Annotated in this window: 54 protein-coding genes (2 of these 54 running past the window's edge); 28 read left to right on the top strand and 26 right to left on the bottom strand. The window is 66.9% G+C overall.

All coding sequences use genetic code 11. The features are described 5' to 3' along the window. A protein-coding gene (purH, locus tag ABR323_RS11250; protein ID WP_439449347.1) for a bifunctional phosphoribosylaminoimidazolecarboxamide formyltransferase/IMP cyclohydrolase crosses the window boundary here: on the bottom strand, window positions 1-928 show its 5' portion. It extends 656 nt beyond the left edge of the window; 928 of the gene's 1584 nt are visible here — the first part of the coding sequence; it begins with the start codon at window positions 926-928; its stop codon lies beyond the left edge, outside the window. Window positions 929-1151: 223 nt separating this feature from the next. Here purH and ABR323_RS11255 point away from each other — a divergent pair, with 223 nt between their 5' ends. From ABR323_RS11255 to ABR323_RS11280, 6 genes are read left to right on the top strand one after another with little or no spacing between them, the layout of a single operon-like run. Continuing rightward, entirely contained in the window at window positions 1152-1769 is a 618-nt protein-coding gene (locus ABR323_RS11255) for a CDP-alcohol phosphatidyltransferase family protein (protein ID WP_439449348.1), read from the top strand. A 34-nt stretch (window positions 1770-1803) separates the two neighbouring features. Next, the gene (locus ABR323_RS11260; RefSeq protein WP_439449349.1) at window positions 1804-3555 is read left to right on the top strand and encodes a bifunctional alpha/beta hydrolase/class I SAM-dependent methyltransferase; all 1752 of its coding nucleotides are present in this window, start codon (window positions 1804-1806) and stop codon (window positions 3553-3555) included. Then, window positions 3555-4883, top strand: a complete 1329-nt coding sequence (locus ABR323_RS11265; protein WP_439449350.1) for a serine/threonine protein phosphatase — start codon at window positions 3555-3557, stop codon at window positions 4881-4883. The genes ABR323_RS11260 and ABR323_RS11265 overlap by 1 nt, the downstream gene beginning before the upstream one ends. Next, a complete protein-coding gene (locus ABR323_RS11270; RefSeq protein ID WP_439449351.1) occupies window positions 4880-5317 on the top strand; it encodes a hypothetical protein in 438 nt (145 codons plus the stop codon). Before ABR323_RS11265 ends, ABR323_RS11270 begins: the two co-directional genes overlap by 4 nt. Before the next feature lie 13 nt (window positions 5318-5330). Further along, window positions 5331-5960, top strand: a complete 630-nt coding sequence (locus ABR323_RS11275; protein WP_135275316.1) for a lysophospholipid acyltransferase family protein — start codon at window positions 5331-5333, stop codon at window positions 5958-5960. Beyond that, a complete protein-coding gene (locus ABR323_RS11280; protein ID WP_135275315.1) occupies window positions 5957-6952 on the top strand; it encodes a phosphatidate cytidylyltransferase in 996 nt (331 codons plus the stop codon). The genes ABR323_RS11275 and ABR323_RS11280 overlap by 4 nt, the downstream gene beginning before the upstream one ends. Before the next feature lie 186 nt (window positions 6953-7138). Here ABR323_RS11280 and fis read toward each other — a convergent pair whose 3' ends face one another. The 3 genes from fis to prmA form a co-directional block, all read right to left on the bottom strand. Next, entirely contained in the window at window positions 7139-7414 is a 276-nt protein-coding gene (fis, locus tag ABR323_RS11285; protein WP_006397198.1) for a DNA-binding transcriptional regulator Fis, read from the bottom strand. Between the two features lie 115 nt (window positions 7415-7529). Continuing rightward, window positions 7530-8300, bottom strand: coding sequence for a DUF3426 domain-containing protein (locus ABR323_RS11290; protein ID WP_439449352.1), 771 nt, complete (start codon window positions 8298-8300; stop codon window positions 7530-7532). Window positions 8301-8342: 42 nt separating this feature from the next. After that, window positions 8343-9263, bottom strand: coding sequence for a 50S ribosomal protein L11 methyltransferase (gene prmA / locus ABR323_RS11295; protein WP_135275314.1), 921 nt, complete (start codon window positions 9261-9263; stop codon window positions 8343-8345). 164 nt (window positions 9264-9427) lie between these two features. Here prmA and ABR323_RS11300 point away from each other — a divergent pair, with 164 nt between their 5' ends. Beyond that, window positions 9428-10390: a hypothetical protein gene (locus ABR323_RS11300; protein ID WP_439449353.1), complete on the top strand. Its 963-nt coding sequence runs from the start codon at window positions 9428-9430 to the stop codon at window positions 10388-10390. After that, window positions 10387-10761 carry a hypothetical protein gene (locus ABR323_RS11305; RefSeq protein ID WP_439449354.1) on the top strand — a complete coding sequence of 125 codons (375 nt, stop codon included), beginning with the start codon at window positions 10387-10389 and terminating at the stop codon, window positions 10759-10761. The genes ABR323_RS11300 and ABR323_RS11305 overlap by 4 nt, the downstream gene beginning before the upstream one ends. Window positions 10762-10858: 97 nt before the next feature. Here the strand turns inward: ABR323_RS11305 and accC are convergent, their stop codons facing one another. The 5 genes from accC to ABR323_RS11330 all read right to left on the bottom strand — a co-directional run bounded on the left by accC (window position 10859) and on the right by ABR323_RS11330 (window position 14854). Continuing rightward, window positions 10859-12226 carry an acetyl-CoA carboxylase biotin carboxylase subunit gene (gene accC / locus ABR323_RS11310; RefSeq protein WP_135275309.1) on the bottom strand — a complete coding sequence of 456 codons (1368 nt, stop codon included), beginning with the start codon at window positions 12224-12226 and terminating at the stop codon, window positions 10859-10861. A gap of 10 nt (window positions 12227-12236) precedes the next feature. Continuing rightward, window positions 12237-12716: an acetyl-CoA carboxylase biotin carboxyl carrier protein gene (gene accB, locus ABR323_RS11315; RefSeq protein WP_439449355.1), complete on the bottom strand. Its 480-nt coding sequence runs from the start codon at window positions 12714-12716 to the stop codon at window positions 12237-12239. A 53-nt stretch (window positions 12717-12769) separates the two neighbouring features. Next, a complete protein-coding gene (locus ABR323_RS11320; protein ID WP_439449428.1) occupies window positions 12770-13192 on the bottom strand; it encodes a lysozyme inhibitor LprI family protein in 423 nt (140 codons plus the stop codon). After that, window positions 13192-13641 (bottom strand): type II 3-dehydroquinate dehydratase, encoded by a 450-nt coding sequence (aroQ, locus tag ABR323_RS11325; protein ID WP_439449356.1) that lies wholly within the window; start codon window positions 13639-13641, stop codon window positions 13192-13194. The genes ABR323_RS11320 and aroQ overlap by 1 nt, the downstream gene beginning before the upstream one ends. 466 nt (window positions 13642-14107) lie before the next feature. Continuing rightward, entirely contained in the window at window positions 14108-14854 is a 747-nt protein-coding gene (locus ABR323_RS11330) for a DOPA 4,5-dioxygenase family protein (protein ID WP_439449357.1), read from the bottom strand. A gap of 168 nt (window positions 14855-15022) precedes the next feature. On the opposite strand from ABR323_RS11330, the gene ABR323_RS11335 reads away from it, so the two are divergent. Then, a complete protein-coding gene (locus ABR323_RS11335; protein ID WP_439449358.1) occupies window positions 15023-15850 on the top strand; it encodes an isocitrate lyase/PEP mutase family protein in 828 nt (275 codons plus the stop codon). 256 nt (window positions 15851-16106) lie between these two features. Here ABR323_RS11335 and ABR323_RS11340 read toward each other — a convergent pair whose 3' ends face one another. Further along, a complete protein-coding gene (locus ABR323_RS11340) occupies window positions 16107-16640 on the bottom strand; it encodes a hypothetical protein (protein WP_439449359.1) in 534 nt (177 codons plus the stop codon). A gap of 125 nt (window positions 16641-16765) precedes the next feature. Between ABR323_RS11340 and ABR323_RS11345 the strand changes: the two genes are divergently transcribed. Both ABR323_RS11345 and ABR323_RS11350 read left to right on the top strand, forming a co-directional pair. Beyond that, on the top strand, window positions 16766-17362 hold the full coding sequence (locus tag ABR323_RS11345) for an NAD(P)H-dependent oxidoreductase (RefSeq protein WP_439449360.1): 597 nt from the start codon (window positions 16766-16768) through the stop codon (window positions 17360-17362). A gap of 15 nt (window positions 17363-17377) precedes the next feature. Next, window positions 17378-17971: a TetR/AcrR family transcriptional regulator gene (locus ABR323_RS11350; protein ID WP_135275302.1), complete on the top strand. Its 594-nt coding sequence runs from the start codon at window positions 17378-17380 to the stop codon at window positions 17969-17971. Between the two features lie 13 nt (window positions 17972-17984). On the opposite strand, the gene ABR323_RS11355 is transcribed toward ABR323_RS11350, so the two are convergent. Continuing rightward, on the bottom strand, window positions 17985-18767 hold the full coding sequence (locus ABR323_RS11355) for a D-alanyl-D-alanine carboxypeptidase family protein (protein WP_439449361.1): 783 nt from the start codon (window positions 18765-18767) through the stop codon (window positions 17985-17987). 120 nt (window positions 18768-18887) lie between these two features. Between ABR323_RS11355 and ABR323_RS11360 the strand changes: the two genes are divergently transcribed. After that, the gene (locus tag ABR323_RS11360) at window positions 18888-20435 is read left to right on the top strand and encodes an alkaline phosphatase (RefSeq protein ID WP_439449362.1); all 1548 of its coding nucleotides are present in this window, start codon (window positions 18888-18890) and stop codon (window positions 20433-20435) included. On the opposite strand, the gene ABR323_RS11365 is transcribed toward ABR323_RS11360, so the two are convergent. Then, the gene (locus ABR323_RS11365) at window positions 20432-20611 is read right to left on the bottom strand and encodes a hypothetical protein (protein ID WP_439449363.1); all 180 of its coding nucleotides are present in this window, start codon (window positions 20609-20611) and stop codon (window positions 20432-20434) included. The two genes, ABR323_RS11360 and ABR323_RS11365, sit on opposite strands and share 4 nt — an antisense overlap. A 98-nt stretch (window positions 20612-20709) precedes the next feature. Here ABR323_RS11365 and ABR323_RS11370 point away from each other — a divergent pair, with 98 nt between their 5' ends. Then, a complete protein-coding gene (locus ABR323_RS11370; RefSeq protein ID WP_439449364.1) occupies window positions 20710-21609 on the top strand; it encodes a LysR substrate-binding domain-containing protein in 900 nt (299 codons plus the stop codon). Window positions 21610-21851: 242 nt separating this feature from the next. On the opposite strand, the gene ABR323_RS11375 is transcribed toward ABR323_RS11370, so the two are convergent. Then, the gene (locus ABR323_RS11375) at window positions 21852-22568 is read right to left on the bottom strand and encodes an ABC transporter substrate-binding protein (RefSeq protein WP_439449365.1); all 717 of its coding nucleotides are present in this window, start codon (window positions 22566-22568) and stop codon (window positions 21852-21854) included. Window positions 22569-22649: 81 nt separating this feature from the next. Between ABR323_RS11375 and ABR323_RS11380 the strand changes: the two genes are divergently transcribed. Continuing rightward, window positions 22650-23021, top strand: coding sequence for a VOC family protein (locus ABR323_RS11380; RefSeq protein WP_439449366.1), 372 nt, complete (start codon window positions 22650-22652; stop codon window positions 23019-23021). Between the two features lie 95 nt (window positions 23022-23116). Here the strand turns inward: ABR323_RS11380 and ABR323_RS11385 are convergent, their stop codons facing one another. Next, entirely contained in the window at window positions 23117-23959 is an 843-nt protein-coding gene (locus ABR323_RS11385; RefSeq protein WP_439449367.1) for an arylamine N-acetyltransferase family protein, read from the bottom strand. Window positions 23960-24162: 203 nt separating this feature from the next. On the opposite strand from ABR323_RS11385, the gene ABR323_RS11390 reads away from it, so the two are divergent. Beyond that, window positions 24163-26700 carry a methyl-accepting chemotaxis protein gene (locus tag ABR323_RS11390; protein WP_439449368.1) on the top strand — a complete coding sequence of 846 codons (2538 nt, stop codon included), beginning with the start codon at window positions 24163-24165 and terminating at the stop codon, window positions 26698-26700. Between the two features lie 77 nt (window positions 26701-26777). Here the strand turns inward: ABR323_RS11390 and ABR323_RS11395 are convergent, their stop codons facing one another. The 6 genes from ABR323_RS11395 to ABR323_RS11420 all read right to left on the bottom strand — a co-directional run bounded on the left by ABR323_RS11395 (window position 26778) and on the right by ABR323_RS11420 (window position 35258). Next, window positions 26778-29300: a PepSY domain-containing protein gene (locus ABR323_RS11395; RefSeq protein WP_439449369.1), complete on the bottom strand. Its 2523-nt coding sequence runs from the start codon at window positions 29298-29300 to the stop codon at window positions 26778-26780. 578 nt (window positions 29301-29878) lie between these two features. Beyond that, window positions 29879-30442, bottom strand: a complete 564-nt coding sequence (locus ABR323_RS11400; RefSeq protein WP_439449370.1) for a TlpA family protein disulfide reductase — start codon at window positions 30440-30442, stop codon at window positions 29879-29881. Then, a complete protein-coding gene (locus ABR323_RS11405; RefSeq protein WP_439449371.1) occupies window positions 30439-32823 on the bottom strand; it encodes a protein-disulfide reductase DsbD domain-containing protein in 2385 nt (794 codons plus the stop codon). The genes ABR323_RS11400 and ABR323_RS11405 overlap by 4 nt, the downstream gene beginning before the upstream one ends. Next, complete coding sequence (gene cutA, locus ABR323_RS11410; RefSeq protein ID WP_135275286.1) at window positions 32820-33158, bottom strand: divalent-cation tolerance protein CutA; 339 nt, start codon at window positions 33156-33158, stop codon at window positions 32820-32822. Before cutA ends, ABR323_RS11405 begins: the two co-directional genes overlap by 4 nt. A 68-nt stretch (window positions 33159-33226) precedes the next feature. Beyond that, window positions 33227-35017 (bottom strand): endonuclease, encoded by a 1791-nt coding sequence (locus tag ABR323_RS11415; RefSeq protein WP_439449372.1) that lies wholly within the window; start codon window positions 35015-35017, stop codon window positions 33227-33229. Window positions 35018-35117: 100 nt separating this feature from the next. After that, window positions 35118-35258, bottom strand: a complete 141-nt coding sequence (locus tag ABR323_RS11420) for a hypothetical protein (RefSeq protein WP_439449373.1) — start codon at window positions 35256-35258, stop codon at window positions 35118-35120. A 116-nt stretch (window positions 35259-35374) separates the two neighbouring features. Between ABR323_RS11420 and ABR323_RS11425 the strand changes: the two genes are divergently transcribed. From ABR323_RS11425 to ABR323_RS11435, 3 genes are all read left to right on the top strand, one after another. After that, on the top strand, window positions 35375-35662 hold the full coding sequence (locus ABR323_RS11425; RefSeq protein ID WP_006396661.1) for a co-chaperone GroES: 288 nt from the start codon (window positions 35375-35377) through the stop codon (window positions 35660-35662). 81 nt (window positions 35663-35743) lie between these two features. Then, window positions 35744-37393: a chaperonin GroEL gene (groL, locus tag ABR323_RS11430; RefSeq protein ID WP_253077954.1), complete on the top strand. Its 1650-nt coding sequence runs from the start codon at window positions 35744-35746 to the stop codon at window positions 37391-37393. Window positions 37394-37526: 133 nt separating this feature from the next. Continuing rightward, the gene (locus ABR323_RS11435) at window positions 37527-38138 is read left to right on the top strand and encodes a DUF6445 family protein (protein ID WP_439449374.1); all 612 of its coding nucleotides are present in this window, start codon (window positions 37527-37529) and stop codon (window positions 38136-38138) included. A gap of 30 nt (window positions 38139-38168) precedes the next feature. Here the strand turns inward: ABR323_RS11435 and ABR323_RS11440 are convergent, their stop codons facing one another. After that, window positions 38169-39056 carry a LysR substrate-binding domain-containing protein gene (locus tag ABR323_RS11440; protein WP_439449375.1) on the bottom strand — a complete coding sequence of 296 codons (888 nt, stop codon included), beginning with the start codon at window positions 39054-39056 and terminating at the stop codon, window positions 38169-38171. A gap of 250 nt (window positions 39057-39306) precedes the next feature. On the opposite strand from ABR323_RS11440, the gene ABR323_RS11445 reads away from it, so the two are divergent. Continuing rightward, window positions 39307-39942, top strand: a complete 636-nt coding sequence (locus tag ABR323_RS11445) for a glutathione S-transferase family protein (RefSeq protein ID WP_439449376.1) — start codon at window positions 39307-39309, stop codon at window positions 39940-39942. Window positions 39943-39955: 13 nt separating this feature from the next. Continuing rightward, complete coding sequence (locus tag ABR323_RS11450; RefSeq protein WP_439449377.1) at window positions 39956-40984, top strand: LLM class oxidoreductase; 1029 nt, start codon at window positions 39956-39958, stop codon at window positions 40982-40984. 27 nt (window positions 40985-41011) lie between these two features. Here ABR323_RS11450 and ABR323_RS11455 read toward each other — a convergent pair whose 3' ends face one another. Further along, window positions 41012-41938, bottom strand: a complete 927-nt coding sequence (locus tag ABR323_RS11455; RefSeq protein WP_439449378.1) for an aspartyl protease family protein — start codon at window positions 41936-41938, stop codon at window positions 41012-41014. Between the two features lie 107 nt (window positions 41939-42045). Here ABR323_RS11455 and ABR323_RS11460 point away from each other — a divergent pair, with 107 nt between their 5' ends. From ABR323_RS11460 to ABR323_RS11490, 7 genes are all read left to right on the top strand, one after another. After that, window positions 42046-42753: a response regulator transcription factor gene (locus tag ABR323_RS11460; RefSeq protein WP_439449379.1), complete on the top strand. Its 708-nt coding sequence runs from the start codon at window positions 42046-42048 to the stop codon at window positions 42751-42753. 92 nt (window positions 42754-42845) lie between these two features. Next, entirely contained in the window at window positions 42846-44084 is a 1239-nt protein-coding gene (locus ABR323_RS11465) for a sensor histidine kinase (protein ID WP_439449429.1), read from the top strand. A 71-nt stretch (window positions 44085-44155) separates the two neighbouring features. Then, the gene (locus ABR323_RS11470) at window positions 44156-44656 is read left to right on the top strand and encodes a MarR family winged helix-turn-helix transcriptional regulator (RefSeq protein ID WP_439449380.1); all 501 of its coding nucleotides are present in this window, start codon (window positions 44156-44158) and stop codon (window positions 44654-44656) included. Further along, a complete protein-coding gene (locus tag ABR323_RS11475) occupies window positions 44653-45393 on the top strand; it encodes a DNA alkylation repair protein (RefSeq protein WP_439449381.1) in 741 nt (246 codons plus the stop codon). The genes ABR323_RS11470 and ABR323_RS11475 overlap by 4 nt, the downstream gene beginning before the upstream one ends. A gap of 46 nt (window positions 45394-45439) precedes the next feature. Continuing rightward, entirely contained in the window at window positions 45440-45778 is a 339-nt protein-coding gene (locus tag ABR323_RS11480; protein ID WP_439449382.1) for a DUF6616 family protein, read from the top strand. A gap of 112 nt (window positions 45779-45890) precedes the next feature. Next, entirely contained in the window at window positions 45891-46148 is a 258-nt protein-coding gene (locus ABR323_RS11485; protein WP_439449383.1) for a hypothetical protein, read from the top strand. A gap of 295 nt (window positions 46149-46443) precedes the next feature. After that, window positions 46444-47517, top strand: a complete 1074-nt coding sequence (locus ABR323_RS11490) for a 3-deoxy-7-phosphoheptulonate synthase (RefSeq protein WP_071227875.1) — start codon at window positions 46444-46446, stop codon at window positions 47515-47517. Window positions 47518-47568: 51 nt separating this feature from the next. Here the strand turns inward: ABR323_RS11490 and ABR323_RS11495 are convergent, their stop codons facing one another. Beyond that, window positions 47569-47709: a hypothetical protein gene (locus tag ABR323_RS11495; RefSeq protein ID WP_439449384.1), complete on the bottom strand. Its 141-nt coding sequence runs from the start codon at window positions 47707-47709 to the stop codon at window positions 47569-47571. A 105-nt stretch (window positions 47710-47814) separates the two neighbouring features. On the opposite strand from ABR323_RS11495, the gene ABR323_RS11500 reads away from it, so the two are divergent. Further along, window positions 47815-48663, top strand: coding sequence for a hypothetical protein (locus ABR323_RS11500; protein ID WP_439449385.1), 849 nt, complete (start codon window positions 47815-47817; stop codon window positions 48661-48663). Between the two features lie 136 nt (window positions 48664-48799). Here ABR323_RS11500 and ABR323_RS11505 read toward each other — a convergent pair whose 3' ends face one another. The 3 genes in view from ABR323_RS11505 to ABR323_RS11515 are tightly spaced (each overlapping or abutting the next) and all read right to left on the bottom strand, a layout consistent with a single transcriptional unit that may run on beyond the window. Continuing rightward, on the bottom strand, window positions 48800-51859 hold the full coding sequence (locus ABR323_RS11505) for an efflux RND transporter permease subunit (RefSeq protein ID WP_439449386.1): 3060 nt from the start codon (window positions 51857-51859) through the stop codon (window positions 48800-48802). After that, complete coding sequence (locus ABR323_RS11510) at window positions 51856-54963, bottom strand: multidrug efflux RND transporter permease subunit (protein WP_439449387.1); 3108 nt, start codon at window positions 54961-54963, stop codon at window positions 51856-51858. The genes ABR323_RS11505 and ABR323_RS11510 overlap by 4 nt, the downstream gene beginning before the upstream one ends. Further along, window positions 54960-55897: the 3' portion of an MdtA/MuxA family multidrug efflux RND transporter periplasmic adaptor subunit gene (locus ABR323_RS11515; protein ID WP_439449388.1), read on the bottom strand. 229 nt of this gene lie beyond the right edge of the window; the window shows 938 of its 1167 coding nt (coding positions 230-1167); its start codon lies off the right edge, out of view — the gene reads right to left on this strand; the stop codon is at window positions 54960-54962. The genes ABR323_RS11510 and ABR323_RS11515 overlap by 4 nt, the downstream gene beginning before the upstream one ends.

Consider the following 55897-nt stretch of genomic DNA (forward strand, 5'->3'; position numbering starts at 1 on the left):
CGGTGGCGTAGGCCAGCTCGTAGGCATCGCCGTTGCCGGCACCGACGGCCACGCCGCACGGGTTGGCGTGCTTGACGATGACGCAGGCCGGCGCATCGAACTGGCGCACGCATTCCCATGCCGCATCGGCATCGGCCAGGTTGTTGTAGCTCAGTTCCTTGCCCTGCAGCTGCTGGAACGTGGCCAGGGTGCCCGGCACCGGGTACAGGTCGCGGTAGAAGGCGCCGCTCTGGTGCGGGTTCTCGCCGTAGCGCAGGTCCATCACCTTCACGAAGGTGGAGTTCATCTGCGCCGGGTACTCGGCACGCGCCGGCACGGCGGCGTCGGTGGCGGTGACCGCCGACAGGTAGTTGCTGATCGCGGCGTCGTACTGGGCGACGCGGTTGAACGCGGCCACCGAGAACGCAAAGCGGGTGGCGGCCGTCAGCTGGCCGTTGTTGGCCTCCAGCGAGGCCAGCAGTTCGGCGTACTGCGACGGGTCGGTGGCCACTGCCACGCGGGCGAAGTTCTTGGCCGCCGAACGCAGCATGGCCGGGCCGCCGATGTCGATGTTCTCGACCGCATCAGCCAAGGTGCAGTCGGCCTTTGCGGTGACCGACTCGAACGGATACAGGTTCAGCACCAGCAGGTCGATGGCACCGATGCCGTGCTCGGCCATCACCGCATCATCCAGGCCCGAACGGCCCAGCAGGCCGCCGTGCACCATCGGGTGCAGGGTCTTGACCCGGCCGTCCATCATTTCCGGGAAACCGGTGACGTCGGCCACGTCCTTCACGGCCAGGCCCGCATCGCGGATCGCCTTGGCGGTGCCACCGGTGGATAGCAGCTCCACGCCACGTGCCGCCAGCGCGGTGGCCAGCTCGGCCAGGCCGGTCTTGTCGGAAACGGAGAGGAGGGCCCGACGGACGGGCAACAGATCAGCAGTCATGGGACAGAATCGGCAGCGGAGCGGGGCCGATATTGTAGGCGGTGGGGGCCGGTGGCGGGCGTCGGAAGGGGTAATTTGCCGCGTCCATCGGCGTATGACCGGGTCGGGCACATCGATCCGGCCCGATCCGGGGGCTGGGCTGCGGACCGGGGCCCGGTTGTCGGAATCTGCCGACGATGGGGTAGGCTGTGCCCGCACTGCCAAGGATCAGCGGGTACGGATCATGTCGATCTATGCATTGAAAGGACGTTTCCAGGACCTGTTGCGTCCAGCCGTACGCGGTCTGTACCGCAGGGGGATCACCGCCAATACGGTGACCGTGGCCGCTGCCGTGGTCTCGCTGCTGGTGGCCGCCGCCGTCTGGTGCTGCGCGCCGGCACAACCGCTGCTGTACCTGCTGCTGCCGCTGTGGATGCTGCTGCGCATGGCGCTCAACGCCGTGGACGGCATGCTGGCCCGCGAGTTCGGCCAGCAGTCGCGGCTGGGCGCCTATCTGAATGAGCTGTGCGATGTGATCGCCGATGCGGCGCTGTACCTGAGCCTGCTCAGCGTACCGGGCGTGCGCCCGGAAGCACTGTGGCTGCTGGCCTGGACCGCGGCCCTGAGCGAGTACGCCGGGGTGCTGGGGCTGATGGTTGGTGCCAACCGCCGTTATGACGGCCCGATGGGCAAGAGCGACCGCGCCTTCGTGATCGGTGCGCTGGGCCTGCTGCTGGCGTTTGAATGGGTTGGCGCGATGACGGTCACGGGCGTGGCCGCGGCCATGGCGGTGCTGTGCGTGCTGACGATGATCAACCGCGTCCGTCGCGGACTGCGGGAAGCGGCGGTTTCGCCGAATTAACCAAGCAGATACAAAAAGACAATCAGGAGATTGCATGCGTCAGGCGCAGGAACGGGAATTCCACAGCTTCGACCAGGTACCGCTGTTCTACCGGTACTGGGCGAGCACCACCGCAACGCCCGCCAGCAAGGCCATCGTGCTGCTGCACCGCGGCCACGAGCACTCCGGGCGGGTCACCCACCTGGTCGATGAGCTGGACCTGCCCGACACTGCCTTCTTTGCCTGGGATGCACGCGGCAATGGCCGTTCGCCGGGTGCGCGCGGCGATGCACCGGGCTTCCCGGCGCTGGTGCGCGACCTGGACAGCTTCATCGCCCACATCGGTGCCGAGCACGGCATCGCGGTGGAGGACATCGTGGTGATCGCGCAGAGCGTGGGTGCGGTGGTCGCCGCGACCTGGGTACACGACTACGCACCGCGCCTGCGCGCACTGGTGATGGCTTCGCCGGCGTTCAAGGTGAAGCTGTACGTGCCGTTCGCACGGCCGGGCCTGGCGCTGATGCAGAAGCTGCGCGGCAACTTCTTCGTCAACAGCTACGTCAAGCCGCAGTGGCTGACGCATGATCCGGCGCGAGTGGAGAGCTACCGCACCGATCCGCTGATCACCCGCCCGATCTCGGTGCGCGTGCTGCTGGGCCTGTACGAGGCCGCCGACCGCATCGTCGCCGATGCGCAGGCGATCAGTGTGCCGGTGCAGCTGCTGGTGTCCGGCTCGGACTTCGTGGTGCACCGTGGCCCGCAGGACCGCTTCTACGAGCGCCTGTCCAGCCCGATCAAGGAGCGCGTGCATCTGCCGGGCTTCTTCCACGACACGCTGGGCGAGCGTGATCGTGCACCAGCACTGGCGCGCATCCGCAGTTTCATCCAGGCGCGTTTCGCCGAGCCGCTGCGTGAGCTGTCACAGCGCGATGCGCACCGGCATGGGCCGACCTTCGAGGAATCGGAGATCCTGGCCTGGCCACCGGAACGCAACAGCCTGGCCGACCTGCGCTGGCGCGTGGTACGTGGCGGCCTGCGTTTCGGCGGGACGTTGTCCGAAGGCATCGCGCTGGGCCTGCAGACCGGTTTTGATTCCGGCAGTACGCTCGACTACATCTATCGCGACGAAGCGCGTGGCAAGGGCCCATTGGGTCGCATGGTCGACCGCAATTATCTGAACGCGATCGGCTGGCGCGGCATCCGCGTCCGCGGCCAGCACCTGCAGGAACTGCTGCGTGACGCCGCCCAGCGCCTGCGCGGGCAGGGCACGCCGGTGCGCGTGCTGGACGTGGCTGCCGGCCATGGCCGCTATGTGCTGGAAGCCTTGGGCCAGGGCGAACAGCGCGCCGAGCGCATCGTGCTGCGTGACTTCAGCGACTTGAACGTGACCCAGGGTCAGGCCTTGATCGAGCGCCTCGGTGCGGCCGACATCGCGCGCTTCGAACAGGGCGACGCGTTCGATCCGGCGCAGCTGGCAGCGGTGGACCCGGCGCCGACACTGGCAGTGGTATCTGGCCTGTACGAACTGTTCCCGGACAACGATGCGGTGCTGCGTTCGCTGCAGGGCATCGCTGCGACGGTGCCGGTGGGCGGCTACCTGGCCTATACCGGCCAGCCCTGGCACCCGCAGCTGGAGTTCATCGCCCGTGCGCTGACCAGCCATCGCGGTGGCGCGGCATGGGTGATGCGCCGCCGTACCCAGCAGGAGATGGATGAGCTGGTGCGCCTGGCCGGATTCGAAAAGGTGGCGCAGCGCATCGACGATTTCGGCATCTTCACCGTGTCGCTGGCGCGCCGGACCGCGTGATGGCGACGCTCGCTGCAACCCCGCTGGTCGCGGAAGGGCGCCCCTGGCGGCGCGCGCTGCTGTGGCTTGCCCTGCTGGGCCCGTTCTTCTTCGCCAGCTATGGCTTCGCCAACTGGATGGCCGGTCGCCACGCCGCGTTGCCGGTGATGGCGTTCGCGTGGGAGACACGCATTCCGTTTGTGCCGTGGACGATCGTGCCGTACTGGTCGATCGATCTGTTCTACGCGATCTCATTCTTCCTATGCCGTCAGCGCCTCGAACTGGACCGGCACGCGCTTCGGCTGTTCAGTGCGCAGCTGATCGCAGTGGCCTGCTTCCTGCTGTGGCCGCTGCGCTTCAGCTTCGAACGTCCTGAGATCGGCGGTGTGTTCGGCTGGCTGTTCGATGTGCTGCTGGGCTTCGACAAGCCATTCAACCAGGCGCCGTCGCTGCACATCGTGCTGTTGATCGTGCTGTGGGTGAAGTTCGCGCAGTACCTGCACGGCGTGTGGCGCTGGGTGCTGCACGTGTGGGCGCTGCTGATCGGTGTCTCGGTGCTGACCACGTTCCAGCATCATTTCATCGATATCCCGACCGGCCTGCTGGCCGGCTGGCTGTGCGTCTGGCTGTGGCCGGAGCAGGGCACGCCACCGTTGCGCGCCTGGCGCAGCGCACGTGATGCCAAGCGCTGGCGATTGGCTGCGCTGTACCTGCTGGGAGCGGTGGCGTTGCTGGTGCCGGTGATCCTGCTGCGTGGCGCGGCGTTGTGGCTGCTGTGGCCGGTGGTGTCGCTGCTGCTGGTGGCGCTGGCGTATGCCGGGCTCGGTACGGCGGTGTTCCAGAAGCGCGCCGACGGTCGCCTGACCATGGCCGCGCGCTGGCTGCTGGCGCCATACCTGGGCGCAGCCTGGATCAACTCGCGGCTGTGGACGCGGCGTGCGCCGCAGCCGGTGCCGGTGATGGATGACGTGTGGCTGGGGCGCATTCCCTGCGCGGGGTTGCCGGCACCCTTGGTGGGCGTGGTCGATACCTGTGCCGAACTGTCCTGCCGCGCGCCGGGCGCCGCCTATGCCAGCGTGCCGATGCTGGACCTGGTGGTCCCTGCACCGGAACAGCTGCGCGAGGCGGCCGAGGCCATCGAGCGGCTGCATGAGTGCGGACCATTGCTGGTGTGCTGCGCGCTGGGCTATTCGCGCAGCGCCGCCAGCGTCGCCACCTGGCTGCTGCGCAGTGGTCGTGCGGCCGATGCGGACGCGGCGGTGGCGATCGTGCGCGCTGCACGCCCCGGCATCGTGCTGGGCGCGGCGCATCTGCATGCCATCACTGTGGCAGCAGGAGCGCGCGCATGAGTACAGATCCCGATCTGGCGACCATGCAGCTGCTGCTGCGCCAGGGGCGTTGGTCGGCGTTGCTGTCGCTGGGCCTGTTGCTGGTGGCGCTGCTGCTGCTCGGCATCGAGCCGGGGCTGGCGATGATTGCTGCCGGCCTGTTGCTGCTCAGTGTTGCCGCGGGCATCGCACAGGCCTACCACGCGTGGCGGGTGGGGCTGGATGCCAGCCTGCTGCAGCTGCTGCGCGATGAAGGCCTGGACGGCGAAGCCGCCGCGCGCCGCACCGACCAGCTGCTGCACGCCAGTGGCCTGCGTCGCGCGTCGCCCGATGCGCCACTGCGCCGCTGGGATGCGCGCTGGGCCGGCATGCGTCGCCTGCTGCTGCGCCAGTACCTGCTGACCGCGGTGCAGTTCGCACTGCTGGTGCTGGCCGTGTTGTGGCCGCAGACGTGAACGGGAGTGACCGATGTTCGCCGAACTGATTGCCCGCGCCTGCAGTGGCGCGATCCATGTGGTGACCGGCGCCCGCGCGCTGTGGATCGGCTGTGCGCCGTCCAGCGAGCGGCGCGTGTATTACGGCAACCACGCCAGCCATGGTGACTTCGTGCTGATCTGGTCGTCGATGCCACCCGCATTGCGGCGCCAGGTGCGCCCGGTGGCCGCGGCCGAATACTGGCAGCGCGATGGCCTGCGTCGCTACCTGATCGATGCGGTGTTCAACGGCGTGCTGGTCGAGCGCGAGGCCGGCCATCGCCAGCAGGATCCGCTGCAGGCCCTGCGTGATGCGGTGGACGAAGACTGCTCGCTGATCCTGTTTCCGGAAGGTACCCGCAACGTGGGCGATGAGCCGCTGCTGCCGTTCAAGAGCGGCATCTATCACCTGGCGCGGCAACGGCCGGAACTGGAGTTCGTGCCGGTGTGGATCGACAACCTGAAGCGGGTGATGCCGAAGGGCCGCTTCCTGCCGCTGCCGCTGCTGTGCACGGCCACCTTCGGCACGCCGCTGCGGTTGCAGGCCGATGAGGACAAGGCCGCCTTCCTGGCGCGCAGCCGGCAAGCGTTGCTGGACCTGGCGCCGAACGGGGGCAAGGCATGAGCTTCCTGATCGATGTGTCTGGTGACCTGGCTACGCAGAGTGTCGGCCAGCAGACCAGTCTGCTGTTCGGCGGGGTCGGCGCGGTGCTGGTGCTGGCCACGGTGGTGGCCGAGACGCTGCGCTGGCGCCAGCGCGGGACGCCGAGTGCAGTGATCGCCAATCTGGTATCGCGCATCCGCGCCTGGTGGGTGATGGCGATCGTGGTCGGGCTGGCGCTGTTCTTCGGGCGTGCCGGGGTGATCGTGCTGTTCGCGATCATCTCGCTGTTCGCGCTGCGCGAGTTCATCACTCTGGCGCCGACCCGATCAGGCGACTACTACGCGCTGCTGGCGGCGTTCTACATCGTGCTGCCCTGGCAGTACTACCTGGTGTGGATCGACTGGTATGGCATGTACACGCTGCTGATTCCGGTCTATGCGTTCCTGTTCCTGCCGATCCTGTCGACCATCGGCGGCGACACCACGCACTACCTGGAACGCACGGCCAAGGTGCAGTGGGGGTTGATGATCTGCGTGTTCTGCATTTCGCACGTGCCGTTGCTGCTGAACCTGCATGTGCCCGGTCACGACCCGTCGCGCAACGTGCTGCTGTTCGCCTTCCTGGTGATCGTGGTGCAGTCCTCGGACGTGCTGCAGTACATCTGGGGCAAGCTGCTGGGCAAGCACCTGATCGCACCGAAGCTGTCGCCATCCAAGACGGTGGAGGGTTTCGTGGGCGGCGTGCTGAGCGCCAGCGCGCTGGGTGCGGCGCTGTGGTGGATCACCCCGTTCACGCCGCTGCAGGCGTTCGGCCTGTCGCTGCTGATCAACCTGATGGGGTTCTGGGGCGGCCTGGTGATGTCGGCGATCAAGCGTGACCGTGGCATCAAGGACTGGGGCCACATGATCGAGGGCCATGGCGGCATGCTCGACCGGCTGGATTCGGTGTGTTTCGCCGCGCCGGTGTTCTTCCATGTGGTGCGGTATTACTGGAAGGCGGGCGGCGGCGGGTGATTTTGCCGGGCTTCCATCCACGCATGGCGTGGATCTACTGGCGGGCGGGGGCGGTTGATTCTGCCGGGCTTCCATCCACGCGTGGCGTGGATCTACGGGTAGTGCCGGCCGCTGGCCGGCAACTGCAACATCCTGCCATCGTTCATGGGGTTGCCGGCCAGCGGCCGGCACTACCCATACGCGCACTTACGCGCTGATGCCGTATTCCTTCAGCTTCTTGCGCAGGGTGGCGCGGTGGATGCCCAGCATCGCGGCGGCGCGGCTCTGGTTGCCTTCGCAGTGGTTGAGCACTTCCACGAACAGCGGAATTTCCATCTCGCGCAGCACGATCTCGTAGACATCGTCCGCGTCGCAGCCATCAAGGTCACGCAGGTAACGGCGCACGGACTGGGCGACATGTTCACGCAGCGGTGGCCGGGCAGCGCCACGACTGTTGTCAGGACGAGAAAGGACAGCGTTCAAGGGGGTTCCCGATTCGGTTGGCCCGTGCGCGCGGAGCGCGCGGCCGGACGAGGTGGTGGCGGTCAGTCTAGCGCGAGCGTGCCCGGCCTGCCACGGCCAGGGGTGTCCGTTCTGGTCACAGGAAGTCGAAGGTGAATGCGACAGTGGACGCGGCCGGCTCCTGTACACGGAAGGCAATACGCGCGCTCTGCCCCGGTTCCAGCAGGGCCGGGCCGGGGTCTTCGCCCAGATATTGCGCCGGCATGAACACACCGCTGCCGATCACCCGGCCATCGGCATCGGACAGCGACAGGCGCAGTTTCGGCCAGGCCTGCGCCCAGCGTGCATCGTTGCGGATGCTGGCCTGCACCTGCAGGACACCCGCCTGGTTGGGCAGCGGTCGGATCTCGCGGCTGGTCATGGTGAACGCGGTCGGTTCATGCCAGGCAGGGAGAGCGCAGCGCAGTACGCTGCACAGTGTGCCCAGCCATGCGCGGTTGCCGGCGTCGGCGGCCAGTCGTGCGCGGTCGGCAAGCACGCTCTGCAGGACCAGGAGCAGGGCAAGCCCGGCGACGAGCAGCCAGTGCCAGCGGGGTGCTGGCAGCGTGCGTGCGCGCGCGCTGCCGAGGAAGCTGGGGGCCTCACTGGCGACCGCCGTTGCCTGCAGCGCGACCGGCGCCGGCTCGATGGCCACCGCATCATCAACGATGACAACGTCATCGTCGTGTCGCATCTCTGTCGCCGGTGGTCGTGCCAGGTCGATGGGATCGGCCGGCACCTGCTCCACGGGCGTTGCGTGACCGGCTTCGTCCTGCATGCGCGCATCGGTCGCAGGCGCAGACTCACCTTCCGGCGCCGTGCGCAGGAAGGTGGCCAGGGGACGGCGCGGTGGGTTCGGCTCGGACATGCTCAGGGTGCGGGCTCGGATCCAGCGGTCATTCAACCACGATCAGGCGCGGCGCACGCCGGTGATGCGCATCCAGTCGCCATCCTGGGTGGCCTGCAGGTCGTCGAACCACGCCGCATAGCGCTGCAGCAGTTCGTCTTCCTGGCCGTGCAGGATGCCCGACAGGGCGATGCGACCACCGGCAGCAACGCGTGCGGCCAGCAGTTCGGCCAGCGCGTCCAGCGCCGAAGCAAGGATGTTGGCGACCACGATCGGATAGGTGGCGACCGGTTCGTCCTGCGGCAGGTACACGTGCATCCGCGCCTGCTCGCCGTTGCGCTCGGCATTGTCAGCGGTGGCGACCAGTGCCTGCGGGTCGTTGTCCACGCCGATGGCTTCGGCGGCGCCCAGCTTCAGCGCGGCCAGCGCGAGGATGCCCGAACCACAACCGAAGTCGAGCACCCGCTGGCCCTGCAGCAGGCCGGATACGGCCAGCTGGTCCAGCCAGCGCAGGCACAGCGCGGTGGTCGGGTGGGTGCCCGAACCGAAGGCCAGGCCCGGGTCCAGCCGCACCACGGCGGCGTCGGCTGCCTGCGCCGCCTCGGGCAGTTCATGGTTCCACGGCACGATCCAGGTCCGGCTGCCGAAATCCATTGGCTGGAACTGGTCCAGCCAGGCGCGTTCCCAGTCCTCGTCCTCGACCGCGCGGAAGCTGCCGCCGCTCCAGTCCAGCTCCGGATCGAATGCTTCCAGCGCGGCCAGCAGCAGCAGTGCATTGCTGTCGGCGGGGAACAACGCACTCAGCACCAGGGTGTCCCACAGCGGCGTTTCGCCCACGCCGGGTTCAAGGATGGCCTGTTCGTTGCTGGTATCGGCCTCGGCATCAAGCAGGGTCACGGCCAGTGCGCCGACGTCCTCCAGCGCATTTTCATAGCGGGGCTGGGTCGCTTCGGTGCAGCGCAGGGTCAATTCCAGGAACGGCATGGCAATGGAGGCAATCGCGGGAAAGGGGGCCATGCTAGACCATCGGGGCGTCTCCGTATTGTCTGAGATGCCGTCCTGAGATGAACGAACTCGATTCAGACAGGCGTGTCGGGCCTTGCTAAACTTCGTGCTTTCCTGTGTGCCGTGATGCTCCACCGCCGCCGATGGCCTTTGCTCCGACCCTGAAAACCTGGTTGCTTGTGCTGCCGGCGGTGGCCGTGCTGGGCGTGGCCGGGTATCGGGCCAGCGGCCACGTGGCTTCGTCCACGGTACAGACCGATCTGCCGGGCGTCGCGGTGGCCAATGACAGCGCAGCAGCCTTGCAGGTGATGCCCGAAGCACTGGCGCGCCGCCTGTCCGCCTTCGAACACGGCAATGCGCTGCCTTCAGGCCTGCCGCTGGATCTGCGCGCCGATATCGAAGACGCCACCGACCTGTATGCGTACGCGCAGCGCCTGCGCGTGCAGGCCGATGATGGCAACCACGAGGCGCGCTGGATGCTCAGCCGTGTCTATGACTACTGCGCGCAGTATGCGGTCGACCCGGGCGGCTACCGCTTGGACAACAACGTTCTGGCTGGATTGGGGCTGACTGCCGCGCCGGCGATGGTGCAGGCACGCGAACGTGTCGCGCAGCGCTGCGGTGGCTTCGTGCCCGGTGACAAGCTGGGTCCGCCGCTGGTGCTGGCCGAGCGCCGCAAGGCGGCTGAGCAGGGCAACCTGGCGGCCGAGGCAGCGTTGTTCGCCGAAGGCGAGCCGCTGCAGGACAGCTCCGAGTACCGCCGCGACCTGGTCGAGCGGGTGCGTACCTCGCGCGACCCGGAGGCGTTCATGGCCATCGCGCCGGGCATGGGCGTGCGTGCATCGGGCGATCGCGCGCTGAACGGCCTGGTGGCCGGCGAACAGCTCAGTGAGCTCGCATGGCGGCTTGCGGCCTGCGAACTCGGTCTACCGTGTGGAGCAGACAGCGTGCTGGTCAACAGTTTTTGTGCGAACGGAGGGATCTGTTCGCAGGATGGGGCACAGGATTTCCGGGATTTCGTGTATGACGCTGCGGTTTCGCGGCAAGGTGCGGGGAAGATGAGGCAATGGATCAAGCGATTGGTTGGAAAGAGGGACGGGCAATGAATTACCGTCGATTCCTGCATGGGGCCAAGTTCTGGTTCTGGGTGGCGCTGTTCGTGGCCTACTCGGCCGGTGCGGTCGGCTTATTGATGATCGACACCTATGAAGATCGCTACCGGCATCTGTCGAAGGTGGAGCTGACCACGGTGAAGGCGCAGGAAGACGTGCGCCGCGCGGGCGCCAGCCAGGTCGCAGCGGTGTATCGCGCGCAGAGCGGCATGCCGTTCGCCTCGTTGCCGGCCGGCAGCACCTTCCAGGTGGTGTGGCCCGATGGCTCGACCGAGACCATGGTGATCATCGACCCGACGTCGCCCAATGGCGTGCGCCCGTTGGCGAAGTCGCAGATTCCGGCCGAAGCAGCAGACAAGCGCTGATGCCAGCCGGTAGCGCCGGGCCATGCCCGGCGCTACCGTAAAAACGCAAAAAGGGCGGGGATATCCCCGCCCTTTTCATGTCCACAGCTGGCGCCGATCAGGTCAACGCGATCGGCTTGTTCTTGCGCTCGGCAAGGCGCTTTTCCAGATAGTGGATGTTCTGGCCACCGGCCTGGAAGCCCTTGTCGCGCATGATCCGCTGCTGCAGCGCGATGTTGGTCTTGATGCCGTCCACCACCATTTCGCTCAGCGCAACCCGCATGCGGGCGATGGCGGTCTCGCGGTCCGGGCCGTGCACGATCAGCTTGCCGATCATCGAGTCGTAGTTCGACGGCACGCGGTAGCCACTGTAGATGTGGGTGTCCACGCGCACGCCGGGGCCGCCCGGCGGATGGAAGCCGGTGATGGTGCCCGGGCTCGGCACGAAGGTTTCAGCGTCTTCGGCATTGATGCGGCATTCGATGGCATGGCCATTGAGCACCACATCACTCTGCTTGATCGACAGCTTCTGGCCGGCGGCGATCTTCAGCTGCTCGGCCACCAGGTCGATGCCGGTGACCATTTCGGTGACCGGATGCTCCACCTGGATGCGGGTGTTCATTTCGATGAAGTAGAAGCGGCCGTCCTCGTAGAGGAACTCGAACGTGCCGGCACCACGGTAGCCGATGCGCACGCAGGCCTCGGTGCAGACCTTGCCGATCTGCTCGCGCTGCTCTGCGCTGATGCCCGGTGCCGGCGCTTCTTCCACCACCTTCTGGTGGCGGCGCTGCATCGAGCAATCGCGCTCACCCAGGTGGATGGCGTTGCCCTGGCCGTCGGCCAGCACCTGGATCTCCACGTGGCGCGGGTTCTCCAGGAACTTCTCCATGTAGACCTCGCCATTGCCGAACGCGGCCTTGGCCTCGCTCTTGGTGGTTTCGATCGAGGTCTTCAGCGAAGCTTCGGCGTGCACCACGCGCATGCCGCGGCCACCGCCACCACCTGCCGCCTTGATGATGACCGGGTAGCCGATCTCACGGGCGATCTTGGTGTTTGCGACGATGTCATCACCCAGCGGGCCGCCCGAACCGGGTACGCACGGCACGCCGGCGGACTTCATCGCGCGGATGGCTTCGACCTTGTCGCCCATCATGCGGATGGTGTCGGCCTTGGGGCCGATGAAGATGAAGCCGGACTCTTCCACGCGCTCGGCGAAGTCGGCGTTCTCCGACAGGAAGCCGTAGCCCGGGTGGATGGCCTGGGCGTCAGTGACTTCAGCGGCCGCGATCAGCGCCGGGATGTTGAGGTAGCTCTGCGGCGACGGTGCCGGACCGATGCAGACGGACTCATCGGCCATGGCCACATGCTTGAGGTTGCGGTCGACCGTGGAATGCACGGCCACCGTGCGGATGCCCAGGGTGTGGCACGCGCGCAGGATGCGCAGCGCGATTTCCCCTCGGTTGGCAATGACGACTTTGTCGAGCATGGCGTGCCCCTCAGCCGATCACGAACAGCGGCTGGTCGAACTCCACCGGCTGGCCGTTCTCGCCGAGGATGGCGACGATGGTGCCGGACTTGTCGGCCTCGATCGGGTTGAACATCTTCATCGCTTCGATGATGGCCAGGGTCTCGCCTTCCTTGACCTGCTGGCCAACGCTGACGAAGGCCGGCTTGTCCGGGGCGGCCGAGGCGTAGAAGGTGCCGACCATCGGCGAGCGCAGCACGTGGCCTTCCGGCAGCACGGGGCCCGGCTTGGCGGTGCCGCCAGTGGAGGCTTCGGTCGGCGACTGCATCGGCATCGCCTGCGGTGCCGGGGCGGCCGGAGCGGCATACATCGGTGCCGGCATCGGTGCGGCATAGCCGACCACCGGGGCACGCGACAGGCGCACCGACTCTTCACCTTCCTTGATTTCGATTTCGGCCAGGTTCGACTCTTCCAGCAGGTCGATCAGCTTCTTGATTTTGCGGAGATCCATGGTGGCCTCTTTGCTCTTGATGTCAGTGTGGTGGGAAGCGCATCGCGCTCGGGTCAAAGCAGTTCGTAGAACTCGCGCAGCTGCCGCGTACGGTCGCGCGCGAGGGTGGTCAGGCAGCGCATCTGTGCGCCGTTGCGCGCTGTACCATCGGAATTGAGTGCATAGACGGCATTGCAGTCGTGGTCGCGCAGCTGGATCCAGGCGCGCTGGGCCAGTACCAGCTGCTGTTCGGCCTCGCCGCAGTAGCTGCAGCTGCCACCGTTGGCCGGCGTACGCAGTTGCTGGCGCGCCAGGGCATAGGTGGCATTGAGTTCAGTGTCGGCAGCGGCGGCCACGTCCGAGGCGCACAGGTCGCTCTCCATCGTGGTGGTTGGATGCGCACAGTCGATGCCTTCGTCCTTGCGGTCGAAGGCGATGGCCGCGCCGCAGAGGCCAGCCCACAGCACGACGCCGGCAAACACGCGCGGCAGCATCATCACGCGCCGGCCGCCTGTACCCGTGCCAGCGCCGCATCCATCGCATAGCGATAGCTGTCGGCACCGAAGCCACAGACCACGCCCACCGCTTTGTCGCTGAAATAGCTGTGCTGGCGGAACGGTTCGCGGGTATGCGGGTTGGACAGGTGGATCTCGATGAACGGCACTGCCACCGCTGCCAGCGCATCGCGCAGGGCCACCGAGGTGTGGGTGAAGGCGGCAGGATTGATCAGGATGAAGGCGGTTCCGTCATCGCGCGCAGCCTGTACGCGGTCCACCAGCACATGCTCGGCATTGGACTGCAGGCTTTCCACCGCGTGCCCGGCGGCCGACGCCTGGACGGCCAGCGCCTGGTCGATGTCGGCCAGCGTGGTGTGGCCGTAGACCTCCGGCTCGCGGGTGCCGAGCAGGTTGAGGTTGGGGCCGTGCAGGACCAGCAGCTTCGCCATGGGATCCGGAAGACGGGAAAGGGCGGCAGTCTGGCGGAACCGGCGGATGCTGTCCAGTTCGGCGAAGTTTGGCGTGTTTCAATCAATCGTTTGAAATCTGCCGAAGGGCTTGCGGCCGTACGGCGAGCACCAGATCAAGGCGCGCTGAACGCCGTGCTGGCAGGGGATGCTTGCACGTAGGCCGACGATGACGGCAGGCTGGGCCATGGCTGATGTCGAAATGGGCCGTGATGCGGTAGATCCACGCCATGCGTGGATGAAGGACCGCCGATCAGTAGATCCACGCCATGCGTGGATGAAGGACCGCCGGTCGGTAGATCCACGCCATGCGTGGATGAAGGACCGCCGGTCGGTAGATCCACGCCATGCGTGGATGAAGGAAGTTCGGTGCGCAGCAAGCTACGCACCCACCGAGGGGCAGCCCAAGGTGCGCTGCACGCCACCCACCGCCCCACCACGCACCCGCTCACGTCTCCAGCGGCACTGTCGGTACCACGTTCGGGAACACCTCCTCCAGCGGCTCCCGTTCCCCTGGCTTGGGCGCCGGCCAGTTGTAGGCGTTCACCGGCTGTGCGCGGTTCACCCACAGCGCGTAATGGAGGTGGTCGGCGCGGCCATCGCCGGTATTGGGGTGGATCAGGATGGTCAGGCCCAGGCTGTTGAGCTGCAGCCACGGCACCAGCACCGGCAGTAGATCGTTGTTGAAGCCGAAGTAGAACGAGGGCGTGACGTGCGGGCCGCGCGGCTCCAGGTTCCAGTTGCCCAGCTCCACCGGGAAGCGCTCGGCGGCCCAGCGCCGCAGCAGCGCGGCCTTCTCGAAACTGTCCTCGTCGAAGTAGATATGCGCGTGATAGCTCCTGATATCGGTGTAGGCACGTGGCCTGGCCGGCAGCGTGGCCTCGCCGGGGCGCACACTGGTTGGACGTGGAGTCGGCTCACTGACCGTGGCCTCGCCCCAGGGGCTGCGGCCCTGGGGGGCGGGCGGAACAATGGCGCGGAAGCCCGGGCGGCCCGGCTCGGTGGTGTTCGCCGCGGCTTCGGTGCGCGCGGTTGCCGGGGCGGCCGCCGCGCTGGCACTGGCCAGGCCACCGGCGGCCAGCCCGGCCGAGGCGATCAGCCGTCGCCGCGTGGGTGAGAGCAGATCAGCCCACTGGGCGTCGTCGTCTGCATCGAACAGGGCATCGGCGGGGGAAGACTGTGGGTCCGGGTGCATGAAGGGCTCCAAGGCAGCGTGCAGCGAGGGCAGGCAAGCACGCTCAGGCACCTGCCTCGGCAGCGTCCAATAAGCAGGTGACATCACCTCATGCACCTTCGCCTTCGTTGGCATTGAGCAAGGCCGGTGACCGGGCTAGGGTGCAGGTCTGCCGCCCTGGAGCTCATCATGACCTCGCTCGATGCCGACGCCCGGCGCAAGCGCGCGACCTTCCGCCAACTGCATGCACACGGTTGTTTCGTGCTGCCCAACCCATGGGATGTGGGCAGCGCCCGCTACCTGCAGCGGCAGGGCTTCCAGGCACTGGCCACGACCAGCGCCGGGTGCGCCTGGAGCGAAGGGCGGCCGGACGGCGCGGTTTCCCTGCAGGCCACGCTGGAACATCTGCGGCTGATGGCAGGGGCCACACCGCTGCCGTTGAACGCCGACTTCGGTGATGGCTTCGGTGCCACACCGCAGGCGGTTGAAGCGGCCGTAGCCGCGGCGATCGATACAGGCGTCGCCGCGCTGTCGATCGAGGACGCCAGCGGCGTGGTGGACGCGCCGTTGAGGCCGATCGACGAGGCGGTCCAGCGCCTGCGCGCGGCACGCGCGGCCATCGACCGCGCTGGCGGCGACGTGCTGCTGGTCGGCCGTGCCGAGAACTTCTTCGTTGGCGTGCCTGATCTGCAGGACACCCTGCAGCGCCTGCGCGCCTATGCCGAGGCCGGTGCAGACGTGCTGTATGCACCTGGCATCAGCACGCGCGAGCAGATCAGCGCGGTGGTTGCCGCTGCAGGCTCGAAGCCGGTGAACCTGCTGGTCGGTGGACCGACACCGCTGAGCCTGCAGGACATCGCTGCGCTTGGTGTGCGCCGGGTCAGCCTCGGCGGTGCGCTGGCGCGTGCGGCGTGGGGCGGCTTGATGCAGGCCACCCAGCCGATCGTGCAGGACGGCCGCTTCGATGGGCTGCAGCAGGCCGCCTCGGGCACCGCGTTGAACGCGTTGTTCCGCTGACGGAAACCTGGGTACAGGCTGGCAGCAGTAGATCCACGCCATGCGTGGATGGATGCGCCTGCGATTACAGCGCTTCCATTCCGCCCTTGGGCAGCGTCACGCCAGGCTCCAGCGCCGGCAGCAGTAGATCCACGCCATGCGTGGATGGATGCGCCTGCGATTACAGCGCTTCCATCCCGCCCTTGGGCAGCGTCACGCCAGGCTCCAGCGCCGGCAGCAGTAGATCCACGCCATGCGTGGATGGATGCGCCTGCGATTACAGCGCTTCCATCCCGCCCTTGGGCAGCGTCACACCAGGCTCCAGCGCCGGCAGCAGTTGACGCAGCAGCGCGGGGTTGTCCAGCAACGCAGCACCGTCAATGAAACGCCATTGGGTTGTGCCGACGCGGCGCACAGCAACCATGAACGAGGTGCTGCGCATCGGCGATTCGCGCACGCGCAACAGCGACTGACGCGGCACGAAGCTGACCTCTTCATCGTCGGCGGCATAAGTGCGGCCGGGCACGCCAGCGTCGTCGCTGATGACGGTGACGCCGGCCTTGCGCAGTTCCTTTACAGTCTCGCGGGTCATCCGTGCATAGGCCTCATCGCCGCCCGCCAGCCGTTTCAGGCTGGGGTGGGTACGCGCGATGATCAGCTCGGCATCGCCGCGGCCGAACGCGTCCAACATCGCCTGCACGTCTTCGCGCAATGCCTTTGAATCGCCGGGGCTGAGTTCACCTGCGAAGGCGGGTGGCAGCGTCATTGACAGCAGCAGGGCCAACAGAGGCAGAAGCAGGCGTCGATCCATTCTCGGGTGTCTCTGGGGAACCGCCGCACTATACGACCGAGGCGGATACAGCGTCCTGCCGGTAGCGCTGGTGTCAGCTCAATCACTACTTACTATTGGTAGTTAGTGATTCCTGGAGATCCCGCATGCACAGCCTCATTGTCGTCACCCATCCCGAACCCGGCTCGCTGACACACGCCATCGCCCAGCGTATCGGCGCGAGCATCCGCGCTGCCGATGGCGGCAACACCGTAGACTTTGCCGATCTGATGGCCGAAGGGTTCGATCCGCGCTTCAACCAGCAGGACCAGGCGCTGTTCCGCGGTACCAGTGGCGAACCGGCCGACGTGGCCGCCGAGCAGGCCCGTCTGGACGCAACCGATACGCTGGTGCTGGTGTACCCGCTGTACTGGTGGTCGTTCCCTGCGCTGCTGAAAGGTTGGATCGATCGCGTGTTCACCCAGGGCTGGGCCTACCAGGACGGTGCCGACGGCAAGGTCCAGAAGAAGCTGCATCGGTTGCACGTGCATCTGGTCGGCATTGGCGGCGCGGGCGCGGAGATGATCGAGCGACGCGGCTACGGCACGGCGATGAAGACCCAGATCGACATGGGCATCTTCGACTACTGCGGTGCGCGCGTACTGTCATCGGAACTGCTGCTGGACGCTGATTCCGGCGCAGCCGGGGCGCATCTGCAGTCGGCCGATGAGATCGGTCGTAAAATCGGTACTCCGATGAGCTGATGCCGTGTGCCGCCGATGCCTGCCAACGCCGCTCCCACGCGCCGCCGATTGACCCGCGAGCAACGCGCCCGCCAGTTGCTGGATGTGGCCTGGGCGCTGGTTGGCGAAGAAGGCACTGACGCGTTGACGCTGGGACGGCTGGCCGAGGCGGCGGGTGTGACCAAGCCGGTGGCCTACGATCACTTCGTGACCCGCAATGGTCTGCTGGCCGCGCTCTACGACGACTATGACGGTCGGCAGACGGTGGTGTTCCACGAACGCATCAGCCACGCGAAAGCGCAGCTCGCCGATCGTGCTGCGGCCATCGCCTCCGGCTATATCGATTGCATCCTCAGCCAGGGCCGTGAGGTGCAGGGCATCCTGGCGGCCTTGGTGGGCGCGCCGGAGCTGCACGTGGTACGGCAGCGCTACCAGCAGGATTTCATCGACAGCTGCCAGGTCTGGCTGGGCCCGTTCGCCAGCGACGGTACGGTGCCGCTGGCGGGACGCTGGGCGATTCTCGGTGCGGCCGAAACCCTGTCCGAGGGGGTGGCCGCAGGCGCGCTGGACAAGACCGACGCCGAGGCCGAGCTGCAGCGGCTGATCGTGGCGACGGTCAAGCGTCGCTGAGCCGCGCGAGCGGTCAGCCGCCGGCCAGTGCGGCGAATCCTGCCGCCAGCTGATCGCGCACCAGTGCGTCGCGCGCGCTGCGGCTGTCAGAGCCCAGTACCACGGTGATCAGCCGCACCGGCTGGTTGCGACCGGGCACCGGTCGGCACGCTGTCGCGGCCAGGCAGAAGCCTGCGGCCTGCGTGTAGCCGGTCTTCAAGCCATCCACGCCGTCGTCGCCAAGCAGGGCGTTCTGGTTGTTGCGGCTGAAGCTGCCGTGCGCGAACGCGCGCTGCGCGGTGACCGCCAGGATCTGCGGATGATCGTTCAGCAGGCAGGCGGCCAGCACCGCCATGTCGCGCGCGCTGGATGCATGGTGCGGCGTGGTAATGCCGGAGACGCTGGCGAACCAGGTGCTGCGCAGGCCGAGCTGGCGTGCGTGCCGGTTCATGCGCTCCAGGAACGCAGGCTGCGATCCGTCCAGGTGGCGCGCGACCGCCAGCGCCGCGTCATTGCCGGAGACGATCATCAATCCTTCCAGCAGGCGCGCGAGGGTGACTGTTTCGCCGGGCGCCAGGCCCATGCGCGTCTCATCATCGGCCACCACATGCACATCGTCGGCGGCGACGGTAACTTCGTCGTCCCACGAGCGCCCGCGCTCCTCGACACATTCGTAAGCCGCGTAGGCGGTCATCAGTTTGGTCAGCGAAGCCGGTTGCCGTGCGATGTCCGCGTGGTGCTGGTGGATCACTTCGAGCGTCGTCGCATCAAGGGTGATGGAGGACAGCGGTGCACGCGCAGGGGCAGGAGACGGCATGGAGGCGGCGATAACAGTGGGGCCCTGGAGGATAGTGTGCAGTGGCTGCACGAAGCTGCAATATTGCAACGATATAACGTATCGTCATTGTGGGCCGCCGATGGCCCGACGGGACATCCGATGACTGCACGTATTCCTCGCCGCTGGCTTCATTCTTCGCTGCTGCTCGCGCTGGCCGCACTTGGCGGCTGCCAGCCCAACCTGCGCGCCGAGGCTGTTTCCTCCGCCGAAGCGCGCCCGCACAACGTGATCGTGATGATCAACGACGGCGCCGGTTGGGGTACCTGGGACGCCGCTGCCTACTGGCAGTACGGTGGCCGCGAAGGTGCGCCGTATGCGGACTTTCCGCAGCGCCTGGCGGTAACTACCTTCCCGTTGAATGCCGCCAGCCAGCCGACCCGCGACAATGCGCAGACCCTTGGCTACGACCCGGCCAAGGCTTGGGATGACACCGCGGTGCCGGCGCCGGACCTGCCGTTTGCCAGCTACCAGTACCTCGCAGCGGTGGCCACCGACAGCGCGGCGGCGGGCACGGCGCTGTCCTCGGGCATCAAGACCTACAACAACGCCATCAACTACGACAACGATGGCCGGCCGGTGAACTTCAACACGCTGCGCGCCAAGCGCCTCGGAATGGCCACCGGCGTGGTCACCTCGGTGCCGTTCGCGCACGCCACGCCAGCCGCGTTCGCCGCGCAGAACGAATCGCGCAACAGTTACCACGCCATTGCGCACCAGATGCTGGCGCAGGGCCACATGGACCTGGTGATGGGCACCGGTGGGCCCGGCTACAGCGTTGATGGTCGCGCCTGCGACGGTGATGCGGATGCGGGGAAGGCCGAGGGCTGCGCGAATCCGTGGGAATGGGTTTCGCAGCAGGATTGGCAGCAGCTGGAAGCGGGCAAGGCCATTGCCGGCAATCCGGCGGGACCGTGGCGCCTGATCCGCAGCAAGGAAGCGTTCGCCGCATTGGCGCAGGGGCGGATGCCCGCTGATCGGCCGCTGATCGGCGTGCCGCGCGTGGCCACTACGCTGCAGCAGGCGCGCCAGCTGCAGGTGCTGGGCAAGGACGCATCCACGCCTTCCGGTGTGAGGAAGATCGACAGCGTGCCCGACCTGGCGACCATGACCCGCGGCGCGCTGCAGTTCCTGCAGCAGCGTTCGGCCAAGGGGCTGTTCCTGATGGTGGAAGGCGGCGCCACCGATTGGGCTGCGCATACCAGCGCCTGCGGCACCGAATGGCACTACGGCCAGTGCAGCGACCAGCCGCAGTTCGGGCGGCTGATCGAGGAAACCGTGGAGTTCAACGACGCGGTAACGGCGGTGGTCGAATGGATCGAGCGCAATGGTGGCTGGGAGCGCAACCTGCTGATCGTCACCACCGACCACGACAACAGCATGCCGATGGGCCCGGATGCACAGCGTGTGGCCTTCGAGCCGGTGCGCAACAATGGCCGTGGCCGCATGCCGGGGATCAGCTTCCGTCCCACCGGCAACCATTCCAACGCGCTGGTGCCGCTGTGGGCCAAGGGGGCGGGCGCGGAACTGCTCGGCAAGCGCGTGCGTGGCGTCGATGCGGGCTACCGCCAGCATGTGCGCTGGAACGACGGCAGTTACATCGACAACACCGACGTGGCTGCGGCGGTGCAGGAGGCGCTGCAGCGCTAGGAACGTGCCGGCCGTTGGCCGGCAGCTGCAGGCTGCCCGGTCGGCGAGGTTGTCGGCCAGCGGCCAGCACTACAGGGGGTGCTGCTGGGCGTCGGGGACGGGCTGGCCAACTGGCGTGCCAGCTCGGCGCTGGCCACGTGGCCGTGCAGGAACAACAAGCCGCCGAAGATGTTCATGAGCGTGCCTCCACTTGAGTGGATTGCACGATACGGGCAGCATGGAAGGGCAAAAAGCGACATTTCCGCAAGCATGCCTTGAGAGGAATTCAAGCCTGATGTCCCGCCCACCGCTCCATGCCCTGCAAGGCTTCGTGGCCGCCGCCCGGCTCGGCAACCTGTCGCGCGCGGCAGCGTCGATGAACCTGACCGTCAGTGCGCTCAGCCATCAGATGCGCCAGCTGGAAGAACGGCTCGGGCAGCCGCTGCTGATCCGCCAGCCGCGCGGCGTCACCCTTACCCTGGAAGGCCAGCGTCTGCTTGACCAGGTGGGTCCGCATCTGGATGCGATCAACGAAGCCTTCCAGCCCTATGCGGCACGCGCCGAGCACGTGCTGACGATCAGCGCGGTGCCATCGATGGCGTCTGCGTGGCTGGTGCCACGGCTGGGTCACTTCGTGGCTGCGCATCCGCAGATCGAGATCAACCTGCAGTCGAGTGAGCGCTTGATCGATTTCGAGCGGCAGCGGCAGTTCGATGCCGCGCTGCGGCTGGGCAGCGGACAGTGGCCGGGGCTGGTGGTAGAGCCGTTGTTCGACGAATGGCTGCTGCCGATGGCCAGCCCGGCGCTGATCGAACGCATGGGAGGCATTGGCCGCATGCCACTGAACCAGTGGCCGCTTCTTGGTGATCCGGACGGTGCGTGGGGCGCGTGGTTCGCGTTGAGCGGGCAGAGCCCTCCATCGCGCTTCGTGGCAGTGCTGGATGATTCGGAGGCGCACCATCGCGCGGCCCTGGATGGCGTGGGCGTGGCGTTGGGGCGGGTAACACGGGCGCGGCTGCTGCTGGATTCCGGCCAGCTGGTCGCACTGTCCAACCAGCGCCTGAAAACCGCCTGGCCGCATTGGCTGGTGTACCCGCAGCGCTCGGCCCGGCATCGCGGCTTCCTCGCCTTCCGCGACTGGCTGCATGCGCAGGCCGCCGAGCACGTGCGGCATATGGCAGACGCGCATTTGTAGCGTCGAGCCATGCTCGACCACCGCATCCGCATCTGTAGCGTCGAGCCATGCTCGACCATCCCATCCATCCCATCCATCCCATCCATCCCATCCCATCCCATCCCATCCCATCCCATCCCATCCCATCCCATCCCATCCCATCCCATCCCATCCCATCCCATCCCATCCCATCCCATCCCATCCCATCCCATCCCATCCGCATCTGTAGCGTCGAGCCATGCTCGACTGCTTCTGCTCTACAGTCACCGCACCAGGGTGACTGCCTGCCCGGCACGGGCAAACGCTTCCTCCAGCAACGCGCCTGCCTTGATCGCCTCCACCGCCTCGAACAACGCCTGCAGTGCGACGGCCGGGCGTGAGGCCGGCGCTGCCACCGCCTGCTGGATCGCGGTGAAACGGTCGGCCAGCACGCGGTGGCCGGGTTGCGTCTGCGCCCATGCTTCCAGCGGCTGGCGTACACCGGCAGCGGCATCCAGATTCTGCTGGTGGAACAGGGTGATGGCCGCCGCCGAGGTCTCTGCCCGCTCGATCATGGCGTGGCGCAGTTCGCGGCTGAGAAACAGATCGTAGGCTGCACCGCGGCCCACCGCGATGCGCAGCCCCTCGCGGTCGAGGTCGGCCACCTGCTGCGCAGGGCTGTCCTCGCGCACCAGATAGGTGCCTTCGATTTCCACGTACGGGGCACTGAAGGCAATGCGGTCGGCGCGTGCCGGATCGATGGCCAGGAAGGCCAGATCCCAGCCGTCTTCGCCTGCCGCGGCGACCACCGAGGCTGCGGCATCGTGGCAGGTGAAGCGTGCCTGCACGCCCATCCGTTGCGCCAATGCGGTAGCCAGTTCCAGCGAGGGGCCGCGCGGTGAGCGCGCATCGCCCTGTGCCAGCACCGGGTTGCCCAGGTTGATCGCCACGCGCAGGAAACCGGGCGGTGCCAGCGTACTTCGATGATCGGACAGAGGCATGCAGGGCTCCGCAGGGCAGGGGAGACCCAGCATGCCAGTGTCGCTGCGCAGGCAGTGTCAGCGTCCGGTTATCCTGTGTGGATGAATCCGATCCTGCATGTCGAGATCCCAGCCAGTGATCTAGCCCGTGCCATCACCTTCTACCAGCTGTGGTTGCAGGTGAGGGCAGATGAACCAATCGTGCTGCACGACTGCCGGATGGCCTATCTGCCGTTCGCCGATGAGGCCGCCGGTGCGAGCATGGCGCTGGTGCAGGGTGCGGACTATCTGCCTTCCGAGCAGGGTGCGCGCATCTATGTCGGGGTCGATGACCTGGACGCTAGCCTGGAGCGTGCACTACAAGCAGGAGCCGAGCTGCGCTTCGGCCCGGCCGACGCGGGGGACTGGCGCGTGGCCGAGATCCGTGACAGTGAAGGCAACCGGATCGCGGTGCAGGCGCGCGCGTCCATGTAGAGTCGAGCCATGCTCGACTGCTTTTGGGGCGCTGGGAACGCGTCAGTCGAGCATGACTCGACTCTACAAATGCGTCAGTCGAGCAGGGCTCGACGCTACACGTGGGTCGCGGCGCGTGAGCGCTGCAGCCAGTCGTTGATTGCCGGGTCCAGCCGCGGGTCGTCCGGCAGCTGCATGCCGAAGCGCTGCTGCAGCACGTCGCGCACATCACCCACATCATGCAGCGGGCGCTTGTCCGGCGCCTGCCCGGGGCGGTATTCGGTGTAGTTGCCGCTGCCGATGGTACGGCGCCAGTCCGGCCCAGTCAGCGACGCACGCAGTTGTCCGGGAAAGCTCGAATCCGGATGAGTGCACACGTACCAGTTGCCCACCACGTTGTCGATCGGCGCCGGCGGCTGCAGGTCGAAGCGATACATTGCCCGCCAGCCATCGTTGGATTCGGCCGAGAGCACGAAATCACCGTCATCGCCCAGCCGCTGAAGCAGAAAGCGTTCGTGCGGCGTGGCCTGCGGCAGCGGGTCGTGCAGGCGCAACGGCACGGTCGGGGTCAGGCTACCGAAACCGGCATCCACCAGCCAATCATCGCCATCCACCTGCACGCGCAGCAGCAGGTGGGTACGCGCCGTCAGTTCACCGTCCTGTGCCGCCAGCAGCACGCGCGCGCTCAACGGCTGCGCGTCGAAGCCCAATGCCTGCAGCAGCGCCAGCAACCCGCCATTGAGTTCGAAGCAGTACCCGCCACGGCGCTGGTCCAGCAGCTTGCGCTGCACGCTGTCCAGGTCGATAGGCACCGCATCTCGCAGCAGGCAGCTGAGGGTCTCGAACGGCAGCAGTGCGTTGTGGCGCTGCTGCAGCAAGGTCAGGCCGGCCAGGGTCAGCGGTGGCGGCGCATCCAGCTGCAGGCGCTGCAGGTAGCGGGGAACGTCGAGCGTGGTCATGGAGGCACCGGGCGGGGAAGGGAGGTCCACTGTGCTCCCCCAACCGGGGTTGAGGTCAAGCACCGTGGCCGTGTCATGCCCCCGTCGCCTGCACCCGGTACAAAGGCCGCGTCCACCAGTGACCGGGGGACGCAGACGAAGAAAACGCTAAAGTTGTCCTGAATCCAGCCGATACAGGTGCGTCCTTCCGCCTGGAGTCTGTCATGTCGGCCGTTGTCCCCCACTTCCGGTCCCTGCGCACGCGCCTTGCCGCGTTGAGCTCGGCATCCCCCGGCCTGCTGCGGTGGTTGCAGCCGCATCGGCTCAGCGTGGCCAACAAGCTCAAGGCCACACTGTGGATCTGCGGCCTGGGCCTGGTGGCGATCGCCGCCGTCTACACCTGGACCGCCCAAGCCAACGCGCAGGCTGCACGCAGTCAGGCCAGCTACCAGCGCGGCAGCGATCTGGCTGCCAGCCTGACCACCCGGGTGGCCGAAGCGCGCCGCCTGCAGACCCAGTATGCACGCAGTTTCGATGATGCCGACCGCGCGCAGCTGTTGGCCACCCAGAAGGCGCTGCAGACCGATCTGCAGGCGCTGCGCGCGATGCCGATGGATGCTGGCCGGCGCAAGGCCCTGCAGGCGCTGACTGAAACCGCCGACGCGTTCTCGCAGGGTGTGGCCGCCCTGTTCGAACGTGTCGATGAGATGGGCCGTGGTGACGCCGGACTCGCCGCGCAGCTGCAGCTGGCTGCCGACACACTGCAGACGCAGGTGGATGCGCTGCAGCGGCCGTCGTTGGCGTTGTCCCTGCAGAAGATGCGGAGGCAGGAGGCGCTGCTGCTGCTCGACGGTGATTCCACCCACGCCGACCGCGCCAGCGAGGAAAAGCTGCCGTTCGACCTCGCGCTGGCGGGGCTGCCCGCGGATGCGCAGGACACGCTGCGCATCGGGATGGAGGCGTATCAGGCCGCATTGCTGGGGTATACCGCTGCCCGCGTCGGCCTGGATGTGGAAGCGCAGTCGCTGCTGGACACCGCTGCGGGCGTAGCGCCGGCGCTGGCCGCATTCCAGCAGGCGCAGGTGGCGGCGCTGGCCAAGGCGCAGGCGCGCCAGCAGGCAGGCGCGCGCACCATGAGCGTACTGTTCGCACTGACCCTGCTGCTGGTGGCCGGCGTGTTGATCACCAGCCTGGTGCTGGTGCTGCGTGCGGTGCGCCAGCCGATCCAGGACACCCTGCGCTTCGCCAGCGACATCGCCGACGATCGCCTCGAAACCACCCTGCGTGTCTACAACGCCAATGATGAGATCGGCCAGCTGGCCCAGCGCCTGGTCGACATGCAGCAGCGCCTGCGCGCGCGCATCGAGACCGAGCGCGCCGTTGCGCGTGGCAACACCCGGGTGCGCCAGGCATTGGACAGCGCGCAGACCGGCCTGATGGTGATCGATGCCGAAGGCCTGGTGGCGTATGCCAATCCGGCCCTGCTGCTGCAGCTGGAACTGCGGGCTGAAGACCTGATGGGCAGCGATGCGGTGCGACTACATCCGGCACTGGCCAGCCTGGCCGGCGTGCGCCAGCGCGAGGAACGCGAGATCGGCCATGGCGGCGTCCGCTACCAGTTGATTGCCAATGCCATCACCGACGAAGGGCATTTTCTCGGCGTGGCAGTGGAGTGGCGCAGCCGCGCGCTGGAAACCCTGCTGGAAACCGAAGTGGCAGCACTGGTCGACGCCGCCGCACATGGCGACCTGCATGGCCGCATCGCGCTGGAGGGAAAGCAGGGCTTCGTGCGTACGTTGTCGACCAGCATCAATCGCCTGTTGACCACCTTCGAGACCAACCTCGGCGATCTGCAGGCGCTTCTGGCAGCGCTGGCCCGCGGCGATCTCAGCGTGCGCATGGAGGGCGACCTGCAGGGTGTGTTCGCACGCATGCGCGACGATGCCAACGCCACTGTCGCGCAACTGGGCCGTATCGTCACCCGCATCCAGCAGGCGACGTCCAGCCTCGATACCGGTGTCGGTGAGATCGTTGCCGGTCACCATGATCTGTCGCAGCGCACCGAACAGCAGGCGGCCAACCTGGAAGAGACCGCAGCGTCGATGCATGAGCTGACCGACACCGTTGGCCGCAATGCCGATGCCGCAGGCCGTGCCGACGTGCTGGTCAAGGGTGCGGCGGAAGTGGCCCAGCGCGGTGGCGAGGCCGTTGGCCAGGTGGTCGCGACCATGCATGGCATCAGCGAGGCCTCGCGACGGATCGGCGACATCACCCAGCTGATCGACGGCATCGCCTTCCAGACCAACATCCTCGCGCTGAATGCCGCGGTGGAAGCCGCGCGCGCGGGCGAACAAGGTCGCAGCTTTGCCGTGGTGGCTGCGGAAGTGCGCCTGCTGGCACAACGCAGTGCGGAGGCGGCCAAGCAGATCAAGGGCCTGATCGAGGATTCAGTGGCGCGCGTCGGCCAGGGCAACCAGCAGGCCGAACAGGCCGGCACCACGATGGGCGAGATCGTCGGCAGCGTGCAGCAGCTGGTGGATCTGCTGGCCGCGATCCGCGGTGCATCGCAGGATCAGCATGCCGGCATCGCCCAGGTGAACCAGACCATCGTGCAGATGGAAGCCAGTACCCAGCGCAATGCCAGCCTGGTGGAAGAGGCCGGTGCCTCGACAGCGCAGATGCAGGCGCAGGTGCATGCGCTGGCGGAGGCAGTGGGTGTGTTCCGCCTGCAGTCGATGCCACAGGCGCGCGCCGCGGCCTGATCCTGCTCCGGTAGTGCCGGCCGCTGGCCGGCACGTCCATGATCACGCCGGCCAGCGGCCGGCAGTACTCGTGTGGCTCAATACACGTCGCGGCGGTAGCGCCCGTTCTCCAACAACGTTTCCACCGCGTCATTGCCCAGTGCCTCGCGCAGCACCTGGTCCACGCCTTCGGCCATGCCCTGCAGCGAACCACAGACGTGGATCACCGCACCGCGCTGCATCCAGTCACGCAGCGCATCGGCGGCCGCATGCAGTCGAGCCTGCACATAACCACCTTCGCCGTCGCGCGAGAACGCCAGGTCCACCCGCGCAAGATGGCCATCGGCCTGCCACGCTTCGATCTCATCGGCGAACAGGAAGTCGTGCGCACGCTGGCGTTCGCCGAACAGCAGCCAGTGCCCGTGCTCACCTGCATGTGCGGCTTCGCGCAACAGGCTGCGTAGGCCCGCGATACCGGTGCCATTGCCGATCAGTACCATCGGCGCACCGCCAATGCGATGGAAACCGGGATTGCGATGCACGCGGGCCACAATGCTGGCACCGACTGGCGCATGCAGCGAGAGCCAGCCGGAACCCAGCCCGGCGCGACCGGACGCGTCATGCACCAGGCGCACGACCAGATCCACCGCACCGTCATCAGGACAGGAGGCGATGGAATATTCGCGCCCGGGCAGCATCGGCAATCCGGACAACCACAGGCAGGCATCCTGCACCGCCAGCGCGGCATCCGCGTCGGGCAGCTCACGTTCGCTGGCCAGTGCCAGCAGCGTGCGCGGCATGCCGTCAATCAGCAGCGGTTGCAGCGGATCCAGAGCGTGCGCGCTCAGTACCGCGCTGGCATGCCGCGCGTTATGCCGGGGCGCGATATGCAGGATGTCGCCTGCTTGCCACTGCACGTCGGCCGGTGGCGCAAGACGGATGCGCCAGATGGCGCCGCCCACGCTGCCCGGGTTGAGACGTTCGCGGCCGAGCAGCCGCCACTCATGCATCTGCGTGGCCGCCGGCAGCACGCTGTCATCGGTGACGATGCCGGTCAGCGCGCCCAGCTGCAGCTGCCATTGGCGCAGGGCCGCTACCGAGGCGGCATCGACTTCGATGCGCTCGAACAACGGACGCGCGCCGTTGCTGATCAGCCAGCCATCGACCTGGCGACCAAACCCACAGTAGTGCGGGTACTGTCGATCACCCAGCGCCAACAGTCCAAACTGCAGGCCTGACAGATCGAGCGTCTGTGTCATCAATCGGCGTGCAGCGCCTCGCGCCGCATCCGGTGGTTCGCCATCGCCAAAGGTGCTCAATACCAACAGCACCTGCGCGGTGCGCCCCAGCTGCGCGGCATCGACGCGCGCCAGCGGCAGCACCTGCACCGCATGACCGGACGCCTGCAGCTGTGCGGCTGCGCGCCATGCGAGTTGTTCGCCCAGCCCACTCTGGCTGGCATGCACCACCAGCCACGCCGTGCCGCTGCCTTCGTCAGGTGTTGTCGGCAACGACTGACGCAGCTCACGCGCGGCGCGCTGACTGCGGCGACGGTCCAGGTACAGCATCCAGCCGGTGATGAAGAACAGGCTCATGCCCAGGCTGCTGAGCATCACCACAACACGCCCGGGCACGCCGAAGTAGCTGCCCGAGTGCAGCGCGAACACGCTGGTGGCCAGCTGCGCGCCGGTGCCCTGGCGTGCGTAGGGGCGGGCATCGAGAGTGCCACCGGTGCCCGGGTCGAGCTGCAGCAGATCATGCGCGCGGTCATGCTGGCCGCCGCGCTGCGACGGATCACCGGCCATCACACGCACGTTCAGTGCCTGCCCTTGCTTCTCCGGCAGGCGCAGATCGATGTAGCCGGTGCGCACGCCGGGCAGTGCATACAGCGTGGCCTCGACGCGGTGCAGATCCAGTGCCGCGTCGGCGGCGACCTTGTGCTTTGCCGCCGGCGCCACGCCCAGCAACGCGTTGGCGGCGCTGCGATACCAGTCGAACGACCACCACAGGCCGGTCAGCGCACTCATCAGATAGATCAGCAGTACCCAGGTGCCGATCACCGAGTGCAGGCTCCACAGGAAGCCACGGCCGCTGCGCTTCCACTCCACCGCCAGCCAACTGCGCCAGTGCCACCAGCGCCGGGGCCAGCGCAGGTAGAGGCCGGACAGGGTGAAGAACAGCAGCGCGATGGCACAGCTGCCGGTCATCCATTTGCCGCGTTCGCCGGCGGCGAGGTGGCGATGCAGGTCCTCGACGAAATCGAAGAACGCCTGCCCGCGCAGGGCAGTGAAGCGCTCACCGCTGTACGGGTCGAAGTACACCCAGTGTTCCTTGCCACCGGCAAAGCGTGCCACCGACGGCCGCTGGCCGGTCGCATCCACGCGCAGGCGTTGCAGGGGACGATCACTGCCGGCCTGCAGCAAAGGCACCAGTTCGCTGAGTTCAAGCGGAAGCTGGCCGTCGACATGGTGCTCGGCGATCTCGGCGAAGCCGGGATTGGCCGCCCGCAGCAGTTCATCCTCGAAAGACAGCACGGCACCGCTGAGGCCCATCACGGCCAGTACGGCACCGGCGGTGATGCCCAGCAGCCAGTGCAGTTGGAACAGGACGTTCTTGAACATCGAAGGAGGAGGGCCCGGAAGGCTGCCGCCCGCATCCTGCGCAACAGCAAATGAGAATTAGTCGCGGAATTCTCCGTGGCGCCCTGCCTGCGGTCAAGCAGGGGGGATCGGCGGGGCGGCGCCTGGCACCCGCGGTAGTGCCGGCCGCTGGCCGGCAACCTCAGAAGCAACAGCGTGCATTCCGTGGGATGGCGGGGTGGGTCCGGTTGCGGGAGCCGCTGCAAGTACGTCCTGCAGTAGATCCACGCCATGCGTGGATGCTCCTCGTTCAAACGTCGAAATATTCGATTTCGATGGAGATTCATCCACGCATGGCGTGGATCTACCGTGTCGACCAAGGTCGACATCTACCAACAGCGCCTTGAAGCTGTCGGGGGGGGGGCGGTGTGGGGCTGCAGGACCGTTGGCGCCATGGATGGCGCCATCGAGCCCCCATGGACGGGTTTACGGCGTGTCCTGCAGCCCCACACCGCCCCGCCCAATACTCAGCAATACGGAGTTGCTTCGGCTGTTGCTTCTGAGGTTGCCGGTCAGCGGCCGGCACTACCGCGGGTGCAGGGTGCAACCCTGCCGAACCCTCACTTCACCCAGCCGTCTATCTCACCGTGGGCGAACGGTCCCAGCTTTGCCTTCAGCAGCCGCCCCTGCGCATCGAACAGCACGCTGTAGGGCAGCAGACCCTGGGTATTGCCCAGCTGCACGCTGGCGTCGCGCGGGCCCGGCGTCTCGATGACGATCGGGTAGTCCACCGGCACCCGCTGCAGGAAGCGACGCACGTCTTCCTGCGTATCCAGCGCCAGGCCCAGCACCTGCACGCCTTGGTCGCCCTGTGCAGCGGCAAAGCGCGCCAGCTCGGGCATTTCCTCCACGCAGGGCGCGCACCAGCTGGCCCAGACGTTGATCAGCAGCGGGCGGCCGGCGAAGCGCTGGCGCAGGTCCAGCGCTCGGCCCTCCAGATCCGGCAACGTCAGCGCCGGCAGTGGGTCACCCGCCTGCAGCGCAGGCGTCGCGGGGGCTGCAGGGGAAGCGACCGGTGCTGCGGCAGGCGCAGCCGGCGCAGGAGCCAACCGGTACCCGGCCCACAGGCCAAGGCCGGCGGCCAGCACCGCTGTCCACAGCAGCGCTGGCCGTTGCCACTTCATCGTGCGGTGCGCAGCAGCGCTTCCTCGACCACCGCCTGGGTCAGCAGGGTCGGCAGCACCGTCGGTGGTGCGCCGGGGCCGTAGACCACGTACAGCGGCACGCCCACCGCCTTGTGCTCTTCCAGGAACGTGGTGATCTGCGGATCGACATTGGTGTAGTCACCGCGCATGTACACCGCATTGGTGCGCTTGAGCAGTTCCTTGAACTCCGGCCGCGACAGCACGGCGCGCTCGTTGGCCTTGCAGCTCACGCACCAGTCGGCGGTCATGTTGACGAACACCACGCGCTTGTCTGCGCGCAGGCGGTCCAGCAGCTGCGGCGAGTATTCGACCACGTTGTCCGTGGCCGCCTGTGCGGCGCGTGCCGGCGGTGCCAGCTGGGTGACGCCCCAGGCCGGCACCAACGCGGCGATGGCCAGCAGGACTCCCAGCAGGGCAACGGCACGCGGGCCGGTCCAGCGGTTGCGTTCGAACAGCCACAGGCCGAAAGCGAACAGCAGCAGGCCGCCCAGCACCAGCGCCATGCCGTCCACCCCGCGCTGCTTGCCCAGCACCCACAGCAGCCACAACGCGGTGGCATACATCGGGAAGGCCAGCACGTGCTTGAGCGTTTCCATCCACGGGCCCGGCTTGGGCAGGCGGCGTGCCAGCGCCGGCACGAAGCCGATCAGCAGGAACGGCAGGGCCAGGCCGAGGCCGAGGAACAGGAACACGGTCATCGCCTGCAGTGGCGTTGCGATGAATGCGTAGGCCACTGCGCCGCCCATGAACGGACCGACGCAGGCGCTGCCGACCACGCAGGCCAGTGCGCCGGTGAAGAAGTCCCCGGCCGGGCCGCTGCGGTTGGCCAGCGACTGGCCGAGGTTGCCGAGGCCACCGCCGAGGGTGAACACCCCGGACAGGCTCAGGCCCACCGCGAACATGACGTAGGCCAGTGCAGCCACCACGCCCGGATGCTGCAGCTGGAAGCCGATGCCGACTGCGTTGCCGATCGCGCGCAGGCCCACCATCAGCGCACCGATCACCGCGAAGGCGACCAGCACACCCAGCGTGTACCAGAGCGCGTGGCTGCGTGCGCGCTGCGGGCTTTCACCGCTCTGTGCCAGGCCGAGCACCTTCAGCGACAGGATCGGCAGCACGCACGGCATCAGGTTCAGCACCAGGCCGCCGGCCAGGGCCAGCAGCAGCACCCACAGGAACGAACGGTCCGGGTTCGGCGTGGTCACCGGCGGGCGCGTGCGCATGGCGTTGTCGCCGCGCGCGTCGGCGGCGAACGCGTTGTCAGCGGCGGCAATGCCAGTACCGGCCGGAGCGTCGGTGTCGGCGTTGGGGACGGTCGGCAGCAGGCGCAGCGGCGCGCCGTTGGCAGCTTCGCGCGGTGCATCGGCGGCGGTCGGCAGCGGGCTGATCACCTCGTTGCGCGGTGGCGCCTGATCGGTGCTGGCGTTGATCTTGCCGGCCGGGATGGACAGCTTCACCCGGCGGGTCATCGGCGGGTAGCAGATGCCATCGGTCTGGCAGCCCTGGAAGGTCACCACCAGGGTGCTGCCGACCGCGTCGGCAACGGAGCGGCGCAGCGGCAGCGGTACTTCCACCTGGTTGAAGTACACCGAGACATCGCCGAAGTGCTCGTCGCGATGCGATTGCGCGGTCGGCCAGCGCGGCTTGTCGGCCAGCACGCCGGCGCTGCCCTCCAGCTTCAGCGAGGTGCGATCGCGATACAGGTAGTAGCCCGGCGCGGGGCTGAAGCGCAACAGCAGGGTGTTGCCATCGCTGGCGATGGCATCGAAGCCGAACGCCTGTTCCGACGGCAGCGGCAGCGCCTGGCTGTTGCTGGCCGCACCCGGGAGGCGCAGGCCGCCGCTGTTGCCAGCACCGGCCAGCGGGTTGTTGAACGGGCTGGCGCCGGCGGGGCGCGCGGCAGGAGCGGTGGCCTGTGCCCCGGCACCCGGCAGCGTGACCTGCACCACGCGCTTCTGCGGCGGGTAGCAGACACCGGCATCGGCGCAGCCCTGGTAACGCACTTCCAGGCTGATGGTGCCGGCCGCATCGGTCGGTGCGCCGGGCAGGGTGGCCTGCAGACGCTCGCGATAGGTTTCAACCTCGCCGAAGAAATCGTCGTGGTGCTTGTCGCCCTTGGGCATCTGCAGCGCGCCGGCATTGAAGGCCGGATCGGCCTTGACGCTGGTGCGGTGGCGATAGAGGTAGTAGCCCGGCGCGATCTTGAACTGCAGCTGCACCTGGCCACGTTCGGGGGCGGTCGCGGTCAGCGCGAACGCCTGGTCCACCGGCAGCAGGTCCTTCTCATCCAGCGCGAAGGCCGGCAGTGAAAGCCACAACAGGGCGCACAAGGCGGCGCCACGCGCAAACAGAGTCTTCAATCAGTGTCCTCCCGGGTCTGAGCCCGGATCCAGTCCAGATACGCCGGCAGGCCGGCCCGGGTTTCGACCGCGATGCACTCCGGGAGTTCATACGGATGCAGTTCGACGATCCGGGCGATTGCGTCATCGACGCGGCTCGCGGTGGTCTTCACCAGCAGCTGCAGTTCGGTGTCGGTCGTCACCTCGCCCTGCCAGCGGTAGGTCGACTGCGCGCCATCGAGGCGGGTCACGCACGCGGCCAGGCGCTCGCCGACCAGCGCGTGCGCGATGCGCTCGGCACTGGCCCGGTCCGGGCAGGTGGTCAACAGCAGCAGGACGGGATCGACGGTCGACATGACCGTCGAGTATAGGGCCGCCGCCGGGTCAGGGCCCGGCGGCGGCAGTGGACCGCTGCGTTGCGCGGTCAGTTGGCCAGCTGGCAGGTGGCCGGCTTGGCCGAGGTGAACAGGGCCGGGGTGGCCCACTCGGGGTGGTCGATGAACGGGTTGCGGTTGCCCTGGAAGCTGTAGATCACGTCATTGCGGGCACGCTCCGCAGCGCTCGGCGGGTCGGCCAGATGCCAGTCGATCAACGTCGACAGCAGACCCATGTAGGCCGGCGAACTGCTGGTCTTGACGATCTTGCTGCGGTCATCGGTCAGCTCCAGGTCCGGCTCGGACTGGCCGGTGGCCGCATCCTTGCCGCCCTCGTAGCGGATGGCCATGTACAGCACCGCACGCGCCATGTCGCCCTTGCGTGCACCCCAGACTTCAAAGGTGCCACCGTTGCCGTCGGGCGTGCGTACCCAGTTGGAGTTGCCCGGGTAGCCGCCGCTGCCGCCGCCCTGGCCGTTGTTGGCCTCGGTGGCACGCTCGCCGCAGTTGGCGTCGCACTTGCCGAAGGGCTTGTTGCCACGATCGGCGTTCCACTGCGCGTCGGTCAGGTACAGCATGTGGGTGTCGGTATACGGTGCGTACGGCAGGCCCTTGTCGCCGGTGGTGCTGGCAAAGCCCAGCGAGTTCGGCCAGGTGTGCTCGCGGTTGTACTTCAGGCCGCCGCCGCTGCCGGCGCGGTCGGTCACCTTGGCGTAGCTGCGGTTGCGGTACGCATCCAGGATCCTGCCGCTGTTGTTCGGATCCTCGTCGGCGATCTCCAGGATGGTCCAGGTGCTGGTGCCCGAGCCGCTGTACGGGTAGGCGGTGTGGCCCTTGATGGTGGCGTGCAGCGAGCAGCGCAGCTGGCTGGGGCTGCTGGTGTTGACCTTGGAGTAGTAACCGGCGGGCACGCCGGGGTTGCCCGGGTCCGGATTGCCACCGGTGCTGGCCACGGTGAAGGCGATGCGGCTGTCGGCGGCCGGGTGTGCGCCCTGCAGGTCGGTGATGCGCGCGGCGCGGATGTCGAAGCGGCAGGCCTCACCGGCCACCAGAGCGGTGTTGGTGGACAGCTTCACGCTGCGGCCGCTGGCCGGGAACGTGAGCGGCACGCTGCCGGAGGTACCGCAGCTCAGGGCGAAGGCGCCGCTGGCCAGGTTCACCGTTTCGCTGAACACCACTTCCAGGTCGGCGGCGGCGGGGAAGGTGCTGCTGCCCTGTGCCGGCGTGGTGGTGGAGACCGACGGTGGTGTGTTCGGGCCCGGGGTGCCGCCACCGCTGAAGGTCTGGCCATTGTTGCAGCTGCCGAAGGTCTGCCTGGCCGATTCGGCCCAGGTGAAGTGCGCGTACTGGCTGCCGCTGCCGGTCAGCTGCAGCGAGGTGCCCGCTGCGGTGCTGTTGGTCTCGGCCACCGGAATGTTCTGGCTGGTCATGCCGGCGGCAGGACCACCGGAGGCGGTGATGGCGCCCTCGTAGCTGAGGAACTGGACCACCTTGCCGCTGGCATCGACCAGGGCAATGCCGTCGTTCGGGCCGTTCTGGAGGCCGTTGGTCGGGTAGTTGACCACGGCGATGCTGGCGCTGCCGCAGCCGGCGGTGGTGCCGGCCGGGACCGGATTGTTGGCGTAGACCGTGGCGGCCGAAGGGTTGCTGCCGTTGTAGAGGTAGAGGCGGTAGCCGGACAGGTCTTCTCCGGCAGTAGCGACCACTTCGATGGCTTCGCCGACGTCACCGGCGGCGGTGCTGTCGTCGTAGTGCAGTTCGTTGATGAAGACTTCGGCCTGGGCCGGCGCGGCGGCCAGTGCCAACAGGCAGGCGGCGGCGAGCGGGGACAGCAATCGCATCGACTACTCCTTGTGATTGGGAATGCGCGGCCGAGCCTAAGGCCGATCCAGTGACACTTTGTCGTAAATGAACGTCAGATATCTGACAGTGCGACGTGGATCACCAAATGTCGAGGGTGCGGACATGGCGGTGCCGCGCTGCACCGGCATCAAGGCCTTCGCGCAGGGCAGGAACCTGCACCGTTGGCGGCAGCGAAATTTTTTCCGGGATCGGCCTTGAAAGGCCCGGGGCCAGCTCCATCTCTGTCCTGCTCCCGATTCGTCGGGCTTTTTCGCGAGCGATGCTGGCAGTCACCTTGGGTGAGTGCTAACATCGCCAGACTTTTTCAGACCAATCAATAACTTAAGAGGTCTCTCATGAGCATCAAGCCGCTGCACGACCGCGTTGTGGTCAAGCCGATCGAAGCCGACGAAATCTCCGCCGGTGGCATCGTCATTCCGGATTCGGCCAAGGAAAAGTCCACCAAGGGTGAAGTCGTGGCCGTGGGCCCGGGCAAGCCGCTGGACAACGGCAGCGTGCGCGCTCCGTCGCTGAAGGTCGGTGACAAGGTCATCTACGGCCAGTACGCCGGCAGCTCGTACAAGAGCGAAGGCGTCGAGTACAAGGTCCTGCGCGAAGACGACGTGCTCGCCGTCATCGGCTGAGCCTCGGCGCGACCTGTTTCAACCTGACTTCCAATTCCCAGCCGCCGGGCACGCCCCGGCGCTACCAATGAGGTAATCGCAATGGCTGCCAAGGATATTCGTTTCGGTGAAGACGCCCGTTCGCGCATGGTGCGCGGCGTCAACGTTCTCGCCAATGCCGTCAAGGCCACCCTGGGCCCGAAGGGCCGCAACGTTGTGCTGGAAAAGAGCTTCGGCGCTCCGACCATCACCAAGGACGGCGTCTCCGTCGCCAAGGAAATCGAACTGGCTGACAAGTTCGAGAACATGGGCGCGCAGATGGTGAAGGAAGTGGCTTCCCGCACCAACGACGACGCTGGCGACGGCACCACCACCGCCACCGTGCTGGCCCAGGCCCTGATCCGCGAAGGTGCCAAGGCTGTTGCCGCCGGCATGAACCCGATGGACCTGAAGCGCGGTATCGACAAGGCCGTCGTGGCCGCCGTCGCCGAGCTGAAGAACATCTCCAAGCCGACCGCTGACGACAAGGCCATTGCCCAGGTCGGCACGATCTCGGCCAACTCGGACGAGTCGATCGGCCAGATCATCGCCAACGCGATGAAGGAAGTCGGCAAGGAAGGCGTGATCACCGTTGAAGAAGGCTCGGGCCTGGACAACGAGCTGGACGTGGTCAAGGGCATGCAGTTCGACCGCGGCTACCTGTCCCCGTACTTCATCAACAACCAGCAGTCGCAGACCGCTGACCTGGATGACCCGTACATCCTGCTGCACGACAAGAAGATCTCCAACGTGCGTGACCTGCTGCCGGTGCTGGAAGGCGTCGCCAAGGCCGGCAAGCCGCTGCTGATCGTTGCCGAGGAAGTGGAAGGCGAAGCGCTGGCCACCCTGGTGGTCAACACCATCCGTGGCATCGTCAAGGTCGTGGCCGTCAAGGCGCCGGGCTTCGGCGACCGTCGCAAGGCGATGCTGGAAGACATGGCCGTGCTGACCGGCGGCACCGTGATCTCCGAAGAAGTGGGCCTGTCGCTGGAAAAGGCCACCATCAAGGATCTGGGCCGCGCCAAGAAGGTGCAGGTTTCCAAGGAAAACACCACCATCATCGATGGCGTGGGTGACAAGGCTGCGGTCGATTCGCGCGTTGCGCAGATCAAGACCCAGATCGAAGACACCTCCTCGGACTACGACCGCGAGAAGCTGCAGGAACGCGTGGCCAAGCTGGCCGGTGGCGTTGCAGTCATCAAGGTTGGCGCTTCGACCGAAATCGAAATGAAGGAAAAGAAGGACCGCGTCGACGACGCCCTGCACGCCACCCGTGCGGCCGTTGAAGAAGGCGTGGTTCCGGGCGGCGGTGTTGCCCTGGTCCGTGCAGTGTCGGCACTGTCCGGCCTGAAGGGTGCCAACGAAGACCAGAACCACGGCATCCAGATCGCCCTGCGCGCGATGGAAGCCCCGCTGCGCGAAATCGTTGCCAACGCCGGTGAAGAGCCGTCGGTCATCGTCAACAAGGTCAAGGAAGGCACCGGCAGCTTCGGCTACAACGCCGCCACCGGCGAGTTCGGCGACATGCTGCAGTTCGGCATCCTGGACCCGACCAAGGTGACCCGTTCGGCCCTGCAGAACGCCGCTTCGATCGCTGGCCTGATGATCACCACCGAAGCCATGGTTGCCGAAGCTCCGAAGAAGGACGAGCCGGCCATGGGTGGCGCCGGTGGCATGGGCGGCATGGGTGGCATGGGCGGCATGGACTTCTAAGTCCACGCCCCCGGAGGTAGTCGCCGACCTTGGTCGGCACGCCTTCCCCGATGTAAAGAAGAACCCCGCCGCAAGGCGGGGTTTTTCGTTGCCCGGTTGCCGCCGCGTCAGCGCATCGCTACGCTCGGTAACCATGCCTACCTCGTTCATCGTCGTTGACGACTTCCTCTCTCCCGCCGACGCGCAGGGGTTGCGCCAGGCGGCGCTGGGCCTGACCTATCCCGTGCAGGAGGGCGCGTTCCCCGGCCGCAATTCGCAGCAGCGGCTGGATCTGGATGGACTGTCCGGCGCGGTCTCGCGACTGGTCAACGAACCGCTGCGGCCGGTCAACCCGCTGCAGTCGCACGGCAAGTTCCGACTGACCCTGGCCGGCGACACCGGCCGCGCCAAAGTGCACGCCGACCACTCGCACTGGTCCGGCATCCTTTACCTGAGCGCGCCCGAGCATTGCCAGGGCGGTACCGAGTTCTTCCGCCACCGCCGCACCAACACCGAACGCATGGCCCTGGATGCCCATGAGCTGGCTGCATTGGGCTATGCCAATGGCGGCGACATGCATCGCGATATCATCGAGCGCGACAGCATCGACGACAGCCAGTGGGAGATGACGATGCGCATCCCGATGCGCTTCAACCGGCTGGTGCTGCTGCGGCCCTGGTTCTGGCATACCGCCGGGCCGGCATTCGGTGACCGCCCGGAGAATGGCCGGCTGGTGTACCTGATGTTCTTCGAGCAGGCGCGGTAAGCGGGTCAATCATCCACGCATGGCGCGGATCTACCGGGCCTGCAGTGTTGTGCGCAGCCACGCCAGGAAGGCAGGCAGTGCAGGATTGCCTTCCGCATCAGCACGCGTGACTGCGTAGTAGGCGAAGGCCTGCGGCCATGGCTGGTCGATCACCACCTGCAGGCGGCCGTTGGCCAGTTCTTCGGCTGCGTGGATGTCGCGTACCAGAGCGATGCCTTGCCCGGCTACCGCCGCGCGGATCAGCAACACGTCATCATCGAACGCAGGGCCGCGTTCCAGGCGTTCATCGGCGGCCAGCCCCAGTGCCTGGAACCACAGCCGCCAATCGCTGCGGTCGGCGTCCTGCAGAAGTGGCAGGTGCAGGCAATCCTGCACCGAGCCCATCTTCGGCGTGCCGGCCAACAATGCAGGACTGGCCACCGGCAGCAGCACCGGCGCCATCAGGTGCTCAGCGTGCAGCCCTGGGTAGCGACCCAAGCCATGGCGGATCGCGATGTCCACCCCCTCGCGGCGCAGATCGACCAGCGCCGCGCTCGAGTCCAGCTGTACGTCCACCTGCGGATGCAACGCACTGAACGCGCCCAATCGCGGTGCCAACCACTGTGCGGCAAAGCTGGGTGCCGCGCTGATGCGCAGCGTGCGCCGCATTTCCCAGCGCTCCAGGGTCTGCAGGCTGTGCGAGATCTGCTCGAAGGCCTGCAGCAGTTCCGGGTATACGCGAGCGCCGGCGGCGCTGAGCACCACGCCATGCCGGGTGCGGTCGAACAGGCTCACGCCCAGCCGCTCCTGCAGCTGCCGAAGCTGCTGGCTGATCGCACCGGGCGTGACCCCCATCGCTTCGGCGGCAGCGGTCAGGCTGCCATGACGGCCGGTTTCAACGAAGGCCCTCAAGCCCAGCAGCGGCAGCACCGCACCCATTTCCACTCTCCTGTAGCTGTGTCGGCACGCGCCGCGCGACGACAGCATATCGAGCGTAGTGCAGGCTGTCGCCCGCTTCCCGCGGACGTTGAGCTGCGCTCAACTCCCCGTGCAGGAGACATCGTTTCCTTCTCGAGCAGCGCATTCCTAGACTGGTTGCACGGCTGCTGCAGCGCCTGTTTCCGCATCACCTGTCCTCGTCCATCCAAGACCGGTGCATGCCGTCGCTCCCTGCCGTCCAGGAATCCCCATGAACGAACCTTCGCTGCACCTGTATACCGACAGCTCGCCCAATGGCTTCAAGGCCACCATCGCACTGGAAGAGCTGGGCGTTCCGTATCGCATGCACCACGTACGCATCGCCGACGGCGAGCATCGCCATCCCGATTTCCTGCGGCTCAATCCGCATGGCCGCATTCCGGTGCTGGAGGATCGTGCGCGTGGCATCGTCATATTCGAATCAGCCGCGATCCTGATGTACCTGGCGGAGCACGCCAACACGCTGCTGCCCACGGATCCCGCCGCTCGCTGGGAGGCGCTGACCTGGCTGATGTTCCATGCCGCCAGCGTCGGCCCGATCCTCGGTCAACGCGTGCATTTCGAACACTTCGCGCAGGCCGCCGATGCCATGGCGATCGAACGCTACCGCCGGCTGAGCGAGGACCTGTTCGCGGTGCTTGACCAGCGCCTGCAGGGGCGTGTGTGGCTGGCCGGTGATCAGTATTCGATTGCCGATATCGCCCACTTCGGCTGGCTGCATATCGCGCGCATCATCGACATCGACTTCTCCCGGCATCGCCATCTGGCCGCGTGGTTCGCGCGAGTGGCGGCACGCCCTGCGGTACAACGTGGCGTGCAGCTGCCCGAACCGGCCACCGGTCCGTAAGGAGGCCCAGCGAATGAGTGATTCCATTGCGATGCCGGGCGCTTCAGCTCCCGCCTTTGCCACGCACCCCGGCTACCAGCGCATGTTCCGCACCGATGCACTGACCCTGGGTATCTACCTGCCGTTGCGTTTCTACCAGGGCGACATGCGCGTGCTGCAGGGCCAGGCACGGTTGGTGGAAGACATCGACCGCCGCGGCTTTGCTGCGGTGTGGGTACGCGACGTGCCGCTGTTCGACCCGATGTTCGGCGATGCAGGACAGTTGTTCGACCCATTCACCTACCTGGCATGGCTGGCGGCGCGCACGCAGCGCGTGGCCCTGGCCACCGGCAGCGTGGTGCTGCCACTGCGCCACCCGATCGACCTGGCCAAGGCGACGGCGTCGATCGATCAGCTTTCCGGCGGACGGCTGGTGATGGGCGTGGCGTCCGGTGATCGGCCGCTTGAGTTCCCGGCCTATGGGCTGGAGCACGCTGCACGTGGTGAACGCTTCGCCAGCGCCGTGGGCGAGATCCGGCGTTGGCTGCAGGCGGGCACCGATGGCCGCATGACGCATGCGTGGGCCGGGCAGGGGGTGCAGCTGCTGCCACCCACGGTGAGCGGGCGTGTTCCCTTGATCGTCACCGGCGGTGCGCGCCAGTCACTGGAATGGATAGGCCAGCATGCCGATGGCTGGCTGACCTATCCCGAATCCACCCACGACGACGCCGGGCCACAACGTCTGGCTGCGAAGATCAAAGCCTGGCGCGCGCTGATCCCGGACGGGGGCTTTCGTCCACACACGACCAACGAATGGATCGATCTGGTGGACGACCCGGATCATCCACGCACGCCGCTGCAAGGGGGCTATACCCTGCGCACCGGCCGCAAGGGCCTGATCGACCTGCTGCAGGCCTGGCAACGTGCGGGCGTGAATCACGCGGCGCTGGGTATCCAGTTCGCCGAGCGTCCTGCCGGCGACGTGCTGCAGGAGCTGGCCGAAGAGGTGCTGCCGTTGTTCCCTTCGCATCCGGGGCCAACGCCGAAGGTGATGGACTGGTAACGCAGCAGGAGAGGCGTCGGCCGGTGCTCAGCTGGCCGGCCGACGCAGGCAGATGCGTGTTGCACCGGCGCTGATGTCCACCTGCCCACCCCGCATGGCATCGGCGCCGAGAATCAATGCGGGCCGTGAATCGAGGCCGATCGCCTTGAATACGGACAACTCGCTGATACGGATCTCCATCGGCGGATGCTGCCATCCGGCGCTGATCATGCCTGGCAGGGTGTACAGCCAGGTGGCCTGCTTGCCGCCGCCCAGGCCCTCGGTGCCCTTCTCACGCACGCGTACCCGCGCATCGCTGCCATCGGTTCGTACCCCCAGCGCACGGGCGGCTTCTGCATTGAGCACGGTCTGCGCAGCGCCGGTATCGACCACGGCGATAGCCTCCACACCGGTCTCGCCCAGCGACAGCGTGATGAAGGCGAACTGGCGCAGGCCCGCACTGCGATCGGGCAGAGCGTTGGCCTGGCAGCCGCTTCCGCCGAACGCGAGACGTCCCGCTGTCCACAACGCGAGTTCGCTGCGGCCGAAGTCCCAGCGCGTATCCCAACGCCCGGTCAGATCATTTCCAATCAGGCCGTCGATGGCAGGTTCATCGTCTTTCACCAATGAGGACAGATCAACCTGGGTGCCACTGGCTTGCAGCTGCCATCCACCCAGCTGCCAGGACGTGGAGCGCATGCGTCGCAGCTCGGCAGCTTTGGCACTCGCCCCCTGGGCATGCGAAACGGCCCCGTCGGGGTCGTCCAGGCCGTAGCGTCGAACCACGCGTCCATCGACCAGCGTCGCTCCCGCCGCACTGTCGACCACGAAGCGCAATGGTTCGGCGCGACCGTCCAGTGATACGGCCACGGCCGGATGGCCGCCCTGCATCCACATCGGGAGTACGTGTTCGGGAGGATTGGCAGCCAAGGCAGGCAGCGAGGCAGCAAGCAGGGGAAGCAGGGTGAGGCGCAAGGGAGGTCTCCGCGATGATCGAGGGACGACCATTGGCGCGCACGCGCGTATCGCGGGAATATCGGCGTTGATACCGTCCTGATACACACCTGCCGGATACTGCCTGCATGAACGCTCCCGCCCAGGTCATCGTTGTCGACGACGACGCCAGCATCCGCGACGCCATCGCCGACTGCCTGCTGCTGCACGGCTTCCGGGTGCGTGTGGCGGCAGATGCCGCGGCGCTGGATGTGCTGCTGCAGGTCGAACGTCCTGATGTGATCGTGCTGGACTGGATGATGCCCGGCGAGGATGGCCTGTCGGTCTGTCGCCGGCTGCAGGCACGGGCCATTCCGATCCTGATGTTGTCGGCGATGGGCAGTGCACCGGACCGGGTGATCGGCCTGGAGATGGGTGCGGACGACTACCTGGCCAAGCCGTTTGATCCGCGCGAGCTGTTGGCAAGGGTACGTGCTCTCCTGCGCCGGCAGGACAAACTGCGTACCCAGGTTGCGAGCGAACTGCGCTTTGCCGGTTGGCGGCTGCTGCCCGACGCGCGTCGCCTGCTCGCACCCGATGGAACTGATCTGATGCTCAGCCGTGGAGAATTCAGCCTGCTGCTGGCGCTGGCGGAACGACCCGGGCGAGTGCTGGGGCGTGAACAGTTGTTGCAGTTGAGCCGGGGCGAAGCCAGCGACAGTGTCGACCGTGCCGTCGACCTCGCGATCAGCCGGCTGCGCCGCAAGCTGGGTCAGGCGTCATCCGGGGCAGAAGCCCTGGTGCAGACATTGCGCGGCGAAGGCTATCGCTTCGACGCCGAGGTAGAGGTGCTTTGAGTACCCGCTGGTCTACTGCGCGCTGGATCGCGGCGCTGGCCCTGGCCAACCTGCTGCTGGCGACGCTGGTCAGCGTGGCCGTGGTCGGCTGGATGCCTCGGCCCGCGCCACCGCCCATGCGGCTGGACCAGGCCATGCAGGTGCTGCGTGGCGAACAGGCCCCAGCGCCGCTGGGCCTGCATCTGGCGACGCAGGACGCGCCACCAGAGGGCAGCGCAAGCGACTGGCTTACACAGTTGGCGGCGCTGCAGATGGGCGTGCCGGTGAGGGATGTCCGCCTGGTCTGGAGCAGGCAGGGCAAGGCGCCCGCTGTGCAGGTCATTGAAGGCGGCACCGTGCTCGATGCTGCGGTGCGGGCCGGCGCACTGAGGGCACAGGCTGCGGCGCTGACCGCCATGCAATGGCCTCCGTTTGAACTGGGCAGGCGCCAGGCCGATGGTCGTTGGCAGGTGGTCGGCAGCGATCACAGTGATCTGGCAGCTTGGCGGCGACAGGTGATACTGGCGCTGCTGGGCGGTGCCGTGTTGTTGGCGCCGCTGGCGGCGTGGGCATCGATCCGGCTGGGGCGCCCACTACGACGCTTGGCCGAAGCCAGTGCACGTGTGGACCTGCAGGCCGAAACGCCATTGCCGGATGACGGCCCACGCGAAGTTCAGGTGTTGGCCGCCGCGATCAGCACCGGTCGCGAGCGCCTGCGTGCGCAGGCACAGGACATGACCCATATGCTGGCTGCAGTGGCGCATGACCTGCGCACCCCCTTGACCGGCCTGCGACTGCGCGCCGAGTTCGCGCCCGCGCCACAGGCGGCCCGGATGGTGGCGGACATCGAGCGCATGAATACGATGATCGAGCAGGTGCTCGACTACGCACGGGGTGAACTGCAGCCGTTGCAGATGCACTCGTTGGATCTGGCCGCGCTGCTGGAGGAGTGCGTGCAGTCAGCGCTGCTGCGCGGCGTTGAGATATCCATCCAGGGGCCGGACAGTCTGCCCTGGCACGGCGACGCGCTGCTGCTTCGGCGCGCGTTCGACAACCTTGTCGACAATGCCGATCGCTATGCCGGGACGGTGGAGCTGCGGCTCGCCGTTGTTGAACAAGGGGTCCAGCTGGAGGTGATGGATCGAGGCCCGGGCATCGCTGAGGGCGACCGTGTACGCCTGCTGCAACCGTTCCAGCGCAGCGAGCGTTCTCGGAGTCGCACCACCGGTGGTGCGGGACTTGGGCTGGCAGTGGCCGCCAATGTGGCGAGGCGGCACGCGGGCGAACTGCAGCTGCTGCACCGGGAGGGCGGCGGGCTGATCGCGCGCCTGCTGCTGGGAAGGCTCTCCTGATACCGGCTGTGGTTTACAGTCAGCCAATTTTTGGATGTATGATTAGCCGCCTAATCATATCGGCGCGCACGATGATCGAAGCCAAGCACCATGCCCTGCTGGATGAAGCGCAGCGACGCGGCCACGCCAACATCGCGCAGCTGCGCTTGTGCTTCCAGCTGCTCTCGCTGTCCTCCTCGATCGACCGCGACTGCGCCACCCGCCTGGCACCACACAGTCTCAGCGAGGGCCGCTTCATCGTGCTGTTCCTGCTGCACGGGGCCGGCGGCACCTTGCCGCCGCACCTGCTGGCCGAGCACGCAGGCGTGACCCGCGCCACCATCAGCGGCCTGCTTGATGGCCTGCAGCGCGAAGGGTTGCTGCAGCGTCGCAGCGATGCCGAAGATGGTCGTCGCCTGCAGATCGTGCTGACCGCACAGGGAAAGTGCCTGGCCGAGTCGCTGTTCGAGCAGCACACGCAGTGGATCGGTGGCCTGTTCAATGGTTTGGACACGGATGAACAGCAGCAGCTGTCGCAGTTGCTGCACAAGGTATGGCAGCACACCGACGCCGGGCGCGAATCCGCTTCATGAGCATGACCATTTCGACGGAACGGCTGCGTGCGCTCAACAGCGGCAATGCTGCTGCCACCCATCTGGCCGAATGCCTGGCAGTGGATTTCGCCGCGCTGCTGCAGGTGGTGGTGCCCGCGCTGGAACCGGGAGCACTGCAACGCATGCGTGGCGCCTCAGGCAAGGGCATCACCCAGCGCATGGCACTGGCTGCCCGGTTGCTGCGAGAAGCCGGGCAGGGCGATCCAGCGCAATGGCGGGACCATACGTCCGATACCGTGCGTGGTTGGGCCTGCTACCTAATCGGCAGCGATGCTGACGCGACGCTTGGGATGAAGCTGCAGGCGATGCGAGCGCTGGCCGATGATCCGCACTTCGGCGTGCGCGAATGGGCATGGCTGGCGCTACGGACCGACATCGTCGCCGCACCCGTGCAGGCGCTTGAACACCTGCAGCCGTGGACGCAGGAGGCATCGCCCAATCTGCGCCGGTTTGCCTGCGAGGCGCTGCGCCCGCGCGGTGTCTGGGCGACGCATATCACGCTGTTCAAGCAGCAGCCGGAACACGCACGGACGCTGCTGGAGGCACTGGCCGACGATCCGGAGCGCTATGTGCAGGATTCAGTCGGCAACTGGCTCAACGACGCTGGCAAAACGCAGCCGCAGTGGCTGCGTGAGCTGTGCACGCGTTGGCAACACCAGCACCACAGCGACGCCAACGCCTACATCCGCAAACGCGCAACGCGTTCGCTCTGGTAGTGCCGGCCGTTGGCCGGCAACCCCGAACCCTCAAGGAAGAACCACCATGTCGCACACCCTCATCGAGCTCTACACCGCTACCCCCACCTGGACCGCGCTCAGTTCCGAGCAGCGCACCGCGTTCTTCGCCCGCATCGGTGCCGGCATGCAGCAGTTCGATCCAGCCCGCATCACGCCGCTGGCGATGGGTCGCATTGCCACGGGTGTGCCGCACGGCAGCAACGAGCAGTTCTATGCGGTCTGGCACTGCTCCAGCCGCGAGGAGACCGATGCGCTGGTGGCGGGTATCGCCGCCACCGGCTGGCATGAGTACTTCACCACCACCCATGCCATCGGTGCGGTGGACGGCATGGACCAGCACCTGGCCGACCTGGCCGCGCTGTAACGGCGCGGCAGACATCTGCAGATTCTGGCCATTGGCATGGGTGGCACATGCGCCTGTCACCCAGACACGGTAAACAGTGCATTGCCCATGTCCGTCCGCAGGGAAGTCGATCATGCAGAGCACGCTCCAGGTCACGCTGTTCGGCCCTCTTGGCGACAGCCCGGCGTTGCAGTTGCCGGGTCTGGAGGGGCCGTCGGTGGCCATCCCGGAACCGGCCCTGCGGCGGTTGGTCTCCGACCTCTACACCGCGCGTTCCCTGCTCAACCCCGAACAGCTGGACGAGGCCAGGCTGGAACTGGACCGCGTGCTGGAACGCTGGGCCGACATCCACGAGGGCCTGCTGCTGGATGTGGAAGTGCATGGCAAATGAGCGATTTCGCGTGGTTGCCGCCGCTTGGGCAGGGCTGGCGCGTACCTCGCTGAACCGCGTCCCCAGTTGCGGATGAAACATTTTGCACTGCGCAAAAGCTGTGCTATCAATAGATCCCATGAACGCAGCCCCCACCAGCTTTTACTGGTATTACTTTCCGAAGCCACTGGCGGAGGAAGGACTGCGCTCACCCTGAAGAAAGCTTCAGACGCATTCCCGAAAGCCGCCAGCGAACCTGGCGGCTTTTTTCATGCCGCCACGCTGGGGACCCCCAACGTTCCGGAGATCTCCCGCAATGCCCCCGCACACCGACGACCTGCGTATCCGCACCATTGAACCGCTGACACCGCCTGCCCAGCTGCTGGCGATGCTGCCTTGTGACGATGAAGCTTCCGACACCGTCAGCGCCTCGCGCGCGGCCCTGCACCAGATCCTGCATGGCCGTGACGACCGCCTGGCGGTGGTGGTCGGCCCGTGCTCGATCCACGACCCGAAGGCCGCCATCGAGTACGCCCAGCGCCTGAAGCCGCTGCGCGATGCGCTGGCCGGCGAACTGGAAATCGTCATGCGCGTGTACTTCGAGAAGCCGCGCACCACGGTGGGCTGGAAGGGCCTGATCAACGATCCGGACCTGGACGGCAGCTTCAAGATCGACAAGGGCCTGCGCATCGCCCGCGGCCTGCTGCGCGACATCAACAAGCTCGGCCTGCCGGCCGGCGTCGAGTTCCTCGACGTGATCTCGCCGCAGTACATCGCCGACCTGGTGGCGTGGGGCGCGATCGGTGCACGTACCACCGAAAGCCAGGTGCATCGTGAGCTGGCCTCGGGGCTGTCGTGCCCGGTCGGCTTCAAGAACGGCACCGATGGCAACGTCAAGATCGCCGCTGACGCGGTGGGTGCGGCATCCAACCCGCATCACTTCCTGTCGGTCACCAAGCAGGGTGGCACCGCCATCGTGTCGACCACCGGCAACCCGGATTGCCATGTGATCCTGCGCGGCGGCAAGCAGCCGAACTACGACGCCGGCAGTGTCGCCGAGGCCTGCCAGGTGCTGGCCAAGGCCAAGCTGCCGACGCGCCTGATGATCGACGCCAGCCACGCCAACAGCCTGAAGAACCCGGAGAACCAGCCGAAGGTGATCGACGACATCGCCGTTCAGCTGGAAGACGGCGAACAGCGCATTGTCGGCGTGATGATCGAGAGCCATCTGGTCGGTGGCCGCCAGGAACTGGTGGAAGGCCAGCCGCTTGTCTACGGGCAGAGCATCACCGATGGCTGCATCGACTGGGACACCACCGTGACGGTGCTGGAGCGACTGGCCGCGGCCGTGCGCGCCCGTCGCGACGTGAAGGTGTCCGAAGCCGCTTGAGTGCGGCACGTGTGTGGATGGCGGCCAGCACCTGCGGGGGTGCGGCCGCGATCAGGGGCGATCGGAGTTGGAGGTCGCCCCGTCCGCACCGGCGATGCGCCTGGCGCTGCGTATGTGCGACAGCGCCAGGTACATCGCCGGGGTGGTGTGAACCCCGGCCGCGACGCGGTCGAACCGGTAGATCCACGCCATGCGTGGATATCGGCGAACCACACGACAGGATTTCGGAAGAGTTGTATGGAGTCCTCCTGCAACTTCGGCCGAAGATGGGGTTCCTCGCCTGACTGGACCCCGCCGATGCATGTTTTCCCGGATGACAATTTTCTGGATCCAGCTTGTCGGTCGATTTCTGGTGAAGCTGCCAAGGCGCTCGTGAGCTTGAAAGGCGGACGAATCGCAGAAGATGCCGTATCTGTCATCGAAGACTGGTTTGAGCCGTCCCTCAAGAAGGCGCGCCTGCTGGCGGATCTTGATGAAAGAATCAGGATCCACAGCAGCGAAGGGGACCAGGGGCTGCTGCGGCCTGCGCTGAAGGTCCGGGCGGTGATCGCGGCATCCCCCGAGCCCGCGCCCGATGACTACGAGCCTTCATTCAAAGTAGTGCCTGCGACGACGCTAGGTGGCGACTGGCAATCCGACTGCGAGACCGACTGCGTGATTGTCGATGGTGACCTGATCGTAGACGGCACGCTGATACTGAACGACTTGAGCGAGACGCTCTGCGTGATCGTACTGGGGAGCCTCAGGGCCCGGAATCTCGACTGTGGTGGTTGGGTGTTCGTGCGTGATGAGCTGGAATGCGATCATCTGTACGCGTGCTCACTCAATGATGGGATTCTGTCTGTAGGTGGCAACATGACTGTTCAGACCTTCCTCGAGACCGGCACCTACACACAAGTGGCGGGGCGCCTGACCGCGAGCTGCGTCGGCAGCACTCACAACTGCATTGAAGTGGAAGGTGAAGTGAACTGCCCGGGCTTCGATAGGCGATCTGATAGCGACTACCTTTGCCAATGGATTGATCCTGCGCTGCTGGAAGTCGACGATTCCGGCGCCGATTTCGCACGCGAACCCGAGCTATATCCTTCTGCTGGCTATCCAGAGCGGATACGCGCGGGGTGCAGTCCTATCAAGTCCAGGTTCTAGATCCATGCCATGCGCTGATGCCGTCCTTCTGTACAGTCGAGCCATGCTCGACTAACGAAAAAAGTAGCCGAGCATGACTTGGCTCTACCGTGGCTCCCCACTAGCTCCACGTCATGCGTGGATGAACCGCACGCGTTCACCGCTTGGCCCGCACCCTCGCCAACGCCAGATACATCGCCGGGGTCGTATACAGCGTCAGCCACTGGCTGACCAGCAACCCGCCCACAATGGCGATACCCAGCGGTTGTCGGAGTTCCCAGCCTTCGCCGTTGGCCAGCATCAGCGGCAGGGTGCCCAGCAGCGCCGCCAGTGAGGTCATCAGGATCGGCCGCAGGCGCAACCGCGCAGCTTCCATCACTGAGTCCTGCGCACTCAGCCCGCGCCGTTCACCCGCCAGCGCGAAGTCCACCAGCAGGATGGTGTTCTTCATCACCACGCCCACCAGCAGGAACAGGCCGAGCAGGGCGATCAGATTCAGTTCGTTGCCGAACACCCATAGCGCCAGCAGCGCACCGATACCGGCCGAGGGCAGGGTGGACAGGATCACCAGCGGTTGCAGGAAACTCTCGTAGAGGATGCCCAGCACCAGGTAGACCGCCAGCGTGGCACCCAGCACCAGCCACAGCTGGCGCGAACGCAGCTGCTCCAGGCCTCCGGCCTCACCGGACAGCTTGCCCTGCACCGAACGTGGCAGCATCAGTTTCGACATCGCACCCTCGATCGCCTGCGTGGCCTGCTCCAGCCCCACGCCCGGCGCCAGCGCGAACTCGATCCAGATCGAAGCAAACTGTTCACTGTGATACACCCGGTCCGGTGCCATGCCATAGCGCCAGCTGGCGATGCTCGACAGTGGAATGCGCTGGCCGTTGCCGTCGATCACCTGCAGCCGCGCCAGCGTGCCAGGGTCCTGGGTGTGCTTCGGGTCCAGCTCCATCACCACCCGGTACTGGTTGAGGCTGTCGTACAGCGTGGCGACCTGGCGCTGGCTGAAGGAGTTGTTGAGCATGTTGGCCACGGTGCGCAGGTCCACGCCATGTCGCGCGGCCGCTTCGCGGTCGATGTCCAGCATCACTTGGCGCATGCCGGCCTCGCCCTGCGCTTCCACGTCCACCAGCTCCGGCAGGCCACGCAGTGCGGCGGCCACCTTCGGTGCCCACTCGCGCAGGGGCGCCGTATCGGCCGACAGCAGCTGGAACTCATACTTGCCGCTGCTGCCGGCGCCTTCCAGGCGGATGTCCTGGTCTACCCACAAGTAGAGATTGCCGCCGGGCAGCTTGGGCAGTCGCGCGCGCAGGCGGTCGATCACCTGCTGGCTGGAGACCCTGCGCTCGGCCAGTGGCTTCATCTTGATCATGATGAAGGCATTGTTGACCCCGTTGCTGCCACCGATGTAGCCGATGATGTCCTCGATGGCCGGGTCGGACAGCAGCAGTGCGCGGTAGGCATCGATCTTCGGCTGCATCGCCTGGAACGAGAGTCCGTCGTCGCCGCGGGCGAAGCCACGCAGCTGTGCGGTGTCCTGCTGCGGCACGATGCCCTTGGGCACCTGCTGGAACAGCCACGCATTGAGGGCGATCACGGCCACGAACGCCAGCAACGGCCACCGAAGCCGACGCAGGCTGGCCTGCAGCGTGCGCAGGTAAGCGCCGCGCACGCGCTCGAACAGTGCATTGCTGCCGCGTTGCCAGCGCGAGGGCTGCTGCGCGGCATCCACGAACAGGCGCGCGCACAGCATCGGGACCAGGCTCAATGCCACCAGTACCGACACCGCCATCGCCGCCACCAGGGTCAGCGAGAATTCGCGGAACAGGCGTTCGACGAAGTCGTCCAGGAACAGGATGGAGATGAACACCACGGCCAGTGCCAGGTTCATCGACAACAGCGTGGCGCCAACTTCCGACGCACCGCGCACGGCGGCCTGCCAGCGGTCGGCGCCCAGTTCGCGGTGGCGGGCGATGTTCTCCAGCACCACGATGGCATCGTCCACCACCAGCACGGCGGCCACGATCAGGGCCATCAACGAAAGCGTGTTGAGCGAAAAGCCCATCAGCGCGATCAACGCCAGGGTGCCGAACAGCACCACCGGAATCGCCACGCTGGGCACCAGTGCCGCGCGCCAGTGGCCAAGAAAGCCGAGTACTACCAGCACCACCAGGGCGATCGCCAGCACCAGCGTGAGTTCCGCCTCGCGCAGGGTGGCGCGGATCACTGGCGAGCGGTCCATCACCAGGCGCATGTCCACGTTGGCTGGCAGCAGTGCATGCAACTGCGGCAGCTGCGCCTGGATGGCATCGACGGTGGCAATGATGTTGGCGCCGGGCTGACGGCTGACGATCAGCAGCACTGCCGGGCGTTCGTTGTGGAAGCCGCTGGCATAGCGGTCCTCGACGCCATCGGCAACGGCGGCGACATCGCCCAGCCGCAGCGTGCGGTCGTCGCTCACCTTCAACGCCAGTTCGCGGTACTGCGCGGCCTGACGAAGCTGCATCGGTGCTTCCAGCTGCCACTGCTGGCGGTCATCGCCCACGGCACCCAGCGGGCGCATGGCGTTGGCGCGGCCGATGGCCTGGGCCACGTCCTCCAGTGCCAGGCCCGCATGGTTCAGTGCATTCGGGTCCAGCGATACGCGTACCGCCGGCAACGCGCTTCCGCCCACCTGTACTTCACCCACGCCCGGTACCTGCGACAGCTTCTGCGCCAACACGGTGGAGGCCAGGTCGTACAGCTGGCCGGGTGGCAACGTGTCCGAGGTCAGTGCCAGCGCCAGGATCGGTGCCTGTGAAGGATTCACCTTGCGGTACTGCGGCATGCCCGGCATGCCACTGGGCAACTGCCCGCGTGCAAGATTGATGGCGGCCTGTACTTCGCGCGCGGCCTCATCAATATCGCGGCCGAGCACGAACTTCAGTTCGATCTGGGTCTGGCCCTGAGTGCTGGCCGAGTCGATGCGCGAGATGCCGGGCAGGCTGCCCAGCGCCCGCTCAAGTGGTGTGGCCACGGTGGCCGCCATCGATTCGGGTGACGCACCGGGCAGGCTGGCGCTCACTTCGATGGCCGGGTAATCGACCTGCGGCAGCGGCGCCACCGGCAGCAGCCGCAATGCCAGCAGACCGGCCAGCACCAGCGCCACTGCCAGCAGAATCGTGGCCACCGGGCGCTGCACGCAGGCCTGTGCCAGGCGTGCAACAGGGGTCATGCGCGCGCCTCGTCGGCTGGCGCGGTGGCCGTTGCGCGACCGCGCTGCAGGCGATCAAAGGCCAGATAGATCACCGGCGTGGTGAACAGCGTCAGCACCTGGCTGACCAGCAGGCCGCCCACCATCACCCAGCCCAGCGGCTGCCGCAGTTCGGCACCGGAACCACTGGCCAGCATCAGCGGCACCGCGCCGAACAGTGCGGCCAGCGTGGTCATCAGGATCGGCCGGAAACGCAGCAGCGCGGCCTGGTGGATCGCTTCGCGTGGCGTCATGCCGCGTGTGCGCTGCGCGTCCAGTGCGAAGTCGATCATCATGATCGCGTTCTTCTTCACCAGGCCGATCAACAGCACGATGCCGATCACTGCGATCAGGTCCAGGCTGCGCCCACTCAGCCACAGTGCGGCCAGGGCACCCACGGTGGCCGAAGGCAGGGTGGAAAGGATCGTGATGGGATGGATGAAGCTCTCATAGAGCACGCCCAGCACGATGTACATCACCACCACCGCAGCCAGGATCAGCCACAACGTGCTGGACAACGAGCTGCTGAACGCCGCCGCTGCACCCTGCAGGCGCAGCTCGATGCTCTGTGGCAGGTGCACCTGCGCACGTGCGGCATGCACGGCTTCCACTGCTTCGCCCAGCGATGCGCCAGGGGCCAGGTTGAATGACAGCGTGGCCGCCGGGAACTGGCCCACGTGGTTGCGCAGCAGTGCACTTGGGCCAGTCTCAACCCGGGCGACAGCGCCCAGCGGCACGGTCTGCCCGCTGCTGCTGCGTACACGCAGGCCCGTGATCGATTCCGGTCCCGGTTGCCGTGAAGGATCGGCTTCCAGCACCACCCGGTACTGGCTGGCCTGGGTGAAGATGGTCGAAATCTGCCTCTGCCCATAGGCGTCGTACAGCGCATCGGCCACCGCTTCCACGCTCACGCCCAGGCGCGCTGCGGCGTCGCGGTCGATCGCTACACGGGCCTGCCGGCCCTGCATCTGCAGATCGCTGGCCACATCGCGCAGCGCGGGTGACTGGCGCAGCGCCTGCAGTAGTTTGGGTGTCCAGGTTTCCAGTGTTTCAAGATCCGGCGTGGTCAGGGTGAACTGGTACTGGTTGCGGCTGATGCGGTCTTCGATGCCCAGTTCCTGCACGGGTTGCAGATACAGGGTGATGCCGGGAATCTTCGCGACGCGCTGTTGCAGGCGCGCCATCACCACCTCGGCGCTGTCACGTTCGCCGTGCGGCTTCAATTCGATCAACAGGCGGCCGGTGTTGAGGGTGGCGTTGTTGCCGTCCACGCCGATGTACGACGACAGGCTGGCCACGGCCGGGTCCTGCTCAATGGCCGTGGCCAGTGCCAGTTGCCGCTCGCGCATGGCCTGGAACGAGATGGCCTGCGGTGCCTCGCTGATGCCCTGCACCAGGCCGGCATCCTGCACCGGGAAGAAGCCCTTGGGCACGGCAAAGTACAACGCCACGGTCAGCGCGAGTGTGGCGACGGTGGCCAGCAGCATCAGCGGTTGCCGCTGCAGCACCCAACGCAGCTGGCGGTCGTAGAGGGCGATGACGCGGTCGAAGACATCGCGCTTCGGCGGCGAAGGGGCCAGATCCCCTTGGGGCTCCGACCCCGCCACATGCGGCTTCAGGAACCGCGCACACAGCATCGGCGTCAACGTCAGCGAGACCAGCAGCGAGATGCCGATGGCCACGGCCAACGTCACCGCGAATTCGTGGAACAGCGCGCCCACCAGATCGGCCATGAACAACAGCGGGATCAACACCGCAATCAGCGAAACGGTCAGCGAAATCAGGGTGAATCCAATTTCACTGGCGCCTTTCAGCGCTGCCTCGCGCGGGCTTTCGCCCTCTTCCAGGTGGCGCGCGATGTTCTCCAGCATCACGATGGCATCGTCCACCACGAAGCCAGTGGCGATGGTCAGCGCCATCAGCGTGAGGTTGTTGAGCGAATAGCCGGCCAGCAGCATCACCGCGAACGTGCCCACCAGCGACAGCGGCACCGCGACGCTGGGAATGAGCGTGGCCGGCAGGTTGCGCAGGAACACCCAGGTGACCAGCACCACCAGCGCGATGGCCAGCACCAGCTCCTTCTGTACGCCGCGCACCGACGCACGGATCGATTCGGTACGGTCACTCAGCACGGCCATCTGCACGCCGGCCGGCAAGGTGGCCTGCAGCTGCGGCAGCAACGCACGCACCTGCTCGACCACGGCGATCACATTCGCCCCCGGCTGGCGCTGGATGTTCACCAGCACTGCGGGCGTGGTGCCGCTCCATGCCGCCAGCTGGCGGTTCTCGGCGCCATCGCTGATGGTGGCCACATCGCCCAGCCGCAGTGGCGCGCCATCGCGCCAGGCCAGCACCAGCGCACGGTACTCGGCCACGCTGCGCATCTGGTCGTTGGCATCGAGCATCACCGCGCGGATCGGGCCATCGAAGCTGCCCTTGGGCAGGTTGACATTGGCGGCGGCGATGGCGGTGCGGATGTGGTCCATGCCCAAGCCATTGGCGGCCAGTGCCGCCGGATTCACCTGGATGCGCACGGCAGGGCGCTGGCCGCCAGCCAGGCTGACCAGGCCGACGCCCGGCAACTGCGCCAGGCGCTGCGCGATGCGCGTATCCACCAGATCGTGTACCTGCGGCAGCGACAGGCCTTCTGAGGTCACCGCCAGGGTCAGGATCGGCGTATCGGCCGGGTTGACCTTGCGGTAGACCGGTGGCACCGGCAGATCGCCGGGCAGGAAGCTGCCGGCTGCGTTGATCGCCGCCTGCACATCCTGCTCGGCCACGCCCAGCGACACCTCCAGGCCGAACTGCAGGGTGATGACCGACGCACCGCCGGAACTGGTCGACGACAACTGCTTCAGGCCGGGAATCTGCCCCAGCTGACGCTCCAGCGGCGCGGTGATGGTGCGCGTGGTCAGCTCCGGGCTGGCGCCCGGGTACAGCGTGGTGATCTGGATGATCGGGTAATCGACCTGCGGCAGCGCTGCCACCGGCAGCAGGCGGTAGGCCAGCACGCCGGACAGCAGCAGTGCCACCATCAGCAGCGTGGTAGCGACCGGACGCAGGATGAAGGCGCGCGAGAGGTTCATGCGCCGGCCTTGGTCACGGCCTCCTCGGTGATGATCTCCACCGCGGTGCCGTCTTCCAGTCCGTCGATGCCTTCAATCACCACCTTGTCGCCGGCCACCAGGCCGGAGCGTACGGCCACGCGTCCGTCATCGGCAGGCCCAAGCACCACGTTGCGCCGCTGCGCCTTGTTGTCCTTGCCGACGACATGCACGTAGTTGCCCTGGCTGCCGAACTGCACGGCGGCATCGGGAATCAGCAGCGCGGGCTGCTCGCCCAGCTGCAGGCGTACGTTGACGAACTGGTTGGGGAACAGGGCCAGGTCGTCGTTTTCGAAGTGCGCACGCAGCTTCAGCGTGCCGGTGGTGGTATCGATGCGGTTGTCGACACTGGACAGTGAGCCGCGGGCCAGCTGCCGGCGTTCTTCGCGGTCCCACGTTTCCACCGCCAGCGCTGGCTGCGCCTGCACGGCATCGAGCAGGGCGGGCAGTTCCGGTTCGGGCACGGTGAACAGCACACTGATCGGTGCGGTCTGGGCCAGCGTCACCAGGCCTTCGGTATCGCTGGCACGCACCAGGTTGCCCACGTCCAGCCGGCGCAGCCCGATGCGACCGCTGACCGGGGCGACGATGCGGGTGTACTGCAGCTGCAGGCGCGCTTCGTCAACAGACGCCTGATCGCTGATCCGCCGACCCTGCAGCTGCCGCACCTTGCTCTGCTGGTCGCTCAGTTCCTGCCCGGACACGTAGTTCTGCTTCTGCAGTTCGCGGTAGCGCTGCAGCTGGCGTTCGGCGTTCTCCAGCTCGGCCAGGTTCTGCTGCTGGGTACCCTGGGCCTGTGCCAGCTTCACCTCATACGGGCGTGGGTCGATCTGCGCCAGCAGGTCGCCTGCCTTCACCTGCTGTCCTTCCTGGAAGTGCAGGCGCAGCAGTTCGCCATCCACGCGGCTGCGCACCA

Origin of the sequence: Stenotrophomonas sp. ATs4, assembly GCF_051861585.1 — a bacterium.
Lineage (GTDB): Bacteria > Pseudomonadota > Gammaproteobacteria > Xanthomonadales > Xanthomonadaceae > Stenotrophomonas > Stenotrophomonas maltophilia_AS.

Coding starts and splice junctions, on each gene's coding strand:
- prmA (WP_135275314.1), bottom strand. CDS start 9,263: ATGCCGTTCCTGGAATTGACCCTGCGCTGCACCGAAGCGACCCAGCCC.
- ABR323_RS11510 (WP_439449387.1), bottom strand. CDS start 54,963: ATGAACCTCTCGCGCGCCTTCATCCTGCGTCCGGTCGCTACCACGCTG.
- ABR323_RS11495 (WP_439449384.1), bottom strand. CDS start 47,709: ATGGCGTGGATCTACCGGTTCGACCGCGTCGCGGCCGGGGTTCACACC.
- ABR323_RS11350 (WP_135275302.1), top strand. CDS start 17,378: ATGCCTGCCAACGCCGCTCCCACGCGCCGCCGATTGACCCGCGAGCAA.
- ABR323_RS11280 (WP_135275315.1), top strand. CDS start 5,957: ATGAGCTTCCTGATCGATGTGTCTGGTGACCTGGCTACGCAGAGTGTC.
- ABR323_RS11360 (WP_439449362.1), top strand. CDS start 18,888: ATGACTGCACGTATTCCTCGCCGCTGGCTTCATTCTTCGCTGCTGCTC.
- ABR323_RS11355 (WP_439449361.1), bottom strand. CDS start 18,767: ATGCCGTCTCCTGCCCCTGCGCGTGCACCGCTGTCCTCCATCACCCTT.
- ABR323_RS11505 (WP_439449386.1), bottom strand. CDS start 51,859: ATGACCCCTGTTGCACGCCTGGCACAGGCCTGCGTGCAGCGCCCGGTG.
- groL (WP_253077954.1), top strand. CDS start 35,744: ATGGCTGCCAAGGATATTCGTTTCGGTGAAGACGCCCGTTCGCGCATG.
- ABR323_RS11475 (WP_439449381.1), top strand. CDS start 44,653: ATGAGCATGACCATTTCGACGGAACGGCTGCGTGCGCTCAACAGCGGC.
- ABR323_RS11390 (WP_439449368.1), top strand. CDS start 24,163: ATGTCGGCCGTTGTCCCCCACTTCCGGTCCCTGCGCACGCGCCTTGCC.
- accB (WP_439449355.1), bottom strand. CDS start 12,716: ATGGATCTCCGCAAAATCAAGAAGCTGATCGACCTGCTGGAAGAGTCG.
- ABR323_RS11340 (WP_439449359.1), bottom strand. CDS start 16,640: ATGGATCGACGCCTGCTTCTGCCTCTGTTGGCCCTGCTGCTGTCAATG.
- ABR323_RS11380 (WP_439449366.1), top strand. CDS start 22,650: ATGAATCCGATCCTGCATGTCGAGATCCCAGCCAGTGATCTAGCCCGT.
- ABR323_RS11470 (WP_439449380.1), top strand. CDS start 44,156: ATGATCGAAGCCAAGCACCATGCCCTGCTGGATGAAGCGCAGCGACGC.
- ABR323_RS11275 (WP_135275316.1), top strand. CDS start 5,331: ATGTTCGCCGAACTGATTGCCCGCGCCTGCAGTGGCGCGATCCATGTG.
- ABR323_RS11290 (WP_439449352.1), bottom strand. CDS start 8,300: ATGTCCGAGCCGAACCCACCGCGCCGTCCCCTGGCCACCTTCCTGCGC.
- ABR323_RS11425 (WP_006396661.1), top strand. CDS start 35,375: ATGAGCATCAAGCCGCTGCACGACCGCGTTGTGGTCAAGCCGATCGAA.
- ABR323_RS11440 (WP_439449375.1), bottom strand. CDS start 39,056: ATGGGTGCGGTGCTGCCGCTGCTGGGCTTGAGGGCCTTCGTTGAAACC.
- ABR323_RS11260 (WP_439449349.1), top strand. CDS start 1,804: ATGCGTCAGGCGCAGGAACGGGAATTCCACAGCTTCGACCAGGTACCG.
- ABR323_RS11500 (WP_439449385.1), top strand. CDS start 47,815: ATGCATGTTTTCCCGGATGACAATTTTCTGGATCCAGCTTGTCGGTCG.
- ABR323_RS11420 (WP_439449373.1), bottom strand. CDS start 35,258: ATGGAGCTGGCCCCGGGCCTTTCAAGGCCGATCCCGGAAAAAATTTCG.
- ABR323_RS11435 (WP_439449374.1), top strand. CDS start 37,527: ATGCCTACCTCGTTCATCGTCGTTGACGACTTCCTCTCTCCCGCCGAC.
- ABR323_RS11485 (WP_439449383.1), top strand. CDS start 45,891: ATGCAGAGCACGCTCCAGGTCACGCTGTTCGGCCCTCTTGGCGACAGC.
- ABR323_RS11335 (WP_439449358.1), top strand. CDS start 15,023: ATGACCTCGCTCGATGCCGACGCCCGGCGCAAGCGCGCGACCTTCCGC.
- ABR323_RS11345 (WP_439449360.1), top strand. CDS start 16,766: ATGCACAGCCTCATTGTCGTCACCCATCCCGAACCCGGCTCGCTGACA.
- ABR323_RS11375 (WP_439449365.1), bottom strand. CDS start 22,568: ATGCCTCTGTCCGATCATCGAAGTACGCTGGCACCGCCCGGTTTCCTG.
- ABR323_RS11370 (WP_439449364.1), top strand. CDS start 20,710: ATGTCCCGCCCACCGCTCCATGCCCTGCAAGGCTTCGTGGCCGCCGCC.
- ABR323_RS11330 (WP_439449357.1), bottom strand. CDS start 14,854: ATGCACCCGGACCCACAGTCTTCCCCCGCCGATGCCCTGTTCGATGCA.
- ABR323_RS11320 (WP_439449428.1), bottom strand. CDS start 13,192: ATGATGCTGCCGCGCGTGTTTGCCGGCGTCGTGCTGTGGGCTGGCCTC.
- ABR323_RS11385 (WP_439449367.1), bottom strand. CDS start 23,959: ATGACCACGCTCGACGTTCCCCGCTACCTGCAGCGCCTGCAGCTGGAT.
- ABR323_RS11265 (WP_439449350.1), top strand. CDS start 3,555: ATGGCGACGCTCGCTGCAACCCCGCTGGTCGCGGAAGGGCGCCCCTGG.
- cutA (WP_135275286.1), bottom strand. CDS start 33,158: ATGTCGACCGTCGATCCCGTCCTGCTGCTGTTGACCACCTGCCCGGAC.
- ABR323_RS11395 (WP_439449369.1), bottom strand. CDS start 29,300: ATGTTCAAGAACGTCCTGTTCCAACTGCACTGGCTGCTGGGCATCACC.
- ABR323_RS11415 (WP_439449372.1), bottom strand. CDS start 35,017: ATGCGATTGCTGTCCCCGCTCGCCGCCGCCTGCCTGTTGGCACTGGCC.
- ABR323_RS11460 (WP_439449379.1), top strand. CDS start 42,046: ATGAACGCTCCCGCCCAGGTCATCGTTGTCGACGACGACGCCAGCATC.
- ABR323_RS11270 (WP_439449351.1), top strand. CDS start 4,880: ATGAGTACAGATCCCGATCTGGCGACCATGCAGCTGCTGCTGCGCCAG.
- ABR323_RS11450 (WP_439449377.1), top strand. CDS start 39,956: ATGAGTGATTCCATTGCGATGCCGGGCGCTTCAGCTCCCGCCTTTGCC.
- ABR323_RS11305 (WP_439449354.1), top strand. CDS start 10,387: ATGAATTACCGTCGATTCCTGCATGGGGCCAAGTTCTGGTTCTGGGTG.
- accC (WP_135275309.1), bottom strand. CDS start 12,226: ATGCTCGACAAAGTCGTCATTGCCAACCGAGGGGAAATCGCGCTGCGC.
- ABR323_RS11400 (WP_439449370.1), bottom strand. CDS start 30,442: ATGAAGTGGCAACGGCCAGCGCTGCTGTGGACAGCGGTGCTGGCCGCC.
- ABR323_RS11365 (WP_439449363.1), bottom strand. CDS start 20,611: ATGAACATCTTCGGCGGCTTGTTGTTCCTGCACGGCCACGTGGCCAGC.
- ABR323_RS11445 (WP_439449376.1), top strand. CDS start 39,307: ATGAACGAACCTTCGCTGCACCTGTATACCGACAGCTCGCCCAATGGC.
- ABR323_RS11465 (WP_439449429.1), top strand. CDS start 42,846: ATGCCTCGGCCCGCGCCACCGCCCATGCGGCTGGACCAGGCCATGCAG.
- aroQ (WP_439449356.1), bottom strand. CDS start 13,641: ATGGCGAAGCTGCTGGTCCTGCACGGCCCCAACCTCAACCTGCTCGGC.
- ABR323_RS11300 (WP_439449353.1), top strand. CDS start 9,428: ATGGCCTTTGCTCCGACCCTGAAAACCTGGTTGCTTGTGCTGCCGGCG.
- ABR323_RS11490 (WP_071227875.1), top strand. CDS start 46,444: ATGCCCCCGCACACCGACGACCTGCGTATCCGCACCATTGAACCGCTG.
- ABR323_RS11255 (WP_439449348.1), top strand. CDS start 1,152: ATGTCGATCTATGCATTGAAAGGACGTTTCCAGGACCTGTTGCGTCCA.
- ABR323_RS11480 (WP_439449382.1), top strand. CDS start 45,440: ATGTCGCACACCCTCATCGAGCTCTACACCGCTACCCCCACCTGGACC.